Here is a 54,694-nt window from a genome sequence, read left to right on the forward strand (position 1 = left end):
TCGTCCCCTTCTGGGCGGTGCTGTTCTTCTGCCCGGATGGCTGGGCGTGGCAGACGGCAGCGTTCTTCCTCTTCCGCTTCTTCGACATCGTCAAACCCCAGCCGGCGCGCTACTTCGACGAGCACGTCAAGAATGGTTTCGGCGTCATGACCGACGATGCCTTCGCCGCCGCCTACACCGTCGCCGTACTGCTCGCCGCGCAGGCGCTGCTCAGCCACTTCGCCCTCATTTGAGGCCGCACATGGACCAGGCACAACTCGAAACGCTCGCCGCTGCGCTCGGCGAACAACTGTTGGCCCGCGGCGAATTGCTGGCCACGGCCGAATCCTGCACCGGCGGCTGGGTGGCGCAGTGCGCCACCGCCATCGCTGGCAGTTCGGCGTGGTTCGAGCGCGGCTTCGTCACCTACTCGAACGAGGCCAAGCAGGAAATGCTCGGCGTCAGCGCCGCGACCATCGCCAGCCATGGCGCGGTCAGCGAGGCGACGGCGCTGTCCATGGCCGAAGGCGCTCTTGCACATAGCCGCGCGCAGTGGGCCGTCGCCGTCAGCGGCATCGCCGGCCCGGCTGGCGGTTCGGCGGCGAAGCCGGTCGGCACGGTGTGCTTCGCCTGGGCCGGCAGCGACGGGACGCGTGCGCTTGCGACACGACACTTCGCCGGCGATCGGCAGCAGATTCGTGCAGCGTCGGTCGCTTGCGCGCTGACGGGTCTGCTGGAGCGACTGCCGCCGCTGCTCACCTGACTCAGCGCGCCGCGCCGGTGCATCAGCCGCCAATTGGCGGCACCTGCAGCCGGATTTCGGCGAATGCAACAAAGCGCGTGCACTTTCGTATTTACTGTATATAATCCCAGTAATCCGGCACCGAATGCGCCGCGAGTGAGCAAACGATGATTTTCACCCTTCAGGCAAAGGATCGATGATGGACGACAACAAGGCGAAGGCGCTCGCCGCAGCGCTGGCACAGATCGAAAAGCAGTTCGGCAAGGGCTCGATCATGAAGATGGGCGAGGGCTGCGTCGAAAACGACATCGGTGTCGTATCGACCGGTTCGCTCGGCCTCGACATCGCACTCGGCATCGGTGGCCTGCCACGCGGCCGCGTTGTCGAGATCTACGGCCCGGAGTCGTCGGGCAAGACGACGCTGACCCTGCAGGTCATTGCGCAGATGCAGAAGCTCGGCGGCGTCGCCGCCTTCATCGACGCCGAGCACGCGCTCGACCCGACCTACGCGCAGAAGCTCGGCGTGAACATCGACGAACTGCTCATCTCGCAACCGGACACCGGCGAACAGGCGCTGGAAATCGCCGACATGCTGGTGCGCTCGGCCAGCGTCGACGTCATCGTCATCGACTCGGTGGCGGCACTGGTGCCGAAGGCCGAAATCGAAGGCGAAATGGGCGACTCGCTGCCCGGCCTGCAGGCCCGCCTGATGAGCCAGGCGCTGCGCAAGCTCACCGCCAACATCAAGAAGACGAATACGCTGGTCATCTTCATCAACCAGATCCGCATGAAGATCGGCGTCATGTTCGGCAGCCCGGAAACGACCACCGGCGGCAATGCACTCAAGTTCTACGCCTCGGTACGTCTCGACATCCGCCGCATCGGCAGCATCAAGAAGGGCGATGAAGTCGTCGGCAGCGAAACCAAGGTCAAGGTCGTCAAGAACAAGGTGGCACCGCCTTTCCGCGAAGCGATTTTCGACATCCTCTATGGCGAGGGCGCATCGCGCGAAGGCGAGATCATCGACCTCGGCGTCGTGCACAAACTGGTCGAGAAATCAGGCTCGTGGTACGCCTACAAGGGCGAAAAGATCGGCCAGGGCAAGGACAACGCACGCGAGTTCCTCAAGACCAACCCGGCCATCGCCGAGGAAATCGAGGCCGGCATCCGCCTCGCAGTCAAGGTGCCGCCGGCCGGCCGGCCCGCGCCAGCGGTCTGAGCCTGAATCCCGGCAGCAATGGCGGGAAGCTGGCGGGCGTCGGCCGAAGCACTTCTGCAGGCGAGCAGCGAAGTGGCTGAAGAACGTAAGGACAAGCCGGCAGGCGACGCTGCGAGCCTGCGCGAGCGCGCCTTGCGTCTGCTCGCCCGGCGCGACTATCCGCGCGCCGAACTTGAACGGAAACTGCTCGGCTACTGCGCCGCGCAGTCGGCAGCGGGGTCTGCTGCCGATAGCGCGGATGTTGATGACGAAGAATTCGCCGCCGCCAGCGCCGCTGCCGTCGGCGCGCTGCTCGACCAGCTTGCTGCCCGCGGACTTCTTTCCGATTCGCGCTACGCCGAGAACCGCGTACGCGCGCGCGCCGCGCGTTACGGTAACGCGCGCCTCGAACAGGAGCTGCGCCAGCGCGGCGTCGAGGCCGAGGTGCGCGCCGATGCGCTCGCCGGCTGCAGCAGCGAAATCGAGCGCGCCAGCGCACTGTGGCGGCGGCGTTTCGGCTGCATTCCAGGCGATGCCAACGAACGTGCGCGCCAGATGCGCTATCTTGCGGCGAGGGGCTTTTCGGGTGACACCGTACGTCGGGTGCTCGCGACGGCTGCAGACGACAGCGACGACGTACGCGAAGACGACGAGGCGTGCTAGCATCGCCAGCCTTCGCCCTTGAACGGGCTTGAGGTCGCTATCGCTTCCCCCGCCTTGCGTGCGGGAATGCTGCTAGCCCTCTGCGACCGCTTCAGGCCCATGCCACTGAGCTTTGGCGGCGCCCATTTTTTGCAGGTTGGCCATCGATGTCTGACACCCAGAGCACGCTTGCCGCGAGCAAGCTGATGAAGCGTTACAAGTCGCGCACGGTCGTCGCCGACGTCTCGTTTTCAGTCAAAAGCGGCGAAGTCGTCGGTCTGCTCGGTCCGAACGGCGCCGGCAAGACGACCTGTTTCTACATGGTCGTCGGCCTCGTCGCCTGTGGCGGCGGCGAGGTATATCTCGACGACGCGCGGCTGACGCACCTGCCGATTCACGAGCGCGCGCACCGTGGCGTTGCCTATCTGCCGCAGGAAGCGTCGGTTTTCCGCAAGCTGTCGGTCAGCGAGAACGTCGAGGCAGTTCTCGAACTGCAGAAACTGCCGCGCGGGGAAGTGAAGAGCCGTCTGGAAAGCCTGCTCGACGAACTGCACATCGCGCATCTGCGCAACAGCTCTGCCGCCTCGCTCTCCGGTGGCGAACGGCGGCGTGTAGAAATCGCCCGCGCGCTTGCCGCCAATCCGCGTTTCATCCTGCTTGACGAGCCGTTCGCCGGCGTCGACCCGATCGCCGTCCTCGAAATCCAGAAAATCATCCGCTTCCTTAAGGAACGCGGCATCGGCGTGCTGATCACCGACCACAACGTGCGCGAAACGCTGGGCATCTGCGACCATGCCTTCATCATCAACGAGGGCACGGTCCTTGCATGTGGGCGTCCGGACGAAATCATTTATAATGAAACCGTCCGCAAGGTCTATCTGGGCGAGAACTTCCGCCTCTAGCGCTACCGGCAGGCAGCTTGTCCCGACACCGGCAACCCCGTCCGGTGCATCCCTTGCCCGGCAGAAATCCCGGCTCCGAACATGAAACCCACTCTACAGCTCAAGCTCTCGCAGCATCTCGCGCTGACGCCACAGCTGCAGCAGTCGATCCGTTTACTGCAGCTGTCGACGGTCGAACTGGAACAGGAGCTGGAAAAGTACCTGCTCGAGAACCCCTTGCTCGAGCGCGACGAGGTCGAGTTCGCGCCACCGCCCGAGCGCACGGACCAGCCGCCGGAGAATACCGACAACGCCGCGGATAGCGGCGCCGGCAACGAGCCAGCCGAGCGTAGCGACAGCGACGACGGCCCCGATGCGTTTGACGAAAACTGGGGCGGCGAGGGCGCCTATCCGGGTTCCGGCAACGGCGACGACGAGGACGGCGACTTCCGCGACATCCAGGCGGCAGGGACTTCGCTGCGCGAACACCTGCTCTGGCAACTGGGCCTGATGCAGCTGCCGCGGCGCGACCTGCTGCTCGTGCAATGCCTGATCGACGCGCTCAACGACGACGGTTATCTGACGCAGTCGCTCGCCGAACTCGGCGAGGTGCTGCCAGCCGAGCTCGAAATCGACGAAGACGAACTGCGCCTGGCGCTGACCCTGCTGCAGAGCCTCGATCCGACCGGCGTCGGTGCGCGCAGTCCGCAGGAATGTCTGGCGCTGCAGCTGGCAGCGCTCGACGACGACGAGACACGCAAGCTGGCGCTGAAGATCGTGCGCGAGCATCTCGACCTGCTCGCCGGGCGCGATTTCGCCCGCCTGAAGAAGCTCACCGGCTGCGACGACGACGCACTGCGCGCTGCGCAAACGCTGATCCGCAGCCTCAATCCGCGGCCGGGCGCGCAGTACGCCGCTACCGACACGCGCTACATCACGCCTGACGTGGTGGTGCGCAAGCTGCGCGGCCAGTGGACCGCGTCGATCAACGGCGAAGCCTACCCGCGCCTGCGCATCAACCGTCTCTACGCCGACATCCTCTCGCGCCAGCGCGGTTCCGGACTGGCGGGGCAATTGCAGGAAGCGCGCTGGCTGATCAAGAACGTGCAGCAGCGCTTCGACACCATCCTGCGCGTGGCGCAGGCGATCGTCGAACGGCAGCGGCAGTTCTTCGAGCACGGCGAGGTTGCCATGCGTCCGCTGGTGCTGCGCGAGATCGCCGACATCCTCGGCCTGCACGAATCGACCATCTCGCGGGTGACGACACAGAAGTACATGTCGACGCCGCGCGGCATCTTCGAACTCAAATATTTCTTCGGCAGCCACGTCGCCACCGACACCGGCGGCGCCTGCTCGGCAACGGCGATCCGGGCGCTGATCAAGCAGCTGATCAGCGCCGAGGACGCGAAGAAACCGCTTTCGGACAGCCAGCTGTCCGAGATACTCGGCCAGCAAGGGATTGTCGTTGCGCGGCGAACGATTGCAAAATACCGTGAAGCGCTTAACATCCCGCCGGTCAACCTACGCAAGATCATTTAACCAAGGAGCCGCACATGAACGTGCAAATCACCGGCCACCATCTCGAAATCACTCCGGCGATTCGTGACTACCTCACCGGCAAAATCGAACGCGTTGTCAGCCACTTCGACCATGTGATCGCCGTCAATGCCATCCTCTCCGTCGAGAAGCTGAAGCAGAAAGCCGAAGTGACCGTGCACCTGAGCGGCAAGGACGTGCACGTCGAAGCCGTCGAGGAAGACCTCTACGCCGCCATGGACAGTCTCGTCGACAAACTCGACCGGCAGGTGCAGAAGTACAAGCAGAAGGTTCAGGATCACCACCGCGGCGAAAAAATCAGCGGCGTCATCGCTGGCGAATAAGCCGTCACGGCGGCGCCAGCGCTGACCCGCGCCGCCAATCCCCCGCCCGGACCCGACCGTCCCCGTGTCATCGCCTCTCCACGCCGCTCCCGCGAGTTGTGCCGAATGAGCCAGATCGCCAAACTCCTGCCGCTCGATAACATCCTGCTCGACCTCGAAGCGGGCAGCAAGAAGCGCGCGTTCGAACACGCCGCGCTGCTCTTCGAGAACAATCGCGGCATCGCCCGCAGCACCGTATTCGACAGCCTGTTTGCGCGTGAAAGGCTCGGTTCGACCGGTCTCGGCCAGGGTATCGCCATCCCGCACGGGCGCATCAAGGGACTCAAGGAAGCCTGTGGGGCCTTCCTTCGCCTGCACACGCCGGTGCCCTTCGACTCGCCGGACGGCAAGCCGGTGAGCCAGCTGTTCGTGCTGCTCGTACCCGAGCAGGCCACTGAACAGCACCTGCAGATACTCTCCGAACTCGCACAACGCTTTTCCGACCGTCAATGTCGGGAGGCGCTCGCCGCCGCGCCCGACGCCGCCGCCGTCCTCGCCCTGTTCGCCGCCGGCTCATGAGTGCCCTGCGCCGCTTCAGCGTCGCCCAGCTTTACGAAGACCATCGCGACAAGCTGCGCCTTGCCTGGGTGGCGGCCGTCGGCGTCGACCGCCAGATCGAGCTGAAGGAGCGCGGCAACTACGGCGCCGACGTCGTCGGCCACCTCAATGTCGTGCACCCCGAGCGCCTGCAGGTGATCGGCGACGCCGAAGTCAGCTGGGCACGCCGTGTCAGCCAGCAACGTCTACAGCAGCAGCTGAGCGACCTGATGGAGGCCCGCCCGCCAGCGATCATCGTTGCCGACGGCCATGAAGTTGCGCCGGCAATCCGGCAGGCCTGCGAAACGACGCAAACACCGCTGTTCACCAGCCCGAAGCCGTGCTCGGCAGTGATCGACCTGTTGCGCATCTACCTCGCCAGCCGCCTTGCCGACACCACCAGCCTGCATGGCGTGTTCATGGACGTGCTCGGCATGGGCATCCTGATCACCGGCGACTCCGGCGTCGGCAAGAGCGAACTCGCGCTCGAGCTGATCTCGCGCGGCCACGGTCTGGTCGCCGACGATGTCGTTGAAATGGCACGCATCGCACCGACCACCGTCGAAGGCCGCTGCCCGGGAATGCTGCGCGACTATCTCGAAGTGCGCGGCCTCGGCCTGCTCAACATCCGCACCATTTTCGGCGAAACCGCTTCGCGCCGGAAAATGAAGCTGAAGCTGATCGTGCATCTGCAGAAACCTGCCGCCGGACCCGATGCACCGCGTTTGCCGCTTGATGCGCAGACACAGGAAGTCCTCGGCGTGCCGATCCGCAAGGTGGTCATCCCGGTGGCTGCCGGGCGCAACCTCGCGGTGCTGCTCGAAGCCGCCGTGCGCAACACCATCCTGCAGTTGCGCGGCATCGACAGCATGGGCGAATTCGTCAATCGCCAGCAACAGGCCTTGCTTGACGACGACATGTAGACGGCGCCTATAATCGTCGCGCCTACCACCCAGCAAGGAGGACGTCGCAATGAAAACACTGATCGTCAGCATGACCTTCGCTTTCGGCCTCGTCGCCGGCAGCGCCATCGCCGCGGATGACGAGAAGAAGACGCCGTCGCCCGCACAGCAGGCGCAGCAGGAACGCATGAAATCGTGCAACCAGGAAGCCAAGGAAAAGGCGCTCAAGGGCGACGAGCGCAAGAGCTTCATGAGCGACTGTCTGTCCGGCAAGACCGCCAGCGCGGCGCCGGCAGCACCGGCAACGCAGCAGGACAAGATGAAGACCTGCAACAAGGACGCCAAGGACAAGGCGCTCAAGGGCGACGAGCGCAAGAAGTTCATGAGCGACTGCCTCAAGGGCTGAGCATCCGCCCCGGAAAGAAAAAAGCCAGCCGGATCAATGGCTGGCTTTTTCATTGCCTGGTCGTCCATCAGCAGGCTTCCGCGCCGGCGCGTGCTGCCCCCGGCGGGCTGTCGGGGAGAGCGGGAAGTCGCCTGACGGCGCTCAGACGCCGTTCAGCTTGTCGAGCTGTTCGCGGATCCGCGCCGGCTCTTCGCAACGCAGCAGGCGGCGCACCTGCGGCGCCAGTTCGGACGTATCGGAGGTCAGTATCCGCTGCTTGACCTCGAGCAGCTGCCCCGGATGCATCGAGAACTGGCGCAGGCCCATGCCGAGCAGCAGCCGCGTCATGCTCACGTCGCCGGCCAGTTCGCCGCATACCGACACCGGTCGGCCGGCCTTGTCGGCGCTGGTGATGGTGTGCGCCAGCAGCATCAGCACCGCCGGGTGCAGCGGATCGTAGAGGTGCGCCACCTGCTCGTCGCTGCGGTCAATCGCCAGCGTGTACTGGATCAGGTCATTGGTGCCGATCGACAGAAAATCGAGGCGACGCAGGAAAAGGCCAACGCCCAGCGCTGCCGCCGGAATCTCGATCATGCCGCCGATCGGCATCTGCTCGTCGAAGGGCACGTTTTCGCCGCGCAGGCTCGATTTGGCCTGGGCAACGGCGGCCAGCGTCTGGTCGATCTCCTGCGCGTGCGCGAGCATCGGTATCAGCAATTTCACCGGCCCGTAATGCGAGGCGCGCAGGATCGCGCGCAGCTGCGTCTGGAACATTGCCGGTTCGGTCAGCGACAGACGGATCGCGCGCAGGCCGAGCGCCGGATTGGTCTTGACGCGGTCGGCGTGCGTTTCCTCCGGATGCGGGTCCTTGTCGTTGCCCAGATCGAAGGTGCGGATCGTCACGGGCAAGCCGCCCATGCCACGCGCCACCTTGCGGTAACTCTCGAACTGCTCGTCCTCGCAGGGCATGTCGCCGCGCCCGAGAAAGAGAAACTCGCTGCGGAACAGGCCGACGCCCTCGGCACCGGCTTCGAGCGCGTCCGGCACGTCGGAGGGCAGTTCGATGTTGGCCAGCAGGTCGACGTGGACGCCGTCGATGGTGCGCGAGCGCGTCGTCTTCAGGCGTTTGAGCTTGCTCCGCTCAAGCTCGATCTGGCTCTTCCTGAGCTCGTACTCCTCGAGTACGCGCGGATCGGGATTGACGATGACGACGCCGCGCGTGCCATCGACGATCAGCATTTCCTTGTCGTGGATCAGTTGCCGTGCATTGTGCAGACCGAGCACCGCCGGGATGCGCAGACCGCGCGCGAGAATAGCCGTATGCGAGGTGGCGCCGCCGACGTCGGTAACGAAGGCAGCGAAGCGATGCTCCTTGAAGGCGATGACGTCAGCCGGCGACAGGTCGTGGGCGACGACGATCTGGCTGGTCTCGCGCTGCGCGCGAATCTTCAGCGAAGCGCGGCCGTCGTGGCCGGACAGCTCCTTGATCACGCGCTCGACCGCCTGGCGCACGTCGTAGGCGCGCTCGCGCAGGTAGGCATCGTCGATCTTCTCGAACTGGCCGACCAGATGTTCCATCTGTTGCACCAGCGCCCATTCGGCGTTGCAGCGCCGCTCGCGGATCAGCGTTTTCGGCACTTCGGCCAGTTCCGGGTCGGACAGGATCATCGAATGCAGATCGATGAAGGCGCCAAACTCGGCCGGTGCCGCACCCATGCCCTTCTTGATCGATTCGTACTCACCGCGAACGGCGGTGATCGCCGCGGCGAAGCGCGCAACTTCCTTTTCGACCTGCCGCGGCTGCAGAGTGAGGTGCGCGACTTCGAGCGTCGCATGCGAGAGCAGGCACGCCTGACCGATGGCGATTCCGCCGGAAACGCTGAGGCCGTGCAGCGTGTAACTCATCGCAGCTCTCCTGCTATTCGTGTTCGCCGAAACGATCGCCGATCAGTTGCAATATTGCTGCCAGCGCCGCGTCCTCGTCGCTGCCGAGCGTTTCGACGACAACGGTTGAACCACGACCGGCCGCAAGCATCATCACGCCCATGATGCTTTTGGCATTGATGCGGCGACTCCCTTTTTCCATCCACACCTCGGAACTGAAGGAGCCGGCCAGCTGGGTCAGCTTCGCCGATGCCCGGGCATGCAACCCCAGCTTGTTGATGATCTCGACTTCCGCGCGCGCCATGCGTTCCCGCTCCTCTAGGTACTCGTCAAACGGATGGCCGCAACAGCTCGTTCATCTGCGCCACCCGCACTCAAATCAAACCGGCAGCGCGCAAACGACTCGCATGCTGCCGACTGCCACCGCTGCCTCGTCCGGCCGGAATCAGCCACCCGCCATGTCGAGAACGCCATCGCGGCCACCGCTGATCGCCTTCTGCAGCATGGTCTCCATACCCTTCTCGCGATAAGTCAGCGCGCGCAGCAGCATCGGCAGGTTTACGCCGGCGACGCCCTCGACCTGTCCAGGAACGAGCAGCTTCAAGGCCAGGTTCGCCGGCGTGGCGCCAAACACATCGGTCAGGACAAGCACGCCTTCGCCACTATCGACCGCTTCGAGCAGGCGCCGCGCCTGCGGCAGGACGTCGAGCGGATCGTCCTGCGCGGCGACGCCGAACTGGGCAATCTGCAATGGCCGGCGATTGAGCACATGGCAGACGTTCTGCACCAGAGTCTCGCCGTAGCTGCCGTGGGTGATGAGGAGAATGCCGATCATCGCGTGTTTCGTGTCAGGTTCGGCTCATTCTAAGGGATTCCGCCTGCCTGCGCCCGTTGCGGAACGGGCGCGTGCCGGGTGCCGGGCATTACTCAGGGCAATACCTCGAGTTCGGCCGGCGTGCCGCCGACCCAGCTCAGGCGGCGGTTGAGCGCGGCGCTGACCTGGACGCGGCCGCTGGCGTCGACGCGCAGCACCTGCTCGATAGCGAGCTTCTTCGCCAGTCGCGGCCACTCGCCGGCACCGGCGACAAACAGCGGCTTCGAGCTCGAGTCGGAGACAGTGCCCGAGTCAGCCGCGCGCGGAATGACGATGGTCAGCGCCTGCGTCATTGTCGCCGGCTCGCCGCTGCGTGGATCGAGCAGGTGGCAGTAGCGACGGCCATCCAGTTCGAAGAAACGCTGATAGTCGCCTGAGGTGCCGATCGCTTCGCCGTCGCCGAGTTCGAGCGTCGCCAGTGGTCCGGGCTTGCGCGGGTGCTGGATGCCGACCCGCCACGGCCGGCCGTTGCGATCGCCGAGCGCGAGCACGTTGCCGCCAATGTTGATCAACGCATTGCTGATGCCATGGCTGCGCAGGATCTCCGCGCCGCGATCGAGCGCGACGCCCTTGAGATAGCCGCCGAAATCGAGTGCGACGCCGCGCTTGCCGCTGCTGGCGACGCCATCGGCGATGCGCACATCAGCGATTCCCGCCCGTTCGGCGCGCCAGTTGGCGATGGCTGCCGGATCGGGCAGTGCGGCGACGAATTCGTCGGCCTGAAAACCCCACAGGTGGATGAGCTGGCCGATTCCCGGATCGAACAGGCCCTCACCGGCGGCTGAACGCGCCTGCGCGTCGAGGATGAAGCCGGCCATTTCCGGCGTGACCGGCTGCGACTTGCCGGCGGCGAAGGCCGCATTGAGTTCCGAGAGTTCGGATGGCTGCCAGGCGTGATACGTCCGGTGCAGGCGGTCGAACTCGCTGAGTACGGCGTTGGCGGCGATGCGCGCACGCGCCTCGTCGGCACCGGCAACGATGACTTCGACGCGCGTGCCGAAAACGAAGGATTCCTGCTGATGCACTTCCTCGCGGCCGCAAGCGGCGAGCAGGGCAAGGCCGCAGGCTACGGCGAGCAGCGCCGCCAGACGGCGGCTCAGTCGGGCGAGCCCGGGCAAACGACAAAGCATGGAAGACGGCGCGATTCGGGTCATGGCGATGGCGGCAGCGACACAAGGGACGCGGAAAGCGATGGAAAGGTGCGGAGCGCAGGAAGTGCTGAACGAGCGCCGTAAGCGCACTCGCCAAGAGCAAGCAACGCAGCCGGAACAGCGCGCACGGACGGATCGCGCATTCAGCTGCCCGCGGCCGGCGCGGCGGCAAGGGCGCGCTCGAGCGCGGCGATGAACAGCGCCGCGGCGTCGAAGCCGGTCTGCTCGCGGATCTCGACCATGCAGGTCGGGCTGGTGACGTTGATCTCGGTCAGGCTGTCGCCGATGACGTCGATGCCGACCAGCAGCAGGCCACGCGCGGCGAGCACCGGCGCCAGCGCTTCGGCGATCTGACGGTCGCGCGGCGTCAGCGGCCGGGCGACGCCGCGTCCGCCGGCGGCGAGATTGCCGCGCGTCTCGCCCGGACGCGGGATGCGCGCCAGGCAGAAGGGAACGACTTCGCCACCGACAATCAGGATGCGCTTGTCGCCGTCGACGATTGCCGGCAGGAAGCGCTGCGCCATGATCGTTCGCCGACCGTCGTCGGTGATCGTCTCGATGATCGCGTTACGGTTGGGGTCATCGGCGCGCACGCGGAAGATGCCGGCGCCGCCCATGCCGTCGAGCGGCTTGAGGATCACATCGCCGTGGCGGTCGATGAATTCGTCGATCGCCTCCGCCCGTCGCGCGACGCGTGTCGGCGCGGCGAACTGAGCGAATTCGGCCAGCGCCAGTTTTTCGGAGTGGTCACGCAGCGCGCGCGGCCGGTTGAAGACGCGCGCACCTTCGGCCTCGGCGCGTTCGAGCAGCCAGGTCGCGGTGATGTATTCCATGTCGAACGGCGGATCCTTGCGCATCAGCACGGCATCGAAGTCGCGCAGGGCGATCGTCTGGCGATCGCCGGCGACGTACCAGGCGGCATCGTCGTCGGCGAGGGTGAGTGGCAGCAGATCGCCGACGACGCCATCGCCGGAATCCCAGCGCAGGTCGGCGACTTCGAGCGCCCACACCTGATGGCCGGCAGCCTGCGCCGCGCGCATCATGGCAACGCTCGAGTCCTTGTAAGCCTTGAGCGTGGCCGGCGGATCGATGATGAAGGCGAGACGCATGCGAACGGTTTTCCGGGAGGTGGCTGAACGGGATGCGGGCGAACGCTGCTAGGCGGCGACGGCCGCCCCGGCGGGCAAAGCCGTGCGCTCGAGTTCGAGCGAGGCGGCGAGCAGCGCCAGCCGGGCGACGACGCCATAGGCGTAAAAGCGGTTCGGCGCCGCATCCGGGTCGCAGCGCTGGTCGGGCAGCGAACAGCTGGTTTCGAAGGCCAGCGGTTCGAAGTGCATTCCCGGCGCGTTGAGGTTCTCGTCGCGCCCACGCGCGGTGTGCACGCGATAGAAGCCGCCGACAACGTAGCGGTCGATCATGTATACCACCGGCTCGGCGACGCCGCCACCGACTTCCTCGAAGGTCTGCACGCCTTCCTGGATGATCACCTGCGACACGGCGAGACCTTCCTTCACCACCGACATCTTGTTGCGCTGACGGCGGTTGAGACCGCGCACCTCATCGGCGTCGCGCACCGTCATCACGCCCATGCCGTAGGTGCCGGCGTCGGCCTTGACGACGACGTAGGGCGTCTCGTCGATGCCGTGCTCGCGGTACTTCTCGCGGATCATCGTCAACAGGCCGTCGACCTTGGCGGCGAGGCAGTCCTCGCCCTGGCGGTCGTGAAAATCGATCTCGTCGCAACTGGAAAAATAGGGATTGATGCGCCAGGGATCGATGCCGATCAGCTTGGCAAATTCGTTGGCAACGTCGTCGTAGGCGGCGAAGTGATGGGTCTTGCGGCGCACCGCCCAGCCGGCGTGCAGCGGCGGCAGCAGATACTGGCTGTCGAGGCCGCGCAGGATGTCGGGAATGCCCGCCGACAGGTCGTTGTTGAGCAGGATCATGCACGGATCGAAACCGTCGACGCCGAGCCGGCCGCGGCTGCGCACGAGCGGTTCGAGCAGCAGCTGCGTGCCGTCGTCGAGATCGACCGGCGTCGGCGCGGTGACCTCAGGCGACAGCGAACCGAGACGCACGTTGAGCCCGGTGCGGCGCAGGATGGCGGCGATCTGCGCGACGTTCTGCAGGTAGAAACGGTTGCGCGTGTGATTTTCGGGAATCAGCAGCAGGTTGCGCGCGTCCGGGCAGATTTTCTCCACCGCCGACATCGCCGCCTGCACGCACAGCGGATGAAATGCCTCGTTCAGGTTGTTGAAGCCGCCGGGAAACAGATTCATGTCGACCGGCGCCAGCTTAAAGCCCGAATTGCGCAGGTCGACCGAACCATAGAACGGCGGCGTGTGCTCCTGCCACTGGCTGCGCAGCCAGCGTTCGATGGTGGTGGCGTTGTCGAGGAAACGGCGCTCGAGATCGAGCAGCGGACCGCTGAGCGCGGTGGTGAGACAGGGAACCATGAAATCCTTTCTTTGCTGCCGCACCTTCGGGCAGCGTCGGAAAAATCCGGAAACTTAGTTTACACCGGGCGGCGGCAGGAACGCGCGGAACGCCGCGGGCAGCGGCGCCTGTTGAAGACTGCGCTGGGTGAACAGGAAACGGCCGTCGCAGACGAAACCGGCGGCGGCCCAATCGACGCCGTTGAGCAGTGTTGCCAGCGCGTGCACGTCGACATCGGCGCGCTGCGGAAAGATCGCCAGAACGGCGCCGTCGTAATGGGGACACTCATGAACGAAGAATGGTTGCGCACGCCGCGTCTTGCCGTTGACGTAGATACGCGGCTGCGCGCTCTGCTGGTAGCCGCGGCCCCAGTGCCACCAGTTCGCCTCGTGGAAAGGCTGCACGCGGCGCGCGATCAGGCGCGCCTTGTGCGGCAGCAGCGCCGCCGGCGGCGGCTCGCCGGGATCGACCCAGATCATGCGCCGCGTCCTGCCGTCGGCAACCGTTGTCGAGCAGACGAAATCGCGGTTGCCGTGCACCGCGTCGGCGTAGATCGCGTCAGCCCCGGAAACCGCGCCGACACGCACCGCAGCGATGTCGCCGAGCAGCAGCGCCGGCGCCTCGTGCGGGAAGCGCAGGTGCCCGCCGATCTCGACGAACTGGCGATTTTCCCAGCGCGGCGCGGCAAGCGCGGCCAGACCATCGGCCGAGCCAAACGCCGCGTAACGCGTCTGCCGCGAGAAATCGCCGCGCACGAAGCGCCAGATCGCGCAGTTGGGCGCCGCGCCGTCGAAAACGCGCATGTCGCCGAGGTCGATGAACTCGGTGATGGTGCCGGCAGCAAAGAGCAGGCGGTTGAGGCGCAGCGCCGAAGTCGCCGAAAGAAAATCGCGCGGCGTGATGAACACCAGCTCGCCGCCCGGATCAAGGTGGCGCAGGCACTTCTCGATGAAGAACAGGTAGAGGTTCGAGCGCCCGTCGAAATGCTCGGCCGACAGGCGCTGGCGCGTCGCCGCTGCGATGTCCTGATAGCGCACGTAGGGCGGATTGCCGATGATCGTCGCGAAGCGCTCGTTCTTCGGTAGCGCGAAGAAATCCATGACGCGAACTCCCGGCGGTGCGTGACCGGCGTCCAGCTCGATGCCGACGCTGCCGGCCGGCAGCCGCTCCCAGAAAGCGCCGTCGCCGCAGGCCGGCTCGAGCCAGCGGCCAGTGTTACGGCAAAGCGCGAGCATCGCATCGACCACCGGCGCCGGCGTGAACACCTGGCCGAGCGTCGCCACCTCGCGCGGCGACAGCGATTTGCGCGAGGGCACGGCAGCCATCAGCGGCAGCTTGAACTGCAGGGGATCGGAAGATTCAGGCATGGCGAACCGGATTGAGAAGACGCTGGGAAGAATGCGCGGGCATGGCCGGGGCGGGAGCTTGTCGAACTGCAAGCCTGCTGCCAAGCACTGTCCGCCTCAATCGGCCTGGCAGAGCAGGCCCTTCAGGTACTCGCCCTCGGGGAAGGCGAGCGCCACCGGATGGTCGGGCGAGGCGGCAAGGCGGCGCACGATACGCGCCTCGCGCCCGGCGTCGACCGCCGCGTCGGTGATGATCTTCTGGAAAAATTCGACGCCGATACCGCCCGAGCACGAGTAGCTCATCAGCAAGCCGCCCGGCGCCAGCAGGCGGAAACCGAGCAGGTTGATGTCCTTGTAGGCGCGCGCCGCGCGCTCGGCGTGCGCCGCCGATGGTGCGAACTTCGGCGGATCGAGAATGATCAGGTCGAAGCGCGCGCCGGCGTTCTTCAAGGCGCGCAACTCGCTGAATACATCGGCTTCGCGCCATTCGGCGCGCTCGGCCGGCAGCTGCGGATTGAGCGCGAGGTTGGCGGCGGCGGTGGCGAGCGCCGGGCCGGAGGAATCGATCGAGAGCACGCTGGCGGCGCCGCCGGCCAGCGCCTGCAGGCTGAAGCCGCCGGTGTAGCAGAAGCAGTTGAGCACCGAGCGGCCGGCAGCGAGCTGGCCGACGAGCAGGCGGTTGTCGCGCTGATCGAGGTAGAAACCGGTCTTGTGGCCGGCGACGACGTCGACGTGCATGCGCACGCCGTTTTCGCTGATCGAGAGCGGCGGCGCTTCGGTCGCAGCCGGCTCAGCGCCCTCGGCCACTGCCGGCCCGCCGAGGCGCCAGCCGGTTTCCGGCTGCAGGCCTTCGAGGCGGCGCACGTCGGCGTCGGAGCGTTCGTAGACGTGGCGGCAGCCAGTCGCCAGCACCAGCGCGCCGACGATCGCCCGCCGCCAGCGGTCGGCACCAACGGCGGTCAGCTGCACCACCAGCGTATCGCCATAGCAATCGGCAACGACGCCGGGCAGGCCGTCGGATTCGCCATGGACGACGCGAAAGCCGCGCTCGCCACGCGCGGCGCCGAGCCCCTGTTCGCCGGCAAAACCGGGCAGCGCCGCACGGCGGGCAAGGGCTGCGGCGACGCGGCGTTTGAAGAATGCGTCGTCGATCGTCTCTTCCGGGTCGAAGCTCCAGACGCGGGCGCGGATCTGCGATTGCGGGCTGAACGCCGCGCGCCCGAGCGGACGCCCGTCGGCGGCACTCACCTCGACCGTATCGCCCGGCCGCGCGCGACCGTCCAGGCGATCGACCGCGCCGGCGAAAATCCACGGGTGGCGGCGCAGAACGGAGCGTTCCTTGCCGGGAAGCAGAATCAGTCGGGCCATCGCCAAGTCCGTCGCCAACGAAAACAGTGAAAAATGTCGGCACGAATGCCGACGACGCTGCCACCGCTACGCGCGGCGCAGCAGCGCCTTAGAATGACGCGCCCGCCACTCCGGGCGGGAGCATCGCCGCTATTGTAAACCCTTGCCAGCCGCCACCTGCGCCGCAACGCGGCGCGGCCAACGACTGTCCTTCGCATCACTCACCACTCCCCACTTCCCGCCCGCGCCGCACATGAGCCACCACAGACCCGCCATCACGACCATCGCCGTAGACCTTTCCCGTCCCGAGCACGCCAGCGATCTGCTGCGCCTGCTCGACCACTACGCCCGCGACCCGATGGGTGGCGGCCGCGCGCTCGCCGACGAAGTGCGCGCGACACTGATCGAGCGGCTGCGCGAAGTGCCGCAGTTCCTCGCTTATCTCGCCTACGGCGATGGACAGGCGGTCGGGCTGATCAACTGCTTCTGGGGCTTTTCCACCTTCGCGGCGCGACCGCTGCTCAACATTCACGACATCGTCGTCGATGCCGGCTGGCGCGGCCGCGGCGTCGGCCGCCAGCTGCTCGCTGCCGCCGAAGCGGCGGCACGGGCACGCGGCAGCTGCAAGCTGACGCTGGAAGTGCTCGAAGGCAACACCAGCGCACGCGCGGCTTACGCACGCTGCGGCTTTGCCAGTTACGAACTCGACCCGGCGACGGGCCGGGCGCTGTTCATGGAGAAGAAGCTGTAGCAGGCGCGGTCGCCCTGCAGGAGTAATGCGGCAGGCGGCTGACGCCGCTATTTGCGCCGGGCACGCGGATGCGCCTGATCGTACACTTTGGCCAGGTGCTGAAAATCGAGGTGCGTATAGACCTGTGTCGACGCGATGCTGGCGTGCCCGAGCATTTCCTGCACGGCGCGCAAATCGCCCGACGACTGCAGCACGTGCGAAGCGAAGGAGTGGCGCAGCATGTGCGGATGCACGTGCTGCGCCAGCCCCCTTGCCTGCGCGCGCCGCGCCAGCTGCTGTTCGACGATGCGCACCGAGATGCGCGCACCGCGTACGCCGACGAACAGCGCCGTTTCGGCGTCGCCGGCGAGTTCATGGCGCCGCGCCGCCCAGGCGGCGATCGCCAGCCTTGCCTCGCGACCCACCGGCACCAGCCGCGTCTTGCCGCGCTTGCCGAGCACGCGTACTTCGCCGGCGGCGATGTCGCTGAGGCAGGCGAGGTCGAGCGCAGTGAGTTCCGACAGGCGCAGACCCGAAGAATAGAAGAGCTCGAACATCGCCTGATCGCGCAAGGCGACCAGATCGGACGCTGCCGCGTCCGGCGCATCTGCCGCGAGATCTGTAAGCGCATTTCTGCCCGCCTCGCCGACAAAACCCCGGCCTGCATCCGCAGCCACCCCGGCGGCAGCCGCGCTGCTGGCGCCGCCCGACAGCGGCGTGCTGGCGGAGCGCCCCATCTCGAGCAGCCGCGTCGCTTCGTCCGGCGACAGCACTTTCGGCAGCGCACGCGGGCTCCTCGGCGCGCGCACGCCTTCGACCGGGTTGGTCGCCGCCTGCCCGTGCCGCCCGAGCCAGCGGAAATAGCCGCGCCAGGAAGAGAGCGCACGCGCCAGCGAGCGCCCGCCGAGGCCGCCGGCGTGCAACTGGCCGACAAAACGGCGAATCTGTGCCGTCGTCAGTGTGCCCAGCGGCAGCTCGCCGGCCAGCTCGAGCAGCTTTTCCAGATCGCGGCGATAAGCGGCGACGGTGTGCGGCGACTGCCGCCGCTGTTGCGCCAGCTCGTCGAGCCACAGGGCGACCGAGCTGCGCGCGTCCATCGTGCGTTCAGCGCAGGACGCGCGCCAGCGCGGCCGACGCCATCTCGCCGAGGCGTTCGAGGTAGATCGTTCCCATGCCGGCGTAGAAGCGCTGCGCATCCTCGCTGCCGAGCGCGATCATGCCGATGGTGCCGCCGCCGTTGCGCAGCGCGATCAGCGCCTGCGAGCGCACGTGCGCCGCGCCTTCGCCAAACCAGGCGGCGGTACCGAAGCCGGAAGTCGAACCGCAGTAAGGCTGGCCGAGCGTCTCGGCGAAGGCCTGCAACTCTTCGGCGACGTCGGCGAACTCGGGCAGATCGTCGGTCCCCGCCGGGCGGTTCCACAGGCGCAGCGCGAAATGCGGCACCGCGAAGTCGTCGCGCAAATGGAAATTGAGCGTGTGCAGCACGGCGCCGAAAGTCGCGCCGGCGATGACGGCGACGCCGAGGCGGTGCATCTTCTCGCTGATCGCGTCGTTCTCCTCGCCGAACTGCAGCAGCTCGCGCATCTTGTCCTCGAGCTGACGGTTCTTGTCGCGCAGCGTGAGCATCTGCCGCTCGGTGATCGAGATGGCGCGACCGCCGTGCGGGTGCGGGATCACCAGCCGCGACATCAGTTCGGCGTGCTCCTCGAAAAATTCCGGGTGATTCTGCAGGTAGTGCGCGACTTCATCGGCTTTCATGGCGGTTCGGTTCCAGTGCGGCGGGTTGCGGGAAAGACTGGCACGGGCAAAGCCTCGGGCAGCAGCGTTTATAAGTCAATTTCACCGGTGAATACGGTCGTCGCCGGGCCGCTCATGAATACCGGCTGTTCATCGCCAGCCCATTCAATCGAGAGTTCGCCGCCACGCGTGGCAACGCGCACCGGCGAATCGAGCAGGCCGCGGCGGATGCCGGCGACAGCGGCGGCGCAGGCGCCGGTGCCGCAGGCGAGCGTTTCGCCGGCGCCGCGCTCGAAGACGCGCAGGCGGACGGCGTGGCGGTCGACGACCTGCATGAAGCCGGCGTTCACGCGTTGCGGGAAGCGCAGGTGATTTTCAATCAGCAGCCCTTGGCTGGCGACGGGTGCCGTGTCGACATCGGCGACGAGCTGCACGGCGTGCGGGTTACCCATCGAGACGACGCTGATCATCACCTCGTCGTCACCGACCATCAGCGGCTGGACGACAGCGTCAACCGGGCTGATGAAGGGGATGGCGTCGGGCGCGAAGCGTGGCACGCCCATATCGACGGTGATGTTGCCGTCTTCGCCCTCGCGCGGCCGGATCAGGCCTTTCATCGTTTCGACGACGATCTCGCGCTGCGCGGTCAGCCCCTGTTCGCGGACGAAGCGCACGAAGCAGCGCGCGCCGTTGCCACACTGCTCGACCTCGCCACCGTCGGCGTTGAAGATGCGGTAGCGAAAGTCGGCGTCGGGCCGCGTCGGCGCCTCGACCAGCAGGATCTGGTCACAGCCGATGCCGAAGCGGCGGTCGGCAAGCTGACGCAGCTGATCGGGCGTCAGTGCGAGCGACTGGCGCACGCCGTCGAGAACGACGAAGTCGTTGCCGAGGCCGTGCATCTTGGTGAAGCGTACCTTCATGCGCCCTCCGGCATGCGGGAAAAAATCGCGGCGACGAGCGCCGGGACGAGGTAAAAAACTCAAACCGTGGCGTACCGTAGCAGAGTGTGGCGCGCGCCTACAGCGTTCGCGCCATTATAAAGTCGTCCATGACGAAGCCGTTGCCGATGTCGACGCGGACCGATTCGCGCACTGAGAAGCCATACTTGTCGTAAGCGGTGATGGCACGCGAATTCTGCTTGTTGACGGCGAGGATCAGCGTGCTGCAGCCGACGACGTCCCTGGCGCGCGCGACCACGGTGTCGATCAGCGCGCCGCCGATTCCCTGGCGCTGCTGTGCCGGGTCAACGTAGAGCTTGTCGAGCTTCATTTCGCCTTGGCGCAGGGTGGTCAGCGACGCGGCGAAGCCGACCAGCACGCCATCGACGCGCGCCACGTCCCACCAGATTCCCGGCGTTGCCAGTTCATTGGCGACACGGGCGCGACCGTAGCGGTCGCCGAGCATGTGGTCGATCTGCGCCTGACTGATGATGCCGGGGTAAGTGGCCTGCCAGACGACGCGGGCAAGCGCAGCCACTTCGGCAATATCGGCAGCGACCAGCGGAGTGATCACGAGGCTCATGGACAATCGCTCAGTAAAAACGGGGCTCGCCCGGCGGGCGCGTCTTGAAACGCTTGTGTAGCCAGAAATACTGCTCGGGCATTCGGCGCACCTGGCTTTCGATGTATTCGTTCATGCGCCGCGTATCGGCCTCGACATCGTCACCGGGAAAGCTCTCCCAGGGCGCTTGCAATTCTATCGTGTAGCCGGCAGCGGTCATGCGCGCGACACAGGGAACGACGCGCGCGCCGGCGATGCGCGCCAGCCGCGAGACGCCGGTGATCGTTGCCGCCGGCACGCCGAAGAAGGGGACGAAAACGGCGTCGCGCGCGCCGTAGTCCATGTCCGGCAGATAGTAGAAAGGCAACCCCTCGCGCAGACATTTCAAGGCGCGGCGCATGCCGTCCTGACGCGAGAGCAGCACCGGATCGTTGAAGCGCAGGCGGCCGGCGAGCAACACGTCGTTGAATACCGGGTTCTTCTGGTTGGCGTACACGCTGACCAGCGGCGTCTGCATGGTCATCATCGAACCGGCAGCGTCGAGACCGACAAAGTGCGGCGCCAGCAGGATGGTCGGCTGGCCGTCGGCGGCCGTCAGGTGTTCGCGACCTTCGAGCCTGATGAGGCGTTCAAGCCGCGTCCGTGGCGCCCACCAGAGCAGGGTGCGGTCGAGAAAGGCGCGGGCAAAGGCGATGAAATGGCGGCGGGCCAGATCGCGGCGGGCGGCTTCTTCGAGTTCGGGAAAACACAGGCGCAGGTTGAGCAGCGCCACCCTCCGGCGCTCACGGCCGATCGCGAAGAGCAGGCGGCCGAGCACCGCGCCAAGCGCACGCAGCGCCGGCAGCGGCAGCCAGTGCAAGAGCCAGAGCAGGCCGACCAGCGACGTCGACGCCACTTGCCGCAGCGATGACGCCGCTTCCTTCTTCCGGCCTCTGCGACTGCGGCTCATGCCGACACTTCCGCATGCACCGGCGCCACTCGCGCGGTGGCCTCATCGCCGGCAGCGCGCTGTACCTCCTGCGCCTTGCCATCCGGTGGCGCTTCGGCGCCGCTTGGGCGCTTGTAGCGGTTATAGCCCCACAGGTACTGTCCCGGACACTCGCGGATCAGGCGCTCGATCTCGCGGTTGATGCACTGCGCGCGCGCTACGGTATCGCCTTCGATCGGCGCCGCCGGCTCGCCGATGCGGAAGTGGTAGCCGGCACCCTTGGGCAGGCGTTCGGCGTACACCACGAAGATGCGCGCTCCGGTTTCGGACAGGCGCGCCGCCAGCGTCATGGTGTAGGCGGGTCGGCCGAAAAAATCGAGCCAGCGCCCTTCGCCGACTTTCGGCGCCTGATCGGGCAGCATGCCGACCGCCTCGCCGCGCTTGAGCGCCTTGATCAGCGCGCGCACGCCGGAAAGATCGGCCGCCGCCAACTTCAGTTGCGCGCGCTGCCGACCCTCGAGGATCATCCGCTGCAGCCAGGACTGTTTCGGCGGCCGGTAGAGCACGGTGATCGGCGCCGTCTGCGAGTAGTACTGCGCGGTGATCTCGAAACAGCCGAGATGCGGCGTCAGGAAGAGTATCCCCTTGCCTTCGCGGCGCGCCGCTTCGACCAGCTCCCAGCCACTGACCTGAACCACGTGCGCAGCGGCGACCGGCAGCGGCTGCAGCCAGATCGCCGGCAGTTCAAGCGCCGTCTTGCCGGCCTCGGCGATGGCCTGCGCCCGCACGCGAGTGGCCTCGTGCTCGCCAAGTGCGAGCACGAGGTTCTGCTGCAGATGGCGGCGATAGGTCGGCGAAGCGAGCCAGGTCAGCCAGCCAAGCAGGCTGCCGAGCGCGTGCAGCCAGGGCAGTGGCAGGCGACTGAGAAAGCGGAACAGAGGGATCAAACCGGCAACCTGCGTAAAAGCGACCCTTGCAGACGGTCGCGGTGAGACGGCGCGATGGCGGTCGATTGACCGCCCCCGCGAAAAAAACGACAATTATCCCTCCGCCGAGTTAAACAGGACAACTTGCAGGGCGGGGCGGCCACCGGGCATTTGCTGCGCTGGCCGGATAAATACTGCTAAAGCGTCGTCTGCTCAAACCCCGGAGCCGGCAACGCCGCCGAACCGGGGTTTTTGTTTCTGGAGCTCGTGCATGTCAAAAGAATATCTCTTCTCCTCCGAATCGGTCTCCGAAGGACATCCGGACAAAGTCGCCGACCAGATCTCCGACGCCATTCTCGACGCCATTCTCGCCGCCGACCCGACCGCCCGTGTCGCCTGCGAAACGCTGGTATCGACCGGCCTCGTCGTCATCTCGGGCGAAATCACCACGACGGCACACATCAACTACCGCGAAATCGCGCAGGAGACGGTCCGTCGCATCGGCTACAACGACTCCGAAATCGGTTTCGACTACAAGAGCTGCGCCATCCTCACCGCGATCAACCGCCAGTCGCCGGACATCGCGCAGGGCGTCAACGAAGGTCAGGGCCTCGATCTCGACCAGGGCGCCGGTGACCAGGGCCTGATGTTCGGCTATGCCTGTAACGAAACGCCGTCGCTGATGCCGCTGCCGATCTACTACGCACACCGCATCATGCAGCGTCACGCCGAAGTGCGTAAGGACGGCCGCCTGCCCTGGCTGCGTCCGGACGCGAAGAGCCAGCTCACCGTCCGCTACGTCGACGGCAAGCCGGTGGAAATCGATACCGTTGTCGTGTCGACGCAGCACAGCCCGGACATCGAGCACGCTGCGCTGTCAGCCGCGGTGATCGAAGAGATCGTCAAGCCGGTGCTGCCCAAGGAACTGCTCACCGAGCGCACGCGCTACCTGATCAACCCGACCGGCCGCTTCGTTGTCGGCGGCCCGCACGGCGACTGCGGCCTCACCGGCCGCAAGATCATCGTCGACACCTACGGCGGTGCCGCGCACCACGGCGGTGGCGCCTTCTCCGGCAAGGACCCGTCCAAGGTTGACCGCTCGGCCGCCTACGCCGCGCGCTACGTCGCCAAGAACATCGTCGCCGCCGGCCTTGCCGACCGCTGCGAAGTGCAGGTCGCCTACGCCATCGGCGTCGCCAAGCCTGTTTCGCTGATGGTCAATACCTTCGGCACCGGCAAGATCGCCGACGAGAAGATTGTCGAGCTGATCGGCAAACATTTCGACCTGCGGCCGAAGGGCATCATCCAGGCGCTCGACCTGCTGCGTCCGATCTACTCGAAGACCGCCGCCTACGGCCATTTCGGCCGCGACGAGCCGGAGTTCTCGTGGGAAGCAATCGACAAGGCCGCCGTTCTGGCGGCCGACGCCGGCCTCTGAAGGCGGCGCCAGCACTGACCGACGGGGAGCTGCGGCTCCCCGTTTTTTCGTCTGGCGAAAGCGGCCAAGTCGGTTAGACTGGCAGCCATCATCCGCATCCCGGCTGCCTAGCATTCCGTCATGCCACCACCCACCGTACTGAAAAGAATCCGCGTCGAGGACCTCCGCGTCGGGATGCACCTCAAGGAGTTCTGCGGCTCGTGGATGGAGCATCCGTTCTGGCGCAACGGCTTCGTCATCGACGACCCGAAAGACATCGAGCGCATCCTCGCCAGCAGCATCAAGGAAGTGTGGATCGACACCGGCAAGGGGCGCGACGTTGCCCCCGAAGTGCAGGCGGTGTCTTTCGCCGAGTCGGAAGCCGAAGTCGATGCCGAGCTGGCGCGCGCGGCAACGAGCGCCCGACAGCTACAGCGAACACCCGCAGCTGAGGAGCTCGCCCGCGCTGCGCGCATCTGCGCCAAGGGCAAACAGGCGGTCGTCTCGATGTTCCAGGAGGCGCGCATGGGTCGCGCCGTCGACGCGGCCGGCGCCGAACGCATGGTCGACGAGATCGCCGATTCAGTGACACGTAATCCCGGCGCACTGATCAGTCTGGCGCGCCTGAAAACGGCCGACGACTACACCTATCTGCATTCGGTGGCGGTCTGCGCGCTGATGGTCGCACTCTCCCGCCAGCTCGACCTGTCGGAAGAAGAGACGCGCGCCGCCGGCCTGGCCGGGCTGCTGCACGACCTCGGCAAGGCGCTGATGCCGATGGAGATCCTGAACAAGCCAGGCAAGCTCACTGACGAGGAGTTCACGATCGTCCGCCGGCATCCGGTAGAAGGCCACCGGCTGCTCAGTGAAGGCCGCGGCGTCACCGCGCCGACGCTCGACGTCTGCCTGCACCACCACGAAAAGATCGATGGCTCGGGCTACCCCGAGCATCTCTCCGGCGGGGAAATCTCCCTGCTGGCGCGCATGGGTGCCGTCTGCGACGTTTATGACGCAATCACTTCCAACCGCCCGTACAAGGCCGGCTGGGATCCGGCCGAGTCGCTGCGGCGTATGGCGGAATGGACTTCCGGCCACTTCGATCCGGCGGTCTTCCAGGCCTTCGTCAAAAGTCTCGGCATCTATCCGATCGGCTCGCTGATACGGCTTTCTTCGGGCCGCCTCGGCATTGTCGTCGAGCAAAGCGAGAGATCCCTGCTCGCGCCGCGCGTCAAGGTCTTCTTCTCGACCAAGGCGAACGCCCGCATTCCGCCCGAGATCATCGACCTGTCGCGACCCGGCGCCGTCGAAAAAATCGCCGGGCGCGAAGACCCGGCTGCCTGGAACTTTCCCGATCTCGACCGCCTGTGGGCGCTCGGCGATGTCGCCGCGTGAAAGGCATCATGCGTAGTGCGACCGATTTCCGGGCCTGCCAACGCGGCACGCGCGAAACCTAAAAGCGCGTATAATCGCGACCACTCCGAGGAGCGCTGCAAGGCTGTCGTTCGACAGTCCCAGGCTCGGACCGAAACGGCGCTCATCCGACCCCCCGCGCTGGGCGTGGGCTGGCGGGTGAGATTGACCTCCCGGTCGCCACAGCTCGCTCGCTCCCCGTCCGGCCGCAGTTCTGAAGGAGCTTGCTGTGGCTGACAAAGACTTCATCGTTGCCGATCTGAATCTGGCCGACTGGGGCCGCAAGGAAATTCGCATCGCCGAGACCGAAATGCCCGGTCTGATGGCCATCCGCGAAGAGTACGCCGCGTCTCAACCGCTCAAGGGCGCCCGCATCACCGGCTCCCTGCACATGACCATCCAGACCGCAGTGCTGATCGAGACGCTGGTCGCTCTCGGCGCCGAAGTCCGCTGGGCCTCGTGCAACATCTTCTCGACGCAGGACCACGCCGCTGCCGCGATCGCCGCGCAGGGCATCCCGGTGTTTGCGGTCAAGGGCGAAACGCTGACCGACTACTGGGATTACACGCACCGCATCTTCGAATGGGCCGATGGCGGCTACTCGAACATGATCCTCGATGACGGCGGCGACGCCACGCTGCTGCTGCACCTCGGCGCGCGAGCCGAGAAGGACCTCTCGGTCATCGCCAAGCCTGGCTCCGAGGAAGAAACGATCCTCTTCGCCGCAATCCGTGCCAAGCTCGCCGTCGATCCGACCTGGTATTCGACGCGTCTGGCGCAGATCAAGGGCGTCACCGAAGAAACCACGACCGGCGTGCATCGCCTGTACCAGATGCACCAGCGCGGCGAGCTCAAGTTCCCGGCGATCAACGTCAACGATTCGGTGACCAAGTCGAAGTTCGACAACCTCTACGGCTGTCGCGAATCGCTGGTCGATGGCATCAAGCGCGCCACCGACGTGATGGTCGCCGGCAAGGTCGCCCTCGTTGCCGGTTACGGCGACGTCGGCAAGGGTTCGGCGCAAGCGCTGCGCGCGCTGTCGGCACAGGTGTGGGTCACTGAAATCGACCCGATCTGTGCGCTGCAGGCGGCGATGGAAGGCTATCGCGTCGTCACCATGGAGTTCGCCGCCGACAAGGCCGACATTTTCGTCACCACCACCGGCAACTTCCACGTCATCACGCACGAGCACATGGCGGCGATGAAGAACAACGCCATCGTCTGCAACATCGGCCACTTCGACAACGAGATCGACGTCGCCTCGCTCGAGCAGTACCAGTGGGAAGAGATCAAGCCGCAGGTCGATCACGTGATTTTCCCCGACGGCAAACGGATCATCCTGCTCGCCAAGGGCCGCCTGGTTAACCTTGGTTGCGGCACCGGCCATCCTTCGTACGTGATGAGCTCGTCGTTCGCCAACCAGACGATCGCGCAGATCGAACTGTTCACGCGCACCGCCGACTATCCCGTGGGCGTGTACACGCTGCCCAAGCATCTCGACGAGAAGGTCGCCCGCCTGCAGCTGAAGACGCTCAATGCGCAACTGTCGACGCTGACCGAGCAGCAGGCCGCCTACATCGGCGTGCCGGTGAACGGCCCGTACAAGGCCGAGCACTACCGCTACTAGGCAGGGCAGGGCGCGCGGACACCTACCCTGTCCGCGCGCCCCGTTTTTGGCAAACACGCCGGCAAGCCGCCGGCCGCAACTGGAACCGACCCATGACGGCCGCTTTCGCGCAATCCCGACGCTGCTTCAGCGTCGAACTCTTCCCGCCGCAAACCACTGAAGGCGCCGACAAGCTGCGTGCCGTTCGCCACCAGCTGGCCTTGCTGCAACCCGAGTTTTTTTCGGTCACCTTTGGCGCCGGCGGTTCGACGCGCGACCGCACGTTCGACACCGTTCTGGAAATCCAGGCCGAAGGCCAGCGCGCGGCACCGCACCTGTCGTGTATCGGCGCCACCGCCGACAGCATCCGCGAACTGCTTGAAGGCTATCGCGCGCGCGGCATCCGCGACATCGTCGCGCTGCGCGGCGACCTGCCGTCGGGAATGGCCGAGCCAGGCGCCTTCCGCTACGCCAGCGAGCTGGTCGAGTTCATCCGCACCGAGTCCGGCGACTGGTTCCACATCGAAGTCGCCGCCTATCCCGAAGTGCACCCGCAGGCAGCAAACCCGCAGGCCGATCTGGCGGCGTTCAAGCGCAAGGTCGATGCCGGCGCCGACGCTGCGATCACGCAGTACTTCTACAACGGCGACGCCTATCTGCGCTTCGTCGACGCTTGCCTTGCGCTCGGCGTCAACATCCCGATCGTCCCCGGAATCATGCCGATTTCCAGCTATACCAAGCTGGCGCGCTTCTCCGATACCTGTGGTGCCGAAATACCGCGCTGGATGCGCAAGAAGCTCGAAAGCTACGGTGATGATGCGGCCTCGATCCGCGACTTCGGACTCGATGTCGTCGCAGCATTGTGCCAGCGTCTGCTCGATGCCGGCGCGCCGGGCCTGCACTTCTACACGCTGAACCAGTCCGGGCTGACCAGCGAACTGTGGCAGCGACTGGGATTGCCGGCAGCGCCGGCAGCCGGCTCAGGCGTCTGAAGCGGCACTGTTGCGGCGGCTGCGACGCTGGTCCAGCCACCACGCGTAAAGCGGCAGCAACAGCGCCGAGCCCGGCAACATCAGGAAGAGCAGGTAGGGCGACAGGCGCGAGAGGACGCGCAGATGCGCCACCAGTTCGGCGCGCTCGGCAGCGGACCACTTGCCGCCGTTGCGACTTTTCATCAGCAAGGGCATCAGCCCGCGCATCTGCACCGCGCCGGCGATCATCTCGCGCGCCTGACGTTTCTGCACCGCCCACGCCCTGCCTAAAGGCCCGCCCGGGCGCAGGGAACTCATCGCGCGCCGGGAATGGAGAGATTGAAAGCCGCCAGCCGCTGGCGAAGGAAGCGCCACGAGCGCCAGACAACAAAGGCACGCCGGCCCCAGCGCCACAGGCGGCGGGGTTTCAGGGCGATGAAAATGGCGACGCCGGCAAGGACCATAGCCGGGTGGCGACGCAAAGTGTCGGCAGCGCTGCGCAGCAGGACGACCGCCCGGTCCGTCGCGCGCAGGGCGTCGCGCACGGGCGCCAGATCGCTGCCGATCGCCGCGCGCTGGCTGGCGATGCGCTCAAGCAGGCGGCCACGACGGACGCCGATGTCGATCAGCCGGTCATTCATTCGCTGGACGGTGCCTCACGCATGGCCGCCCGCAACTGCCGCAGATCTTCTTCAAGCTCGGCGACACTGGCATTGAACAGCGGTTGCGGCCGCGCCAGCGCCCGCTGCAGCGACGCATAGAACAGCGCAGCGGCGAAGAGAAAACCCAGCGCACCGCCACCGATGATCAGCAGACGCTGCTCCCAGAAGCTCAGCGCCAGCAGCGCAAAGCCGAGAACGGCAGCGATACCGGCACAAAGCATCAAAGCCTGACCAAGCAGCGCAACGCGGATCAGGCGCAGCTTCTCCTCTTCGAGCTCGTTGCCAAGCAACTCAAGACGCGTGCGCCCGCTCGCCAGCAGGGTCGTGGCGAGCCGCTGCGCGGCAGCGGTGAAACCACCGCCAGCCGGATCACTCATTGCGGCGACTCCCGGACAGGCTTAGCGACGACCGATGATGATGCCGAGCAGCAGACCGACGCCGGCAGCGATGCCGACGGCCTTCCAGGGGTTTTCGTGCACGTAGTCGTCGGTGGCACGAGCAGCAGCCTTGGTCTTGTCGACCAGCGCCGCTTCGGCATCGGCGAGGCGCAGCTTGGCGTCGCGCAGACGGTCCTGGATGCGTTCGCGCAGTTCATGCACTTTTTCGCCGGCCAGGCTGGCGGAAGCGCGCAGGATTTCATCGGCGTCAGAAACGACGACGCGCAGATCGGAAACAAGCTTTTGCTTGTTGATGGTGGAAAGATCGCTAGCGTCAGGCATGGCAAACCTCATGTGTGAAAAAGTGCTGCGGATTGATCGGGGGAGATTGATCGGGGGAGATTTTTCGCAAATCTTCAGGAAATCAGCCCGGGCGACTCGGCGGGACATCGCTGGCGAGCATGCTGACGATGTGCGGACGGTGCTGACCGCCAAGTCAGCAGAGTATCGGCTTTGACGCAACAGGGCAACGGCCGGCTGACCGCGGATATTCACAACGAATAGTCGTAATCGATGCTCAAGGGCGCATGGTCGGAAAACCGCTGCGTCTTGAAGACCGCGGCGATGCGCGCGGTGTCCGCAAGAGCCGGCGTCGCCAGCTGGTAATCAAGACGCCAGCCGACGTTCTTCGCCCACGCCTGGCCGCGATTGGACCACCACGTGTAACTGCCTTCGCCCTCGTCGGGGAAGAGCACGCGGTAACCGTCACGCCAGCCGGTGCCGAGCACGTCGGCGATCCAGGCGCGCTCCTCGGGCAGGAAGCCCGAGTTTTTCTGGTTCGACTTCCAGTTCTTCAGGTCAAGCTCGCGCTGCGCGATGTTCCAGTCGCCGCAGACGACGACATCGCGGCCACTCGCGGCGAGATCGGCGAGAACCGGCGCGAAGCGCGCCATGAAACGGAACTTGGCTTCCTGCCGCTCGGGCGAACTCGACCCCGACGGCAGATAGAGCGAAACGACCGAAAGATTGCCGAAGTCGGCGCGCAGATAACGCCCCTCGGCGTCGAACTCGGCGTCGCCGATGCCTTCGACGACGCGATCCGGTACGCGCCGACTCCACAAACCGACGCCGCTGTAGCCCTTCTTCTGCGCATGTGAATAGAGCGGATGCAGGCCGGCCGGCGCGCGCAGCTCCTGGTCGAGGTCTTCGGCCTGGGCTTTCAGCTCCTGCAGGCAGACGATGTCGGCCTGCTGCTGCGCCAGCCAGGGTAGAAAACCCTTGCGACACGCCGAGCGGATGCCGTTGAGATTCAGGGTGATGATGCGTAACATACGTTTCCCGGGCCGCGCCGCGGCTTCATGTATAAAGATTTCATGGACTTTCGTCAGCAATTCATCGAGTTTGCCGTCGGCCGCAACGCGCTGCTGTTCGGCGAATTCATCACCAAGGCCGGGCGCTGCTCGCCGTACTTCTTCAACGCCGGCCTGTTCAACGACGGCGATTCGCTCGATCAACTGGCGCAATTTTACGCCAGCGCCATCCTCGATCACGGCATCGCCTTCGACGGACTGTTCGGCCCGGCGTACAAGGGAATCCCGCTGGCGGCGACGACTGCCGTCGCGCTGGCGCGGCAGGGCTGCAACCGGCCGTTCTCGTACAACCGCAAGGAAGCCAAGGACCATGGCGAGGGCGGCACCATCGTCGGCGCCAAGCTCGCCGGGCGCGTGCTGATCATTGACGACGTGATCTCGGCCGGCACCTCGGTGCGCGAATCGGTAGAGATCATCCGCGCCGCTGGCGCCACGCCCTGCGGCGTCGTCATCGCGCTCGACCGCATGGAGCGCGGCAAGGGCGAACTGTCCGCCGTGCAGGAAGTGACTCGCGACTACGACATTCCGGTGATCGCCGTCGCCAGCCTCGACGACCTGCTCGCCTTCCTGCATCGCCGCGCCGACTTCGCTGGCTTCGAGGACGCCGTTGCCAACTACCGGCGCGAATATGGCGTCGCGCGCGCGGCCTGATCTTCTCCTGGCGCTCGCGCTGGCGCTCGCCGCCAGCGAGGCCGGCGCCGCCGGGCGCTTTTTCTGCTGCAACGACGATCAGGGCCGGCAGGTGTGCGGCGACATCCTGCCGCCGGTCTGCGTCGGCCGCGCCTATCGCGAGATCGGCGAAGGCGGCACGACAGCGCGGCGCGTCGAAGCGCCGCTGACGGCCGAACAACGCGCACGGCGCGACGCCGAAGAAAAACGTCACCGCGAGGAAGAAGCGGCGCTGCGCGACCAGCGCCGCCGCGATCAGGCGCTGCTCGACACCTATGGCAGCGAACGCGACATCGAGCTGCTGCGTAACCGGGCGGAGAACGAGGTGCGCCAGTCGATGCGCGACGCCGAGACGAAAATCGAGGAAGCGCGTCTGCGCCGGCAGAAGTACGAGAACGAAGCCGAGTTCTACCGCAAGAAAGCGCTACCGGCCGAGGTCGAGATGGGCCTGCGCGACGCCGACCTTGAAATCAACGCCTTCCTCTCGATCATCGAATCGAAGAAGCGCGAACTCGCGACGATTCGCGAAAAGTACGACGAAGATCTGCGCCGCTACCGCGAGGTGTCGCGGCGCCTGCCGCCACGCTGATCGATCACGAGCTGAAAAAACCACGCGCTCGCAACCAATTCCCACCGCCAGCGTCGCGCCACCGACCACCCGGCAGGCCGGGTGCCGGGCGCGACGATTTGTGACAGCCATGAGGAGCGCCCGGCGCCCGGCCTGCCGCGCTCAACGCTCCGCGTTCAGCTCCCGATAGTCAGTGCTCAGCCAACAAAGCGCCTGCCACAGCAAGCCTTCACACTCACCCGCACCAAGACCAAAACCCGCCCCCCAAGCAACGCAGGGACGTGACGACGAAGCCTGCTCCGCCGCCGCTCAAGCGAATCAAGCGGCTCAGGCGCCGAGCTTGCTGCGCAGCAGCTGGTTCACCTGCTGCGGATTGGCCTTGCCCTTGGTTGCCTTCATCGCCTGACCGACCAGCGCGTTGAACGCCTTCTCCTTGCCGGCGCGGAACTCGGCGACCATCGCTGCGTTATTGGCAAGCACCTCGTCGATCAGCGCCTCGATGGCGCCGCTGTCGGTGATCTGCTTGAGTCCCTGCGCCTCGATGATGCGGTCGGCAGCGTCGTCGCCGCTTCCGCCTTCGCCCGCCCACATCGCGTCGAAGACCTTCTTGGCGATATTGTTCGAGATGGTGTTGTCGCTGATGCGCGCGACCAGCCGGCCGAGCTGCACTGCGCTCACCGGCGCCGCCGCCAGTTCGATTCCCTCGCGATTGACGCGCGCCGCCAGATCGACCATCACCCAGTTGGCGCAGGGCTTGGCGCTCGCCGTACCGGCACTGGCGACGGCCGCTTCGTAGTAGCTCGAAATCTCGAGCGAGGCGGTCAGGGTCGTCGCGTCGTAGTCGGACAGGCCGTAGTCGGCGACGAAGCGGGCACGCTTGGCGACCGGCAGCTCGGGCATCTCGCCGCGCACGCGCTCGATCCAGTCGGCGCCGATGACGAGCGGCAACAGGTCGGGGTCAGGGAAATAGCGGTAATCGTGCGCGTCTTCCTTGCTGCGCATGGCGCGTGTCTCGCCCGATTCGGGGTCGAACAGCACCGTCGCCTGCTGGATGCGGCCACCGTCCTCGATCGTCTCGATCTGCCAGCGCACTTCGTAGTCGATCGCCTGCTGCATGAAGCGGAAGGAGTTGAGGTTCTTGATCTCCCGCCGCGTGCCGAGCGGGCCGCCGGGGCGACGCACCGAGACGTTGGCGTCGCAGCGGAACGAGCCTTCCTGCATGTTGCCGTCGCAGATGCCGATCCAGCGCACCAGCGCGTGCAGCGCGCGCGCGTAGGCGACGGCTTCGGCCGACGAACGCAGGTCGGGCTCGGAAACGATTTCGAGCAGCGGCGTTCCGGCGCGGTTGAGGTCGATCCCCGACTTGCCGTGGAAATCCTCGTGCAGGCTCTTGCCGGCGTCTTCCTCGAGGTGCGCGCGCGTCAGACGGATCGTCTTGTCGGCATCGCCGACGCGGATGACGATCTCTCCGCCTTTTACCACCGGATCTTCGAACTGGCTGATCTGGTAGCCCTTGGGCAGGTCGGGGTAGAAGTAATTCTTGCGCGCGAAGACCGAGCGTTCGGCGACTTCGGCGCCGACCGCCAGACCGAAGCGGATCGCGCATTCGACCGCAGCACGGTTAAGCACCGGCAGCACACCGGGCAGCGCCAGATCGACGGCGCAGGCCTGCACGTTCGGCGCGGCGCCGAAGGCGATCGATGCGCCGGAAAATATTTTCGACTGTGTTGCCAGCTGTGCGTGCGTCTCGATGCCGATGACGACTTCCCAACCCCTGTTCGCTTCGCTCATGGCCTTCCCGTTCCTGCGTCCGAATCCGTGTGAATAGCTGCGTGAAAATCTGTGTCAAAAACAGCGGCCGCTCCTGGCATCGACCAGGATGGGCCACAGATAACTGAATGAATCACCCGTACATTGCGCCGCGCAGCCGTTGAAGGCGACGGTGACGCCTTTTTCCTGCTGCCAGATGCGTACCTTGCAACCGCTCTCGGCAGCGGTGAGCAATACCGTCGGCAGCTTTTCGGTCTGCGCGAAGGACTTCAGGTCGAAGCGGCAGCTGCCCTTGCCCGGCATGTTCACTTCGGCGGCGAAGCGCTTGACCACCGCGTCGCTGACGTGCAGGTCGAGCTTGCCCCGGGTGCCGATCTCGTCGCGGAAACTGCAGCGCGTGCGCACATTGAGCGCCTGCACCGGCATCGGCTTGAGATTGCGGCCGAGCAGATGACGCAAGGGCTGCGAACGCATCGCTTCCTCGGCCTGCACTTCTTCGGGCGGCAGCGGTTCCGCTGGCGGCGGCACTGGTGGCGTCGCGCAGGCGGCGAGCAGCAGGGCTGCCAGCGCCAGCAGGCGGCCGCGCCTTGCTGCCACCGGCCACGACCTCAGTCGGCCAGCGCCGTCGGGCGCTGCCGGTGCCAGTCGGTCGCCTGCTGGTAGCGATGCGCCACTTCGAGCAGGCGCGCTTCGCCAAAATAATTGCCGATCAGCTGCAGGCCGGCAGGCAGGCCGTCGGCCAGACCGCAGGGAATCGACATTCCCGGCAGACCCGCCAGATTCACAGCGATCGTATATATATCAGATAGATACATCTGCACTGGATCGGCCGCCTTCTCGCCGATGCGGAAAGCCGTTCCCGGGCTGGTCGGCCCCATGATCACGTCGCATTCCTTGAAGGCGCGCGCGAAGTCGTCGGCGATCAGGCGACGGATGCGCTGCGCCTGCCGGTAATAGGCGTCGTAATAGCCGTGCGACAGCACGTAGCTGCCGATCAGGATGCGCCGCTTCACTTCGGCGCCGAAACCCTGCGCGCGCGTCTTGGCGTACATGTCGTCGAGGTCGGTGTACTCCGGCGCGCGATGGCCGTAGCGGACGCCGTCGAACCTGGACAGGTTCGAACTCGCTTCGGCCGGGGCGATCACGTAGTAGGCGGGCACCGACAGCTGCATCGCCGGCAGGCTGACTTCGACCGTCTCGGCGCCAAGCGCACGGTAGGCGGCGATCGCCTCGTCGACGCGCGCCATCACCGCCGCGTCGCAGCCGGCGCGTTCGGCCTCGCCGAAGAATTCGCGCGGCAGGCCGATCTTCAGGCCAGCGAGCGGCTTCGCCGGCGCGTCGTCGGCGAGCAGGCGGGTGTAATCCTCGGCCGGGCGCTCGACGCTGGTCGAGTCGCGCGTGTCGAAACCGGCCATGGTGTTGAGCAGCAGCGCACAGTCCTCGGCCGAGCGCGCCATCGGCCCGGCCTGGTCGAGCGACGAGGCGAAAGCGATCATTCCCCAGCGCGAAACGACGCCGTAGGTCGGCTTCAGTCCGGTGAGGCCGCACAGCGCCGCCGGCTGACGGATCGAACCGCCGGTGTCGGTACCGGTCGCCGCCGGCGCCAGCCGCGCGGCCACTGCGGCGGCCGATCCGCCCGACGAGCCGCCGGGAACGCGCGCGGTATCCCACGGGTTCTTCACCGCGCCGAAATACGAAGTTTCGTTCGACGAGCCCATGGCGAACTCGTCCATATTGGTCTTGCCCAGATTGACCGCGCCGGCGGCGTCGAAGCGCTCGATCACCGTCGCGTCGTAGGGGCTGACGAAGTTCTCCAGCATGTGCGAGCCGCAGGTGGTGCGCCAGCCCTGCGCGCAGAAGATGTCCTTCTGCGCCAGCGGGATGCCGAGCAAGGGAGCGGCCTCGCCCGTAGCACGGCGGGCGTCGGCGGCAGCTGCCTGCGCCAGGCTCTTTGCCGCGTCGAGCGTGACAAAGGCGTTGAGTTGCGGGTTGAGGCGGGCGATACGCTCGAGGTAAGTCTGCGTCAGCTCGACGCTGGAGAATTCGCGCGCAGCGAGCCCCTGCGCCAGTTCCTTGAGGCTCTTTTCGATCATTCGATCACCTTCGGCACCAGATAGAGTCCGGCAGCGGTTTCCGGAGCCACCGCCTGGAAGGCTTCGCGCCGGTCGACTTCGCTGACGCGGTCCGCGCGCAGGCGCTGCGCGAGGTCGAGCGCATGCGCCATCGGCTCAACGCCCTGCGTGTCGACCGCCTGCATCGCTTCGATGAGCGAAAAGATGCCGTTGAGTTCGCCGAGTGCGGTCTGCGCCTCGGCATCGCTGATTTCGATCCGCGCCAGTTTGGCAACGTGGCGGACCTGTTCGAGAGTGAGCGACATGGCTGCGAAGTGATCAGGAAAGCGGTAAAAAACAGGAAAAAACCGGGCGGCGCGTCAGGCCGGAAAACGCGGCCTGATTGCGGCCGGCAAGCCCGGCCCGATGGCGAAAAGCGCGCTCAGCCAGAGCCGCGAAAACCCTCGCCAAGCTGGTCCGCTCGGCTGGAAAGGCTGGCAACTGGCGGCGCCAAGGACTTAATTCAGAGAGTCTTATAAGGTATCATAAAGTCCCTTCCCGCCCCAGCCTTGGCGGACACACAGGATTCCCCCGCATGTTCAGTTTTCTTCGCAGCTACTTTTCCAACGACCTCGCGATCGACCTCGGCACCGCCAACACGCTGATCTATGTACGCTCCAAGGGAATCGTCCTTGACGAGCCGTCGGTCGTCGCCATCCGCCTCGAAGGCGGCCCGAACGCCAAGAAGACGATCCAGGCAGTCGGCAAGGAAGCCAAGGAAATGCTCGGCAAGGCCCCCGGCGCAATCACCGTGATCCGCCCGATGAAGGACGGCGTCATCGCCGACTTCACCGTCACCGAGCAGATGTTGAAGCAGTTCATCAAGAAGGTGCACGACTCGCGGCTGTTCTCGCCGAGTCCGCGCATCATCATCTGCGTGCCCTCGGGTTCGACGCAGGTCGAGCGCCGCGCCATCCGCGAATCGGCGATCGGCGCTGGCGCCAGCCAGGTATTCCTGATCGAGGAGCCGATGGCCGCGGCGATCGGTGCCGGCCTGCCGGTCGCCGACGCGACCGGCTCGATGGTCGTCGATATCGGCGGCGGCACCACCGAGGTCGGCGTCATCTCGCTCGGCGGCATGGTGTACGCGGGTTCGGTGCGCGTCGGTGGCGACAAGCTCGACGAAGCGATCATCAATTACATCAGCCGCAACTACGGCATGCTGATCGGCGAGAACACCGCCGAGAACATCAAGAAGACGATCGGCTCGGCCTTCCCCGGCGCCGAAGTGCGCGAGATGGAAGTTTCCGGCATCAACAAGGCCGAGGGCATCCCGCGCAAGTTCACGATTTCGTCGAACGAAATCCTCGAAGCGCTGACCGAACCGCTCAACCAGATCGTCTCGGCCGTGAAATCGGCGCTGGAAAAGACGCCGCCCGAGCTCGGCGCCGATATCGCCGACAAGGGCATGGTGCTGACCGGCGGCGGCGCACTGCTGCGCGACCTTGACCGTCTGCTGATGGAAGAAACCGGGCTGCCGGTGATCGTTGCCGACGACCCGCTTACCTGCGTCGCACGCGGCTGTGGTCTGGCGCTGGAAAAGATGGACAAGCTCGGCAGCATCTTCGCTTCCGAGTGAGGCACTGCGCGTGAAGCCAGCCCTGCCGGGGTGCCCGGACGGGTCGTCTCCGGCGGAAACCCCGGCCAGGCAGAAGACCGCCCGGATATCCGCTGTGCAATACGCCCGCCAGCACCCGCCGGCAAGCCGTTCAGCGCGCCACCCGGGGCTGTTGTACTCGGTCCTTTACCGCCCCACTCACTGATCCGGAGTTGCCGAAGCGCCGATGGATCATCAGCCGCCCCCCTTTTTCAAGCGCGGACCGGCACCGCTGGCCCTGCTGACCATTTATGTCGCGACCTCGATCGCCCTGCTGGTCGTCGACGCGCGGCTACGCACGCTGGAAGTGGTACGCCAGGCCATCGCCGCCGTGACTCATCCCCTGCAGGAAATCGCGCAGCAACCCGTGCGCGCGCTGGCCGGCGTTGGTGAACAGCTGCAGAGCACGGCAAAAACGCAGGACGAGAACGAGCGCCTGCGCCGCGAGCGTCTCGAGCAGTCGGCTCAACTGCTGCGTACGCAGCAACTCGAAGTCGAGAACGCCCGCCTGCGCCGACTGCTCGGCGTCGGCGAGCGTCAGGGTGTCAGCGCCCGTGCTGCCGAAGTGCTGCGCACTGCACGCGATCCGTTCTCGCATCGCATCATCATCAACAAGGGGCAGCAGGATGAAGTTGTCGCCGGACAGCCGGTGCTCGACGACGCAGGCATTGTCGGTCAGGTGACGCGCGTTTTCCCCTTCGTCTCCGAAGTGACGCTGATCACCGACAAGGATCAGGCGGTACCGGTACAGATCGTGCGCAACGGACTGCGCTCGGTCGTCTTCGGCCTTGGCGACGGGCGTCTTGAGCTGCGCTTCATGCCCGCCAACGCCGACGTGCAGGAAGGTGACGAGCTGGTGACTTCGGGCATCGACGGCGTCTTCCTGGCCGGCTTCCCGGTAGCCAGGATCGAGCGCATCGAGCGCGACAGTGCCTATTCCTTCGCACGCATCACCTGCGTCCCCTCGGCTGGCGTCGAGAACTTCGGCGAGGTGATGCTGCTGGCACCACGCGCGGCGAAACCGCTGCCCGCGGAGCTTGACGAAACGGCCAAGCCGGAACCGCGCGCCACCGACCGCCAGACGCGCGTCAAGAAGCAACGGCCCCGTCAGGAATAAGCGTGATGCAACCGACATTTACCTCCTCTCGCATTCTGCAGCCGGTCCGGCCATGGTTCGTCGTCCTCAGCCTGTTGGCGGCGCTGATGCTCAATTTACTGCCGACCTCCGAATGGCCGGGCATTCCCGACTGGGCAGCGCTGACCCTGATCTTCTGGAGCGTGCGTGAGAGCCGGCGTGTCGGCATGGGCTGGGGCTTCGCGCTCGGGCTGCTGATGGATGTCGCCGACGCCAGCCTGCTCGGCCAGCACGCGCTCGCCTACGTCCTCGCCACCTACATTGCCTCGTCGCTGTCGAAGCGCATCCTCTGGTTCCCGCTCGCGCAGCAGGCGCTGCACGTGCTGCCGCTGCTGCTGCTGGTGCAAATCATCCAGTTCGGCGTGCGCATGGCGTCGGGCGCCGCTTTTCCCGGGCTCGATTACCTGATCGGGCCATTCGTCGGTGCCGTGCTCTGGCTGCCGCTGACCTACGCGTTGCTGCTGCCGCAGTACCAGCCGGTCGAGCGCGATGCCAACCGGCCGATCTAGGTCCACATGCGGCTGCGCCGACCCCTGCTGCGTTCGACCGACAGCGAACACGATCGCTTCCGCTTCCGGCTGGCCGTTTCGCTGGCCGCCGTGCTGCTTGCCTTCGGCGTCCTGCTCGCCCGCTTTGTCCACCTGCAGCTGATCCAGCACGACTACTTCAGCACCCGCGCCGAGGACAACCGCATTTCGCTGGCGCCGGTCACGCCGAACCGCGGCGTCATCGTCGACCGCAACGGCGTCGTGCTGGCGCGTAACTATTCGGCTTACACGCTGGAGATCACGCCGTCCAAGGCCGGCGATCTCGACGCGACGATCGATGCGCTGAGCAAGATCATCGACATCCAGCCCAAGGACCGGCGCCGTTTCCGCAAGCTGCTCGAGGAGAGCAAGACCTTCGAGAGCCTGCCGATCCGCACCAAGCTCAGCGACGAAGAGGTGGCCCGCTTTGCCGCCAACCGCTACCGTTTTCCCGGCGTCGAGGTGCAGGCGCGCCTGTTCCGCCAGTATCCGCTCGGGCCGATTGCCTCGCACGCGCTCGGCTACATCGGCCGCATCAACAAACGCGACCTCGAAACCATCGAAGCCAGCGAGCAGGCGTCGAACTACAAGGGCGCCGACCACATCGGCAAGACCGGCCTCGAGCAGAAATACGAGTTCTATCTGCACGGCACCACCGGCTACGAGCAGGTGGAAGTCGACGCCGGCGGCCGCGCCGTGCGCAGCCTGGCGCGCACTTCACCGATCCAGGGCAGCGACCTGACGCTGACGCTGGACAGCCGGCTGCAGGAAATCGCCGAAAAGGCTTTCGGCGAGCGCCGCGGTGCGCTGGTGGCGATCGACCCGGCCAGCGGCGGCATTCTGGCGCTGGTGTCGATGCCGACCTACGACCCGAACCTGTTCGTCGACGGCATCCGCACCGACGACTGGGAGCAACTCAACAACTCGCCCGACAAACCGATGGTCAACCGCGCGCTGAACGGCGCCTACCCGCCGGGATCGACCTTCAAGCCCTTCCTCGCGCTGGCGGCGCTGGAGTCGGGCAAGCGCACGGCCAGCCAGAGCATTGTCGATCCGGGTTACTTCAACTTCGGCGGCCACCTGTTCCGCGACGACAAGAAGGGCGGCCACGGCGTCGTCGACATGTACAAGTCGATCGTCGAGTCCTGCGACACCTATTACTACATGCTCGCCAACGACATGGGTATCGACTCGATCGCCCGTTTCATGGCGCAGCTCGGCTTCGGCGCCCGCACCGGCATCGACATCGAGGGCGAGTCGATCGGCGTGCTGCCGTCGCCCGAGTGGAAGAAGCAGCGCTTCAAGCGCCCCGAACAACAGAAGTGGTTTGCCGGCGACACGGTCTCGATCGGCATCGGCCAGGGCTACAACGCCTACACGCCGCTGCAGCTGGCGCAGGCGACGGCAACGCTGGCCAATAATGGCGTCATGTTCCGGCCGCATCTGGTGCGCTACATCACCGACAGCCACGGGCAGAAGACGCTGATCGAGCCGGAACCGGTGCGCACCATTCCGCTGAAGGCACAGCACATCGAGACGATCAAGCGCGCCATGGTCGGCGTCACCAGGGAAGGTACCGGCGCACGTGCCTTTGCCGGCGCCGAGTACGTTTCCGGCGGCAAGACCGGTACAGCGCAGGTGTTCAGCCTGAAGGGCGAGAAGTACGAAGGCGGCAAGATCAAGGAGCGCCTGCGCGATCACGCCCTGTACATCGCCTTCGCGCCGGCCGACAAGCCGACCATCGCGCTCGCCGTGCTGGTCGAGAACGGCGGTTTCGGCGCGCAGTCGGCGGCACCGATCGCCCGTCTGGTGCTCGACTACTACCTGCTCGGTAAGACGCCGAAAGGCGCTGCCCCGGAAGACGCGACGGCGGTGGAAGCGCCACCACCGGAGGAGGAGTAGGCCATGCACGATCCGATCCGCATGCCCGCCGTCTTTTTCCGCCTGCGCGCACGCCTGCTCGAGCACATCGACATGCCGCTGTTCCTGATCGTCTGCGCATTGATGCTGTGCGGTCTGGCGACGGTCTACAGCGCCACCTACGACGCCAACAACCGGGCTTTCGCCCAACTCATCAACATGCTCTGCGGCCTTGCCCTGATGTGGGGCGTGGCGCAGGTACCGCCGCAGAAACTGATGCGCTTCGCCGTGCCGCTCTACGTGCTCGGCGTTGTCCTGCTGCTGCTCGTATTTCTCCTCGGGGTACGCGTCAATGGCGCACAGCGCTGGCTGTCACTCGGTGTCGTCCGCATCCAGCCGTCCGAGATACTGAAGATCGCCGTGCCGCTGATGCTTGCCTGGTACCTGCACAAGCACGAAGCAACGCTGCGCGCGCGCCATTTCGCCGGCGCCGCGCTGCTCATGCTGGTGCCGTTCGCGCTGATCGCCAAACAGCCCGACCTCGGCACGGCGATCCTCGTCGGCGCTGCCGGTTTTTACGTCATCTTCTTTGCCGGGCTGCCGTGGAAGGTGATGCTCGGCGCCGTCGCCGCCGCCGCCGCCGCGGCGCCGCTGCTCTGGTCGCATCTGCACGACTATCAGCGGCGACGCATCCTGACGCTGTTCGACCCGTCGACCGATCCGCTCGGTGCCGGCTATCACATCATCCAGTCGACCATCGCCATCGGTTCGGGCGGCGTTGTCGGCAAGGGCTGGCTGGAAGGAACGCAGACGCACCTGGAGTTCATCCCCGAGCGGCACACCGACTTCATCTTCGCCGTCTTTTCCGAAGAATGGGGGCTGCTCGGCAACGCCTTCCTGCTCTTCCTCTACACCATGCTGGTGGCGCGCGGCATGATGATCGCCGCCAACGCACCGACGCTGTTCTCGCGCGCCATGGCCGGCTCGATCACGCTCAGCTTCTTCACCTACATCTTCGTAAACATGGGCATGGTCAGCGGCATCCTGCCGGTGGTCGGCGTGCCGCTGCCCTTCATCAGCTATGGCGGCACCGCCGTGGTCATGCTCTGTCTGGCGCTGGGCATCCTGATGAGCATCCAGACGCACCGCATGCTGGTGAAGAAGTAGGGGAGATCAGGAAGTGAACAGTCGGCAAGGTTCTGTCGGCAGCGCGGCGGCACAGCGCGGATGGCTGCCCGCAGCCGGCAAACGCACCCTGTGCTGGCTGCTGCCGCTTCTCGTCGCCGCCTGCGCTACGCCTGCGCGCCTGCCCGAGCGCAGCGACACTCCGGCAGTCGACACCCCCGCCAGCAGCGCCAAGGCGGCGCGCAAATGGGTGCCGACCAAACGCGGCGGCGGCTATTACAAGGACGACGGCCCGGCCGACGAGATCCCCGACAACCTCGACGAGATCCCCGACGCCGAACCGCGTCTCGAGCCGCTGCACCGCTTCGCCAACAAGCCTTACGTCGCGCTCGGCCGCAGCTATGTGCCGAATACCAGCGTGCAGCCGCTGCGCGAGCAGGGCATCGCCAGCTGGTACGGACGCAAGTTCCACGGCCAGCGCACCTCGATCGGCGAACCCTACGACATGTTCTCGATGACGGCGGCGCACCCGACGCTGGCGATCCCGTCCTACGTGCGCGTCACCAGCACGCGCAACGGCCGTTCGGTGGTCGTCCGCGTCATCGACCGCGGGCCCTTCCACGCCGGCCGCGTCATCGATCTCTCCTACGCCGCCGCATGGAAGCTCGGCATCATCGACGGCGGCAGCGGACCGGTCGAAGTCGGGGCGATCGTCCCCGGCGAGGGTGGCCTCCCGCCACCGAAGACGCCGCTGCTGATCGCCGCCGCAGCGGCAAAGCCGCCGGCGCGCAACGGCAGCGCGACGGGCAACACTGCGGGCGGCGCACCCGATGCGATTGAGGCCTTTGCGCGTCAGCTCGCCGCCAGCGAACGCGACGCGCCGCCAGCGCCGCCCACAGGCGGCAGCGAGCGCGGCGTCTTCCTGCAGCTGGGTGCCTTCGCCAGCGCCGACAACGCCGAAAGCCTGCGCGGCCATCTGGCGCGCGAACTCGACTGGCTCAGCGAACCGCTACGCGTCGTCGCCGGCGGCGGCGTCAACCGCGTTCATCTGGGGCCTTACACCAGCCGCGCCGATGCCGAAAAGACCGCCGAACGCATCCGTCAGGCGCTCGGCTACAAGCCGACTTTCGTCGTTCGCTGAACCGCTGCGGCAATAAGCGGTCTGCCCCGTTGTCGCTGCTGCCGGCGAGGAGTAGCTTAGTCGCGGCGAGGTTTGTCGCACTCTGCCGGGAGCCCCATGCTTAATGCCCCTCGTTCCGCCAAGCACAGCATCTGGCTGATCCTCTCGGTCGTGCTGCTGGTCACGGTCATGCTGACGCTGATGCTGGCAGTGCAGCGCGTGCAGTCCGGGCGTGAGCTGCAAGGCCAGCGCTTCGTTGCCGTTGCCAATGAACGCGCTGAATTCGTCGAATTCCGCATTCTCTCCCTGCTGCATGAAGTCGATGTACTCCGCCGTCTGTGTGCGTCGGAAGCCATCGATGGCGCGAGCTTCGCCCGCCTGAGCGCGGCAGTCGGCAGTTCGCCCGGTACGATCGGGCAGTTCTGGGCGACCGTCGACGATCAGTTCCGTCCGCGGCTGGTGCACGGTCCGGCAACACTCGCCGCCACCCTTGGCAAGGAGCTCAGCACCAATCCGGCGCTGGCCTCGGCGGCACGGCGCGCATTCGCCAGCGACAGCGCCGTCGCGAGCATCCTGCCGGCACTTCCGGCAACGTCTGCGCGTCTGCTGATCATGGCGCCGATACCGGCAGCGGACGCACGTCGCCCCGGCCTGGTCGTGCTCGCCGTCGACGCGGAAGCCCTGTTCGCCGCCGCCAACGCCGGCGCGCCGATCAGCGGCTTCGATCTCGATCTGCTGGCCGACGCGGGCAGCGGCGTGCAGCCGATTGCGCACTGGACTTCCCGCCAGGCTAGCGGCCCTCCGCCGACCACCGATGCAAGGCTGGAGTTTGAGGAACGGATCGATTTCGCCGGCCTGCAATTCTTGCTGCGCATCCACCCGGCCTCGTTCTGGATCGAAGCCAACCCGGCCGACGGCGTTGGCGAGATCGTTCTCACTGGCGCAGTGCTCGGCACTCTCCTGCTGCTGCTCCTCTATCAGTCGCTGACACGCCGGGCCGTCGCCGAAGCGCTGATCGAAGTACGCACGACCGACCTTGCGGAACGACAACACGCTTACGAAACGCTGGTCGAGAACCTGCCTGAAATCATCCTGCGTTTCGACCGCGACTGGCGTTTGCTGTTTGTTAACACCACGTTCGAAAACAGCCTGGGCATTGCCAGAGGCAATCTGCTCGGACGGCGGATCGGCGACGCGGGCTTCCGCCTGCACCCCGGACTGGATGCGGCCTTGCTCACCCTCTGGCGCGATGCCCTGACGCGCGTCTTCGCCAGCGGCCAGGCGCAAGCGATCGAGTTTGATTTTCCCGGCCCGGCTGGCCAGCGCTTCTTCGAAGGGACGCTGGTCCCGGAAAGCAAGGCCCCCGGCGTGGCCGGAACGGCCGGCGAGAGCCCGCCCGCTCCGGCAAGCACCAGCGAAGTCTCGTCGGTGATCGCCATCTTCCGCGATGTCAGCGAGCGGCGCAGTGCCGAATCCTGGGCCCGGCGCCTGTCACTGGCGGTCGAGCAGAACCCGGCGACGATCGTCATCACCGATCTGCACGGTGACATCGAGTACGTGAACAAGCGCTTTACCGAAACCACCGGCTATGCGCGCGACGAGGCGATCGGTACCAACCCGCGACTGCTCAAGTCGGGCAAAACGCCGGACGCCGTCTATCGCGAGATGTGGAAAACCATCCTCGCCGGCCAGACCTGGCGTGGCGAGTTCATCAACCGACGGCGCGATGGCAGCATTTTCCAGGAGCGCGCGCAGATCGCGCCGATCTGCGACGAGGGCGGCGCCATCACCCATTTTGTCGCGATCAAGGAAGACATCAGCGACATGAAGGCGATGATCGACCGGCTGCACGAGAGCGAAGCACGGTTTCGCAGCGTCGTCGGTGCAATGGCCGAGGGACTGACGCTGCACGATGCCAGCGGCGCCATCATCTTTGCCAATGCTGCTGCTGAAGGCATTCTCGGACTGACGGCAAGCGAACTGCGCGAGCGCAACGTGCTCAAGGGCGACTGGCAGCCGCTGCGGGAAGACGGCAGCCTGTTGCCGACGGCAGATCTGCCGGTGCAGATTGCGCTGGGTGAGCGGCGCGAAGTGCGTGGCGTGGTTTGCGGCATTGCCCAACCGGACGGCAATCTGCGCTGGCTGCTGGTCAACGCCGTGCCGCTGGACGGTGGCGAGACGCCCACCGCCCTGACCACCTTCAGCGACATCACCGAGCGCAAGCTCGCGCAGCAGCGCGTCGAATTTCTCGCGCATCACGACCCGCTGACGCGCCTGCCCAACCGGATACTGCTGCGTGACCGCGTCGACCAGGCGCGCGCGCTGGCCGGCCGCCTGCACAGCCGGTTCGCGCTGCTCTTCCTCGATCTCGACCACTTCAAGACGATCAACGACTCGCTCGGTCATCCGGTCGGCGACGCTCTGCTCATCGCCAGCGTCCAGCGCCTGAGAAGCTGCCTGCGCGAATCGGACACACTGGCGCGTCTGGGCGGCGACGAATTCGTCATCGTCGTCAATGATGTCCGCGATGCCGACGCTGTCGCGCGCGTCGCCGAGAAGATTCATGAACGGACCAGCGAAACGCTTCCCGTCGAAGGCCACCGGCTGATTGCCTCATTCTCGATCGGCATTGCGCTCTTCCCCGATGACGCGCAGGACTTCGACACGCTGATGCAGCAGGCGGACACGGCGATGTATCACGCCAAACAGGCGGGCCGGAACACCTACCGCTTCTTCGCCGAGGAGATGAACGCGCAGGCCATCGAACGCCTGGAACTGGAGTCGCGGCTGCGTCAGGCGATCGAGCGCGACGAGTTCGTCCTGCACTACCAGCCGCAGCAGAGTCTGGTCGACCGGCGCATCGTCGGCGTCGAAGCGCTGATCCGCTGGCGCAATGCCGATGGCGAAATGATGCAGCCCGCCGACTTCATCCCGATCGCCGAGGACTCGGGACTGATCGTACCGATCGGCAACTGGGTGCTGCGCGAAGCCTGCCGGCAGGCGCGGGCCTGGCTCGACGCCGGCCATCCCTGCATCGTCGCGGTCAATCTGTCGGCACGGCAATTCCGCGGCGACGAACTGGTCGACGCCGTGATCGGCGCGCTGGTTCTCGCCGACCTTGACGCGCGCTGGCTCGAGCTTGAGCTGACCGAGTCGCTGCTGCTGCAGGATGCCGAAACAACGCTGGAAACGCTGCGCCGCCTGAAAGCGATCGGTATCCGGCTGGCCATCGACGACTTCGGCACCGGCTATTCGAGCCTTGCTTACCTGAAACGCTTTGACGTCGACAAGCTGAAGATCGACCAGTCCTTCGTCCGCGACCTGCTCAGCGATCCGGACGACGCGGCGATCGTTCACGCCATCATCGAAATGGCGCACAGCATGCAGCTGAAGACGATCGCCGAAGGCGTCGAAACGCAGGCGCTCGCCGACCGTCTGCGCCTCTTCCACTGCGACGAAGCGCAAGGCTACTGGTTCGCGCGCCCGCTGCCGGCCGCCGAAATCGGCGACTTCCTGCGCCGCCATGCCGAACCCGGTCAACTGCCGGGCAGCTAGCTAGTCTGCGTGGCGCTTGAAACGGAAGACAGCCGCGTCGCTGACCAGCGCATCGAGCGGCTCGTCGTGCGCCTGCGGCCACACCGTCGCCACGCGCGAAAAATCGAAGCCGATGCCGATCGCCAGCGGGCGCGGCGAGATTGCCGCCAGCGTGCGGTCGAAGTAGCCGCCACCATAGCCCAGACGATATCCGGCGGCGTCGACGGCGTTGACCGGAACCAGCAAGGCCTCGGGCACAACGAAGTCGCCGCTGGCCGGGTAGGGAATACCGTGCCGATCAAGCGCGAGCGGCGTCTCCGCCGCGCCCGTGCCGCCGGGAATCCAGGCGCGGAAAGCGAGCGGCTGCGCAGCGCCGACAACCACCGGCAGCAGCGCCTGAAAGCCCGGACGGGCGGCACGTAGCCAGTCGAGCAGCAAGGGGCGCAGGTCGATCTCATTGCGCATCGGCCAGCAGAAACCGACGCGCAGCCCCGAAAGCTGCGGAAAATGCGTGCGTAACGCGGCAACGACCAGCGCCGAAGCGACAGCGCAAACATCCGCGGCAAGCGCCTCGCGCCGTTCGATCAGGGAGCGGCGCAAGCCCCGACGCAACTCGGCAAGCGGCACGCCCGGAGCGTGCGCAGGCGCAGCCGCGGCTGACGCCGACTGCGCCTGCCAGACCACACCAAGACCTGCCGCCGGCACGGCGGGCGCGCCCTCGTCAGACTTCATGGCTGACCCCCTGTGCTATGCTCTTTGTGACCCTTGGCAGATTTTTCACCGTGCGCGGCGCGCTGGCGCCGGCAGCAGCGCAGTGCCGATAGCGTCCAGTGCCGATCGCCGGACTGTCCGCCAACGCCGCAGCCACGAGCGCGCAAGCCTGCCTCCATTCCCCGGGAATCCTCACTCCGCATGCCTGTTTTGCAGCTTACCATGAAGCTTTTTCGCCCCCTTCGCCGCTTTTCCGGGCCGCTCGCGCTGCTGCTGACGCTGCTCGCTGCTCCGCCGGTACTGGCAGAGATCGGCGACGACCGTTTTCTCGCCGCGCGCGACGCATTCCGCCTCGGCGACCGCGCCAAACTCGAGCGCCTGGCTCCGGATCTGAAAGGGCACGCGCTTGAGGCCTACGTCGACTACTGGCTGCTCACGCAGCGCCTGAAGGACGCCGATGCGGCAAGCGTGCAAGCCTTCCTCACCCGCCACGAACGCAGTTATATCGGCGACCGCCTGCGCAGCGACTGGCTGAAGCTCGCCGGCTCGCGCCAGCAATGGAGCGAGTTCGACGGCGAGTACGCCAAACTCGTCCAGCCCGATCAGGAACTGCAATGCTATTCGCTGCAGGCGCGGCGAATCCGCGACGATGCCTCGGCCAGCAGCGAGGCGGCGGCGCTCTGGCTGACGCTGCTCGAGCCGCCCGAACCCTGCGTCCCGGTAATCGAATCGCTGATCATCGACCGGCGGGTTTTTGCCGACGACGCCTGGGCACGCATTCGCCGCCAGTTCGAAGCCAACAAGACGACGGCAGCGCGCACCTGCATGAACTACCTGCCGGCAGCGCAGACGCCGGATGCGGCCACTGCCGACGCCGTGATCGACAAGCCGATGCCCTGGCTGGCGCGGCTGCCCGCCGATTTCGCCGGCAACCGCATGCTGCGTGAGCTTGCCGCACTGGCCATCCAGCGCAGCGCACGCAACGACCCGAAAGCCGCCGCCGAGCAGCTGATGCGCCTGGAAGCGCGTCTGCAACCAAGCGAGCGCGGCTGGGCGTGGGGCGTCGTCGGCTGGCAGGCGGCGCAGAGGCACCTGCCCGAGGCGCTCGACTTCTACCGTCGCGCCGGCGACGCGCCGCTCGGCGACGAGGCAATCCAGTGGAAAGCGCGTGCCGCGCTGCGCGCGCAGGACTGGGCGAGCTTGCGTGCGACCATCGAAAAGATGCCGCCAGCGCTGGCGACACTGCCCGACTGGACCTACTGGCTCGGTCGCGCCTACCGCGCCGGCGGACGTATCGAGGAAGCCAACACGCTGTTTGCGCGCATCGCCGGCCAGCCGAATTTCTACGGCAATCTCGCCGACGACGAACTCAACCGTCCGACCTCGCCACCGCCACGGGCGCGCGCGGCATCGCGTGAAGAACTCAACCAGATCGCTGCCAACCGCGGCGTCCAGCGCGCACTGGCGCTGTTTCGCCTGAACCTGCGTTTCGAGGCGGTGCGCGAGTGGAACTTCGCGCTGCGTGGCATGAGCGACCGCGAACTGCTCGCGGCGGCCGAGCTTGCCCGCCGCGCCGAGATTTTCGACCGCGCCATCGCCGCTGCCGACAAGACGAAGAACGAACACGACTTCACGCTGCGCTATCTGGCGCCTTTCGACGAGCGCGTGCGCCCGGCGGCACGCGAGCAGTCGCTCGACGACGCCTGGGTTTACGGCCTGATGCGTCAGGAAAGCCGCTTCGTCAGTGACGCGCGTTCGACCGTCGGCGCCTCCGGCCTGATGCAGCTGATGCCGGCGACGGCGCGCTGGGTGGCGAAGAAGATCGGTCTCAAGGACTACCAGCACAGCCGCGTGAACGACGCCGACACCAACGTGCTGCTCGGCACCAGCTACATGCGCATGGTCCTCGAAGGGCTCGACAAGCAGCCGCTGCTCGCCTCGGCCGCCTACAACGCCGGCCCCGGACGGGCGCGCAAGTGGCGCGCCGAATGGCCGCTCGAAGGCGCGATCTACGCCGAGACGATCCCGTTCAGCGAAACGCGCGACTACGTCAAGAAGGTGATGAGCAACTCGGTCTACTACTCGGCACTGTTCGAGGGCCGGCCGCAGTCCTTGAAAGCGCGGCTGGGCACCGTCGCCGCCCGCGGCAGCAACGACAGCGGCGCCACCGAGCTGCCCTGATCTCCGGCCGGCGGCGGTAGAATCCTGCCGCAGCTCAGCGACTGAACCACTGCCGGCGGCACCGGTCCGACAAGGCCGCATGCCGGCAATGGCAAGACTGCCTCGTCGCAAGCGCTTTCAGCATAACGACACCCCGTTCCGGAAAGTTCGACATGGCCTGTAACAACATTCTCCTGATTGGCGGCAGCGGTTTCGTTGGCGGCTGGCTCGCCAACCGTCTGGTCGAACTCGGGCTGCGCGTGCGCATCCCGACGCGCCGGCACGAGAGCGCGCGGCACCTGACGCTGTTGCCGACGGTGGAGACGGTCGTCGCCGACGTGCATGACCCGGCAACACTGCGCCGGCTGCTGCAGGGGCAGGACGCGGTGATCAATCTGGTCGGCATCCTGCACGACCGCGATTCGCGCCAGCCCTACGGCAGCGGTTTTGCGCGTGCGCACGCCGAACTGCCGCAAAAGATCGTCGACGCGATGCTCGCCAGCGATGTGCGCCGGCTGGTGCACATGAGTGCGCTGGGAACGGCGCCCGACGCACCGTCCGAATACCTGCGCTCGAAAGCCGCCGGCGAAGCCGCGGTCCTTGCCGCGCAGGACCGGCTCGATGTCACCGTGTTTCGCCCCTCGGTCATCTTCGGTGCCGGCGACGCTTTCCTCACGCTGTTCGCCAAGCTGCTGCGTAGCGCGCCATTCTTCCCGCTGGCTGGCGCGCGGGCACGCTTCCAACCGGTGTTTGCCGGCGATGTCGCCTGGGCTTTCGCCGACTGCCTCGACCGCCCGGAGACCTTCGGCCAGCGTTACGATCTCGCCGGTCCGCAGGTGTACACGCTGCGTCAGCTGGTCGAGTACACCGGCGCACTGAGCGGCCACCCGCGACCGATTTTCGAGTTGTCGGATGGGCTCGCGCAACTGCAGGCGAACGTGCTCAAGCTGCTGCCCAACCCGCCGATGACGCCGGACAACCTGCGCTCGATGCAGGTCGACAATGTCAGCGATGGCGCGCACGACTACCCCGGCTGGGCGCCCGCCGCTCTTGAAGCAGTCGCACCGGGCTATCTGACGACGCACGCAGCGAAAAAACGTTTCGACGACTTCCGCCTGCGCGCGGGACGCTGAGCGCTGGCTGCGACTGTCCGTCATTTCTCCCGCGACCACATTGGCGAGCCCGGATACGATGCAGATATACACCGTCGGCGGCGCCGTGCGCGACGAACTGCTCGGACTGCCGGTCAAGGACCGCGACCACGTGGTCGTCGGCGCCACGCCGGAAATCTTGCTGGCACAAGGCTTCCGTCCGGTCGGCCGCGATTTCCCGGTATTCCTGCACCCGCAGACGCACGAGGAGTACGCGCTGGCGCGCACCGAGCGCAAGAGCGGCTCCGGCTACACCGGCTTCACCGTGCACGCCGCGCCGGAAGTAACGCTCGAAGAAGACCTGGCGCGCCGTGACCTGACCATCAATGCCATCGCCCGCGCTGCCGACGGCACGCTGATCGACCCCTTCGGCGGCATTGCCGACATCAAGGCGCGGCAGCTGCGCCATGTCGGCCCGGCCTTCGTCGAGGACCCGGTACGCATTCTGCGCATCGCCCGTTTCGCCGCACGTTTCTCGCTGCCACCGAACGAGTTCGCGGTCGCGCCGGAAACGGCGCAACTGATGCGCCAGATGACCGCCGCCGGTGAGGTCGACCATCTTGTCGCCGAACGCGTCTGGCAGGAGCTGGCGCGCGGGCTGATGGAAGAGAAACCGTCGCGTTTTTTCCGCGTGCTGCGCGACTGCGGCGCGCTGGCGCGCCTGCTGCCCGAACTCGACGCACTGTTCGGCGTGCCGCAACGCGCTGATTTCCACCCCGAAATCGACACCGGCGAACACGCGCTGCTCGTCGTCGACCAGGCGGCGCGTCATCGCCTGCCGCTCGCCGGCCGCCTTGCCGCGCTGCTGCACGATCTCGGCAAGGCACTGACGCCGGCCGACGTCCTCCCGCGCCACCACGGTCACGAGGCGCGCGGCATCGCGCCGACCGCAGCGCTATGCGCGCGCCTGAAAGTGCCGGCCGAATGCCGCGAACTTGCGCTGCTGGCAACGCGCTTTCACGGCCAGATCCACCTCGCCGGCGAACTGCGCCCGGCGACGATCGCCACGCTGCTCGAACACACCGACGCGCTGCGCCGGCCGCAGCGTTTCGCGACGCTGCTCGATGTCTGCGTCTGCGACCATCGTGGCCGTGGCGGCCATGAAGATGCGGCCTACAGCCAGCGCGAGCTGCTGTTGCGCGCGCTCGACGCCGTGCGCGGTGTCGACGCCGCAGCCGTCGTGCGCGGCGTCGCCGAAGCGGCCAGGATTCCCGAACGGCTGCATGCGGCGCGCACCGACGCAATACGCCGGGCGCTGGCGAACGGCGCCGGCACGTGTGCGAGCACACCAGACACCACGACCGCAGCCTGAATGGAAACGGGGAATGGCAACGGGGCCTCGCGGCCCCGTTTTATCGACAGCTGCCAGCCTCGGGAATCAGGCGAAGGTATTGACGCCCTGGCCGAGGTTGGGCGGATTGTTCGTCGTCGCTTGTGGTAGCGCGGCGATCAGCTGCATCGCGGCCTGTGCCTGCAGATCAAGGGACTTGCGCAGCACGGTCACAGCGATGGCGTCGCCGGTTTTTGCCTGTGCGATCGAAGAGGGAACGCTTGCGATACTGCTGATGTCCATGAATGACTCCTTGTGCGTCTGCCTCATTATGGCGCAAAGCGGAGGCAAGGCAAGAAAAAGGGCAAGGAAAGGCCATGGCCGGTCGGGATCCGCGCGTGTCTTCCGGATCAGGAGCAGCGACCCGGCAAAAGCTTCAAGCTTTTCTGCGCCCGCCCGTTATACGATTTTCGGCGCAGCGAAGGCTGGCCAGCGTTTACCAGAAGGCAGAAAGGGGATTCCCGTGGCGATCATCATGGACATGAACGGCAACTGTACGCAGGATACCGACGTCGAATTTCGCGCCGCGCTCGGCCCGAGCTACAGCGAGGAAATTCTCAGCGCCGGCTGGACCGAGGTGCCGCGGCCGGAAGTGCATTTGCTCAGCGTCGCTACGATCGCGGCGGAGACAGGCAAAGCCGAGGCGGCAAGCGCTCCCCCCGGATTCGATGTCGACGGCTTTCTCGCACGCGTCTACGCCAGCCAGGAATAGGCAGAAGCGCTGCCGGCGATCCAGTCGGCAGCCGGCATCGCCGTGCTGTCACCCAGGTTCACTGAACACCGCTGCCGGCTAAACGCGGGAAAGCGACGCGGCCGACAGTGGCAGTGCAGAGTTCGGCTGCAGCGAATCGGAAAGGCTTGCCGCCACCGCGTCGAGCACTTCGCTCAGGCGTTCGCTGGTGGTTGCCACGTGCTGCGGGTTGCCACGCCCACCACGCAACAGATCGACAACTGCCTGATCGAGAAAGAGCCATTGCACCTGCATCAGCGCCAGCGCTTCGCGCGTCGCTGCGGTGTTCTCCGGGGCGCTGGCCAACTCTGCCAGTGAAGTGACGAATTCGCGCCGCGTCTGCTCGATGTCGACGAGACGACCGCGCGAATTGTCGCCCGCCTGTGCCAGTAGATAAAGTCGCGCCAGACGCTGCGCCAGCATGCTCTGGCGCAGCGCCAGATCGAGCAGGCGCGCGCTCGGCGTGGTGGCGTTCTCCTCGATCAGCAAGGACAGCCGGCCAGCGGCAATCGACTGGCTTTCCGCGAGCGCGTTGACGCGCTGTACCGCGTCGACACTCCATGACTGCGCCAGCGCGACTTTCAGTTCGCGCCAGTGTTCGCCAACCCGCAGCAGCGCTTTCTGCGCCCGCGGCTCGCGCAGGCGCCGCGTCAATTCGTCAATGTCGGTATCGCCCTGGCGCAGCGCAGCCGCCAGCTGCTGGCGCGAACGTGTGGCGTTGATCGCCAGCCCGTTCTGCAGGTAGAGCTTGGCCACGCGCTGCGCCTGCATGCGCAGCCGGCCGGCGGCACCGAGGTCGCTGACGATGTCACGTGGGGCAGGATTGGCGGACGAGGCGACTGCGCGCGCTGGGGGCGCAGCCAGTGCGGGTACGGAGGCGACGGCAAGACAGCACAGCGCGGACAACAGCCCGCAGGCGCAGGCAGGAAGAAGAGACATGGGCACGGCAGCGACGAAAGGGTGGCATTGAAACACGCCGATGTTGCGCTACCGTGACAGCGGCGGGCGCAGCGTCAGAGCGTAGCGCTGCGCTCGTTGCGCACGAAGCCGAGCAGGCGCGCGTCGATGCCGCGGCCGAAAGCGATCACCTTGAACAGTTCGCCCATTTCGGCCGGCGACAGCAGTTTCTGCGCGGCGCTGGCCAGCGCCGGCCAGCCTGCCGGGTTGCTGGTCTGCGCACGCGCCAGAATCTCGGTCAATCCGCAATTGAACAGGAAAGCCGCCTGCGTCGCATAGCCGAGCAGCGACAGGCCGGCGCCACAGCCGGCTTCGGCCAGCGCACTGAAATCGACGTGCGCGGTGATGTCCTGGCTGCCCGGATCAAGCAGCGGCGTGTCGCTGGCCAGATGGCGACGATGGCACATCAAGGTGCCGGTGGCGCGCTGCGGGTGGTAGTACTCGTGCTGCGGGAAGCCGTAGTCGAGCAGGAGCAAGGCGCCGCGACCGATGATTCCCGCCCAGGTGGCAAGCCACGCCGGTGCGGCGAGCGCGATTTCGGAGATGTAGGGCGGCGTCAGACCGCTGTCGGCGGCGATCGCCAGCGCCCGCTGGCGCAGCGGCGGGGCAGCGGGCCGCTCCGCCCAGCCCAGCGTCCAGGCATCGGCGGCGCGCTCACGCACGACGCCGCGTTCAAACACGCCCGCGTCACGCCACGCCAGCAGATGCACCGGCATGGCATCGAGTACCTCGTTGCCGATGACGACGCCGTCGAAGCGCTCGGGCAGGCGGTCGAGCCAGAGCACACGTTCGAGCAGATGCGGCACGCGCGCCGCAATCGTCGCCTGCTGCCGCTGGCGCAGACTGCCGGACAGGTCGAGGATGGCGTAGCGCTCGGGCAGCGCGCCAAGGGCTTCGAGTTCGACCAGCAGGTCGGCAGCCAGCCGGCCCGAGCCGGCACCGGCCTCGATCAGTTGCGGTGCACTCAGCGCCTGCAACTGCGCGACCTGCACGGCGAGCGCCGCGGCAAAACCGCCGCCGAGTTCGGGCGCGGTGACGAAGTCGCCGCCGGCTCCGAACTGGCGATCGTCAGCGGCGTAATAGCCAAGCCCCGGCGCGTAAAGCGCCAGTTCCATATAGCGGCAGAAACTCAGCCAGCCGCCGCCGGCGTCGATTTCGGCGTCGATCAGCGCGCGCAGTTGCTGCGCCCGCAGGGCATCGCTGGCTTGTTCGTTGGCAAGGCTGCGCAATGGGCGATCGGTCGGCATGGTCGCTGATTCTGCAAAACGGAGAGAGCGTGATCATGCGGTCAGGCGGCGGACGACGCAATCGGCGGCGCCGGCTATCGGCTATTCGTCGCTCGCCTGGCTGACGCGTTTCCGGCGCAACGAAATCAGGATCGAGCGCAGCTTTGCCGACGGCATTGGCAGCAACCCTGACGATCACGCCATCGCCTGCCCGCGTGCGCAGGGCTTTCTCTTCTCCGCAGCCTTGCCGCCCGCCACTTTAGCCGAGCGGGTGCTCTCCCGGCGTCAGGCCTGACGACCTGACTCGCAGCACTCCGGAAGTGGCGAACGCCTACTCGCGGCGTTCGAAACGGATCTGCCCGTACATCTCCGGATGGCGGGCGGCGATCCAGTATTCGGCTGCCGACTCGGCGCGCTCCCAGGTCGCGGCGCGCAGCGGAATCGTCTGTTCGCGGCCATCGTCCGGCCCCCAGTGCAGAACGAAACTGCGAAAGCCGCCGCGTTCGACGAGCGCGATGACGCGACTCCAGCGCGGCGGCTCGCGGCGCAGCGTCGC

57 protein-coding genes and 1 riboswitch (2 of these 58 cut by a window edge) are annotated in these 54,694 nt (G+C 66.4%); of the genes, 29 read left to right on the plus strand and 28 right to left on the minus strand.

Annotated elements, in window-relative coordinates:
- From GGD90_RS02110 to GGD90_RS02155, 10 genes are all read left to right on the plus strand, one after another.
- A protein-coding gene (locus GGD90_RS02110) for a phosphatidylglycerophosphatase A family protein (protein WP_228273610.1) crosses the window boundary here: on the plus strand, positions 1-233 show its 3' portion. Its footprint begins 277 nt before the window's first position; 233 of the gene's 510 nt are visible here — the last part of the coding sequence; its start codon lies beyond the left edge, outside the window; its stop codon occupies positions 231-233.
- A gap of 8 nt (positions 234-241) precedes the next feature.
- On the plus strand, positions 242-742 hold the full coding sequence (locus GGD90_RS02115) for a CinA family protein (protein ID WP_153114945.1): 501 nt from the start codon (positions 242-244) through the stop codon (positions 740-742).
- 178 nt (positions 743-920) lie between these two features.
- On the plus strand, positions 921-1,940 hold the full coding sequence (recA, locus tag GGD90_RS02120) for a recombinase RecA (protein WP_153115158.1): 1,020 nt from the start codon (positions 921-923) through the stop codon (positions 1,938-1,940).
- Positions 1,941-2,012: 72 nt separating this feature from the next.
- A complete protein-coding gene (locus GGD90_RS02125; RefSeq protein ID WP_228273608.1) occupies positions 2,013-2,582 on the plus strand; it encodes a regulatory protein RecX in 570 nt (189 codons plus the stop codon).
- A gap of 146 nt (positions 2,583-2,728) precedes the next feature.
- The gene (gene lptB / locus GGD90_RS02130) at positions 2,729-3,463 is read left to right on the plus strand and encodes an LPS export ABC transporter ATP-binding protein (RefSeq protein WP_153114943.1); all 735 of its coding nucleotides are present in this window, start codon (positions 2,729-2,731) and stop codon (positions 3,461-3,463) included.
- Between the two features lie 81 nt (positions 3,464-3,544).
- The gene (locus GGD90_RS02135) at positions 3,545-4,981 is read left to right on the plus strand and encodes an RNA polymerase factor sigma-54 (protein WP_153114942.1); all 1,437 of its coding nucleotides are present in this window, start codon (positions 3,545-3,547) and stop codon (positions 4,979-4,981) included.
- A 14-nt stretch (positions 4,982-4,995) separates the two neighbouring features.
- The gene (gene hpf, locus GGD90_RS02140) at positions 4,996-5,322 is read left to right on the plus strand and encodes a ribosome hibernation-promoting factor, HPF/YfiA family (RefSeq protein ID WP_153114941.1); all 327 of its coding nucleotides are present in this window, start codon (positions 4,996-4,998) and stop codon (positions 5,320-5,322) included.
- 105 nt (positions 5,323-5,427) lie between these two features.
- On the plus strand, positions 5,428-5,880 hold the full coding sequence (ptsN, locus tag GGD90_RS02145) for a PTS IIA-like nitrogen regulatory protein PtsN (protein ID WP_153114940.1): 453 nt from the start codon (positions 5,428-5,430) through the stop codon (positions 5,878-5,880).
- A 5-nt stretch (positions 5,881-5,885) separates the two neighbouring features.
- On the plus strand, positions 5,886-6,821 hold the full coding sequence (gene hprK / locus GGD90_RS02150) for an HPr(Ser) kinase/phosphatase (protein WP_153115157.1): 936 nt from the start codon (positions 5,886-5,888) through the stop codon (positions 6,819-6,821).
- Positions 6,822-6,870: 49 nt separating this feature from the next.
- Complete coding sequence (locus GGD90_RS02155; RefSeq protein ID WP_153114939.1) at positions 6,871-7,206, plus strand: PsiF family protein; 336 nt, start codon at positions 6,871-6,873, stop codon at positions 7,204-7,206.
- Positions 7,207-7,347: 141 nt separating this feature from the next.
- On the opposite strand, the gene ptsP is transcribed toward GGD90_RS02155, so the two are convergent.
- From ptsP to GGD90_RS02195, 8 genes are all read right to left on the minus strand, one after another.
- Positions 7,348-9,090, minus strand: coding sequence for a phosphoenolpyruvate--protein phosphotransferase (gene ptsP / locus GGD90_RS02160; RefSeq protein WP_153114938.1), 1,743 nt, complete (start codon positions 9,088-9,090; stop codon positions 7,348-7,350).
- A gap of 13 nt (positions 9,091-9,103) precedes the next feature.
- Positions 9,104-9,373: an HPr family phosphocarrier protein gene (locus GGD90_RS02165; protein WP_153114937.1), complete on the minus strand. Its 270-nt coding sequence runs from the start codon at positions 9,371-9,373 to the stop codon at positions 9,104-9,106.
- 141 nt (positions 9,374-9,514) lie between these two features.
- Positions 9,515-9,904, minus strand: a complete 390-nt coding sequence (locus GGD90_RS02170; protein WP_153114936.1) for a PTS sugar transporter subunit IIA — start codon at positions 9,902-9,904, stop codon at positions 9,515-9,517.
- Positions 9,905-9,996: 92 nt separating this feature from the next.
- Positions 9,997-11,097, minus strand: coding sequence for an FAD:protein FMN transferase (locus tag GGD90_RS02175; protein WP_228273607.1), 1,101 nt, complete (start codon positions 11,095-11,097; stop codon positions 9,997-9,999).
- Between the two features lie 140 nt (positions 11,098-11,237).
- Positions 11,238-12,203 carry a glutathione synthase gene (gene gshB, locus GGD90_RS02180; protein WP_153114935.1) on the minus strand — a complete coding sequence of 322 codons (966 nt, stop codon included), beginning with the start codon at positions 12,201-12,203 and terminating at the stop codon, positions 11,238-11,240.
- Between the two features lie 48 nt (positions 12,204-12,251).
- Positions 12,252-13,550, minus strand: a complete 1,299-nt coding sequence (gshA, locus tag GGD90_RS02185) for a glutamate--cysteine ligase (RefSeq protein WP_153114934.1) — start codon at positions 13,548-13,550, stop codon at positions 12,252-12,254.
- A gap of 54 nt (positions 13,551-13,604) precedes the next feature.
- A complete protein-coding gene (locus tag GGD90_RS02190) occupies positions 13,605-14,855 on the minus strand; it encodes an Eco57I restriction-modification methylase domain-containing protein (RefSeq protein WP_153115155.1) in 1,251 nt (416 codons plus the stop codon).
- Positions 14,856-14,993: 138 nt separating this feature from the next.
- Entirely contained in the window at positions 14,994-16,244 is a 1,251-nt protein-coding gene (locus GGD90_RS02195) for a class I SAM-dependent rRNA methyltransferase (protein WP_153114933.1), read from the minus strand.
- 232 nt (positions 16,245-16,476) lie between these two features.
- Here GGD90_RS02195 and GGD90_RS02200 point away from each other — a divergent pair, with 232 nt between their 5' ends.
- Positions 16,477-16,974: a GNAT family N-acetyltransferase gene (locus GGD90_RS02200; RefSeq protein WP_153114932.1), complete on the plus strand. Its 498-nt coding sequence runs from the start codon at positions 16,477-16,479 to the stop codon at positions 16,972-16,974.
- A gap of 47 nt (positions 16,975-17,021) precedes the next feature.
- On the opposite strand, the gene GGD90_RS17790 is transcribed toward GGD90_RS02200, so the two are convergent.
- The 6 genes from GGD90_RS17790 to GGD90_RS02230 all read right to left on the minus strand — a co-directional run bounded on the left by GGD90_RS17790 (position 17,022) and on the right by GGD90_RS02230 (position 22,065).
- Positions 17,022-18,050, minus strand: coding sequence for a tyrosine recombinase XerC (locus tag GGD90_RS17790; RefSeq protein WP_228273606.1), 1,029 nt, complete (start codon positions 18,048-18,050; stop codon positions 17,022-17,024).
- A 7-nt stretch (positions 18,051-18,057) separates the two neighbouring features.
- Positions 18,058-18,711, minus strand: a complete 654-nt coding sequence (locus tag GGD90_RS02210; protein WP_153114930.1) for a DUF484 family protein — start codon at positions 18,709-18,711, stop codon at positions 18,058-18,060.
- A 68-nt stretch (positions 18,712-18,779) separates the two neighbouring features.
- Complete coding sequence (dapF, locus tag GGD90_RS02215; RefSeq protein WP_153114929.1) at positions 18,780-19,610, minus strand: diaminopimelate epimerase; 831 nt, start codon at positions 19,608-19,610, stop codon at positions 18,780-18,782.
- A 97-nt stretch (positions 19,611-19,707) separates the two neighbouring features.
- Positions 19,708-20,211 carry a GNAT family N-acetyltransferase gene (locus GGD90_RS02220; protein WP_153114928.1) on the minus strand — a complete coding sequence of 168 codons (504 nt, stop codon included), beginning with the start codon at positions 20,209-20,211 and terminating at the stop codon, positions 19,708-19,710.
- A gap of 10 nt (positions 20,212-20,221) precedes the next feature.
- Positions 20,222-21,139 (minus strand): LpxL/LpxP family acyltransferase, encoded by a 918-nt coding sequence (locus GGD90_RS02225; protein WP_153114927.1) that lies wholly within the window; start codon positions 21,137-21,139, stop codon positions 20,222-20,224.
- The gene (locus tag GGD90_RS02230; RefSeq protein ID WP_153114926.1) at positions 21,136-22,065 is read right to left on the minus strand and encodes a lysophospholipid acyltransferase family protein; all 930 of its coding nucleotides are present in this window, start codon (positions 22,063-22,065) and stop codon (positions 21,136-21,138) included. The genes GGD90_RS02225 and GGD90_RS02230 overlap by 4 nt, the downstream gene beginning before the upstream one ends.
- 250 nt (positions 22,066-22,315) lie before the next feature.
- Here GGD90_RS02230 and metK point away from each other — a divergent pair, with 250 nt between their 5' ends.
- The 4 genes from metK (at position 22,316) to metF (ending at position 27,469) form a co-directional block, all read left to right on the plus strand.
- Positions 22,316-23,482, plus strand: a complete 1,167-nt coding sequence (gene metK, locus GGD90_RS02235; protein ID WP_153114925.1) for a methionine adenosyltransferase — start codon at positions 22,316-22,318, stop codon at positions 23,480-23,482.
- Positions 23,483-23,602: 120 nt separating this feature from the next.
- Positions 23,603-24,853 carry an HD-GYP domain-containing protein gene (locus tag GGD90_RS02240; RefSeq protein ID WP_153114924.1) on the plus strand — a complete coding sequence of 417 codons (1,251 nt, stop codon included), beginning with the start codon at positions 23,603-23,605 and terminating at the stop codon, positions 24,851-24,853.
- Between the two features lie 83 nt (positions 24,854-24,936).
- Positions 24,937-25,004, plus strand: a riboswitch (S-adenosyl-L-homocysteine riboswitch).
- Positions 25,005-25,100: 96 nt separating this feature from the next.
- Complete coding sequence (ahcY, locus tag GGD90_RS02245; protein WP_184414897.1) at positions 25,101-26,498, plus strand: adenosylhomocysteinase; 1,398 nt, start codon at positions 25,101-25,103, stop codon at positions 26,496-26,498.
- A gap of 92 nt (positions 26,499-26,590) precedes the next feature.
- Complete coding sequence (metF, locus tag GGD90_RS02250) at positions 26,591-27,469, plus strand: methylenetetrahydrofolate reductase [NAD(P)H] (protein ID WP_153114922.1); 879 nt, start codon at positions 26,591-26,593, stop codon at positions 27,467-27,469.
- On the opposite strand, the gene GGD90_RS02255 is transcribed toward metF, so the two are convergent.
- From GGD90_RS02255 to GGD90_RS02275, 5 genes are all read right to left on the minus strand, one after another.
- Positions 27,458-27,721 (minus strand): hypothetical protein, encoded by a 264-nt coding sequence (locus tag GGD90_RS02255; protein WP_228273605.1) that lies wholly within the window; start codon positions 27,719-27,721, stop codon positions 27,458-27,460. The two genes, metF and GGD90_RS02255, sit on opposite strands and share 12 nt — an antisense overlap.
- Positions 27,722-27,762: 41 nt before the next feature.
- Positions 27,763-28,089: a YqjK-like family protein gene (locus tag GGD90_RS02260; protein ID WP_153114920.1), complete on the minus strand. Its 327-nt coding sequence runs from the start codon at positions 28,087-28,089 to the stop codon at positions 27,763-27,765.
- A complete protein-coding gene (locus tag GGD90_RS02265) occupies positions 28,086-28,487 on the minus strand; it encodes a phage holin family protein (protein ID WP_153114919.1) in 402 nt (133 codons plus the stop codon). The genes GGD90_RS02260 and GGD90_RS02265 overlap by 4 nt, the downstream gene beginning before the upstream one ends.
- A gap of 21 nt (positions 28,488-28,508) precedes the next feature.
- A complete protein-coding gene (locus tag GGD90_RS02270; protein WP_153114918.1) occupies positions 28,509-28,829 on the minus strand; it encodes an ElaB/YgaM/YqjD family protein in 321 nt (106 codons plus the stop codon).
- Between the two features lie 209 nt (positions 28,830-29,038).
- Entirely contained in the window at positions 29,039-29,818 is a 780-nt protein-coding gene (locus GGD90_RS02275) for an exodeoxyribonuclease III (RefSeq protein ID WP_153114917.1), read from the minus strand.
- 42 nt (positions 29,819-29,860) lie between these two features.
- On the opposite strand from GGD90_RS02275, the gene pyrE reads away from it, so the two are divergent.
- Together pyrE and GGD90_RS02285 are read left to right on the plus strand one after the other, a co-directional pair.
- Positions 29,861-30,508, plus strand: coding sequence for an orotate phosphoribosyltransferase (gene pyrE, locus GGD90_RS02280; protein WP_153115154.1), 648 nt, complete (start codon positions 29,861-29,863; stop codon positions 30,506-30,508).
- On the plus strand, positions 30,486-31,115 hold the full coding sequence (locus GGD90_RS02285) for a hypothetical protein (protein WP_153114916.1): 630 nt from the start codon (positions 30,486-30,488) through the stop codon (positions 31,113-31,115). The genes pyrE and GGD90_RS02285 overlap by 23 nt, the downstream gene beginning before the upstream one ends.
- Before the next feature lie 306 nt (positions 31,116-31,421).
- On the opposite strand, the gene gatB is transcribed toward GGD90_RS02285, so the two are convergent.
- The 4 genes from gatB to gatC are packed head-to-tail and all read right to left on the minus strand — an operon-like array spanning position 31,422 to position 35,241.
- Positions 31,422-32,885, minus strand: coding sequence for an Asp-tRNA(Asn)/Glu-tRNA(Gln) amidotransferase subunit GatB (gene gatB / locus GGD90_RS02290; protein ID WP_153114915.1), 1,464 nt, complete (start codon positions 32,883-32,885; stop codon positions 31,422-31,424).
- A 54-nt stretch (positions 32,886-32,939) separates the two neighbouring features.
- Entirely contained in the window at positions 32,940-33,461 is a 522-nt protein-coding gene (locus tag GGD90_RS02295) for a hypothetical protein (protein WP_228273604.1), read from the minus strand.
- 11 nt (positions 33,462-33,472) lie between these two features.
- Complete coding sequence (gene gatA / locus GGD90_RS02300; RefSeq protein ID WP_153114913.1) at positions 33,473-34,957, minus strand: Asp-tRNA(Asn)/Glu-tRNA(Gln) amidotransferase subunit GatA; 1,485 nt, start codon at positions 34,955-34,957, stop codon at positions 33,473-33,475.
- Positions 34,954-35,241, minus strand: coding sequence for an Asp-tRNA(Asn)/Glu-tRNA(Gln) amidotransferase subunit GatC (gene gatC / locus GGD90_RS02305; RefSeq protein ID WP_153114912.1), 288 nt, complete (start codon positions 35,239-35,241; stop codon positions 34,954-34,956). Before gatC ends, gatA begins: the two co-directional genes overlap by 4 nt.
- A gap of 269 nt (positions 35,242-35,510) precedes the next feature.
- Between gatC and GGD90_RS02310 the strand changes: the two genes are divergently transcribed.
- From GGD90_RS02310 to GGD90_RS02340, 7 genes are all read left to right on the plus strand, one after another.
- Positions 35,511-36,554, plus strand: coding sequence for a rod shape-determining protein (locus GGD90_RS02310; RefSeq protein WP_153114911.1), 1,044 nt, complete (start codon positions 35,511-35,513; stop codon positions 36,552-36,554).
- 205 nt (positions 36,555-36,759) lie between these two features.
- A complete protein-coding gene (mreC, locus tag GGD90_RS02315) occupies positions 36,760-37,689 on the plus strand; it encodes a rod shape-determining protein MreC (RefSeq protein ID WP_153114910.1) in 930 nt (309 codons plus the stop codon).
- A gap of 5 nt (positions 37,690-37,694) precedes the next feature.
- Complete coding sequence (gene mreD, locus GGD90_RS02320) at positions 37,695-38,216, plus strand: rod shape-determining protein MreD (protein ID WP_153114909.1); 522 nt, start codon at positions 37,695-37,697, stop codon at positions 38,214-38,216.
- Positions 38,217-38,222: 6 nt separating this feature from the next.
- Positions 38,223-40,136, plus strand: coding sequence for a penicillin-binding protein 2 (mrdA, locus tag GGD90_RS02325; RefSeq protein WP_153114908.1), 1,914 nt, complete (start codon positions 38,223-38,225; stop codon positions 40,134-40,136).
- Positions 40,137-40,139: 3 nt separating this feature from the next.
- Entirely contained in the window at positions 40,140-41,261 is a 1,122-nt protein-coding gene (gene rodA, locus GGD90_RS02330) for a rod shape-determining protein RodA (protein WP_407690623.1), read from the plus strand.
- 13 nt (positions 41,262-41,274) lie between these two features.
- Positions 41,275-42,360, plus strand: coding sequence for a septal ring lytic transglycosylase RlpA family protein (locus tag GGD90_RS02335; protein ID WP_228273603.1), 1,086 nt, complete (start codon positions 41,275-41,277; stop codon positions 42,358-42,360).
- A 96-nt stretch (positions 42,361-42,456) separates the two neighbouring features.
- Positions 42,457-45,894 (plus strand): EAL domain-containing protein, encoded by a 3,438-nt coding sequence (locus GGD90_RS02340; RefSeq protein WP_153114907.1) that lies wholly within the window; start codon positions 42,457-42,459, stop codon positions 45,892-45,894.
- On the opposite strand, the gene GGD90_RS02345 is transcribed toward GGD90_RS02340, so the two are convergent.
- Positions 45,895-46,605, minus strand: coding sequence for a 5-formyltetrahydrofolate cyclo-ligase (locus tag GGD90_RS02345; RefSeq protein ID WP_153114906.1), 711 nt, complete (start codon positions 46,603-46,605; stop codon positions 45,895-45,897).
- 201 nt (positions 46,606-46,806) lie between these two features.
- Between GGD90_RS02345 and GGD90_RS02350 the strand changes: the two genes are divergently transcribed.
- From GGD90_RS02350 to GGD90_RS02360, 3 genes are all read left to right on the plus strand, one after another.
- Positions 46,807-48,765 (plus strand): lytic transglycosylase domain-containing protein, encoded by a 1,959-nt coding sequence (locus tag GGD90_RS02350; protein WP_153114905.1) that lies wholly within the window; start codon positions 46,807-46,809, stop codon positions 48,763-48,765.
- Positions 48,766-48,917: 152 nt separating this feature from the next.
- The gene (locus GGD90_RS02355) at positions 48,918-49,877 is read left to right on the plus strand and encodes a complex I NDUFA9 subunit family protein (RefSeq protein ID WP_153114904.1); all 960 of its coding nucleotides are present in this window, start codon (positions 48,918-48,920) and stop codon (positions 49,875-49,877) included.
- Positions 49,878-49,935: 58 nt separating this feature from the next.
- Positions 49,936-51,207, plus strand: a complete 1,272-nt coding sequence (locus GGD90_RS02360; protein ID WP_153114903.1) for a multifunctional CCA addition/repair protein — start codon at positions 49,936-49,938, stop codon at positions 51,205-51,207.
- 66 nt (positions 51,208-51,273) lie between these two features.
- On the opposite strand, the gene GGD90_RS02365 is transcribed toward GGD90_RS02360, so the two are convergent.
- Positions 51,274-51,468 carry a YjfB family protein gene (locus GGD90_RS02365; RefSeq protein ID WP_153114902.1) on the minus strand — a complete coding sequence of 65 codons (195 nt, stop codon included), beginning with the start codon at positions 51,466-51,468 and terminating at the stop codon, positions 51,274-51,276.
- Here GGD90_RS02365 and GGD90_RS02370 point away from each other — a divergent pair.
- Complete coding sequence (locus tag GGD90_RS02370) at positions 51,467-51,937, plus strand: hypothetical protein (protein ID WP_153114901.1); 471 nt, start codon at positions 51,467-51,469, stop codon at positions 51,935-51,937. The two genes, GGD90_RS02365 and GGD90_RS02370, sit on opposite strands and share 2 nt — an antisense overlap.
- 78 nt (positions 51,938-52,015) lie before the next feature.
- Here GGD90_RS02370 and GGD90_RS02375 read toward each other — a convergent pair whose 3' ends face one another.
- Both GGD90_RS02375 and GGD90_RS02380 read right to left on the minus strand, forming a co-directional pair.
- Entirely contained in the window at positions 52,016-52,894 is an 879-nt protein-coding gene (locus GGD90_RS02375; protein WP_153114900.1) for a type IV pili methyl-accepting chemotaxis transducer N-terminal domain-containing protein, read from the minus strand.
- Positions 52,895-52,968: 74 nt separating this feature from the next.
- Positions 52,969-54,159, minus strand: a complete 1,191-nt coding sequence (locus GGD90_RS02380) for a class I SAM-dependent methyltransferase (RefSeq protein WP_153114899.1) — start codon at positions 54,157-54,159, stop codon at positions 52,969-52,971.
- Here GGD90_RS02380 and GGD90_RS02385 point away from each other — a divergent pair.
- Positions 54,158-54,433, plus strand: a complete 276-nt coding sequence (locus GGD90_RS02385; protein WP_153114898.1) for a hypothetical protein — start codon at positions 54,158-54,160, stop codon at positions 54,431-54,433. The genes GGD90_RS02380 and GGD90_RS02385 overlap by 2 nt on opposite strands.
- A 36-nt stretch (positions 54,434-54,469) precedes the next feature.
- Here GGD90_RS02385 and GGD90_RS02390 read toward each other — a convergent pair whose 3' ends face one another.
- On the minus strand, positions 54,470-54,694 hold the 3' portion of the coding sequence (locus GGD90_RS02390) for a hypothetical protein (protein WP_153114897.1). The gene runs 627 nt beyond the window's last position; 225 of the gene's 852 nt are visible here — the last part of the coding sequence; its start codon lies beyond the right edge, outside the window — the gene reads right to left on this strand; its stop codon occupies positions 54,470-54,472.

It is taken from the genome of Rhodocyclus tenuis, from assembly GCF_014197755.1.
Lineage (GTDB): Bacteria > Pseudomonadota > Gammaproteobacteria > Burkholderiales > Rhodocyclaceae > Rhodocyclus > Rhodocyclus tenuis.

Excerpts from the sequence above, each read along its gene's own strand:
- GGD90_RS02225 (WP_153114927.1), bottom strand. The coding sequence starts at position 21,139 with ATGAGCCGCAGTCGCAGAGGCCGGAAGAAGGAAGCGGCGTCATCGCTG.
- GGD90_RS02380 (WP_153114899.1), bottom strand. The coding sequence starts at position 54,159 with ATGCCGACCGATCGCCCATTGCGCAGCCTTGCCAACGAACAAGCCAGC.
- GGD90_RS02115 (WP_153114945.1), top strand. The coding sequence starts at position 242 with ATGGACCAGGCACAACTCGAAACGCTCGCCGCTGCGCTCGGCGAACAA.
- gatA (WP_153114913.1), bottom strand. The coding sequence starts at position 34,957 with ATGATCGAAAAGAGCCTCAAGGAACTGGCGCAGGGGCTCGCTGCGCGC.
- GGD90_RS02385 (WP_153114898.1), top strand. The coding sequence starts at position 54,158 with ATGGTCGCTGATTCTGCAAAACGGAGAGAGCGTGATCATGCGGTCAGG.
- GGD90_RS02165 (WP_153114937.1), bottom strand. The coding sequence starts at position 9,373 with ATGGCGCGCGCGGAAGTCGAGATCATCAACAAGCTGGGGTTGCATGCC.
- GGD90_RS02190 (WP_153115155.1), bottom strand. The coding sequence starts at position 14,855 with ATGGCTGCCGTGCCCTCGCGCAAATCGCTGTCGCCGCGCGAGGTGGCG.
- GGD90_RS02365 (WP_153114902.1), bottom strand. The coding sequence starts at position 51,468 with ATGGACATCAGCAGTATCGCAAGCGTTCCCTCTTCGATCGCACAGGCA.
- GGD90_RS02360 (WP_153114903.1), top strand. The coding sequence starts at position 49,936 with ATGCAGATATACACCGTCGGCGGCGCCGTGCGCGACGAACTGCTCGGA.
- hpf (WP_153114941.1), top strand. The coding sequence starts at position 4,996 with ATGAACGTGCAAATCACCGGCCACCATCTCGAAATCACTCCGGCGATT.
- GGD90_RS02350 (WP_153114905.1), top strand. The coding sequence starts at position 46,807 with ATGAAGCTTTTTCGCCCCCTTCGCCGCTTTTCCGGGCCGCTCGCGCTG.
- GGD90_RS02285 (WP_153114916.1), top strand. The coding sequence starts at position 30,486 with ATGGCGTCGCGCGCGCGGCCTGATCTTCTCCTGGCGCTCGCGCTGGCG.
- ptsN (WP_153114940.1), top strand. The coding sequence starts at position 5,428 with ATGAGCCAGATCGCCAAACTCCTGCCGCTCGATAACATCCTGCTCGAC.
- GGD90_RS02135 (WP_153114942.1), top strand. The coding sequence starts at position 3,545 with ATGAAACCCACTCTACAGCTCAAGCTCTCGCAGCATCTCGCGCTGACG.
- GGD90_RS02370 (WP_153114901.1), top strand. The coding sequence starts at position 51,467 with ATGAATGACTCCTTGTGCGTCTGCCTCATTATGGCGCAAAGCGGAGGC.
- gshB (WP_153114935.1), bottom strand. The coding sequence starts at position 12,203 with ATGCGTCTCGCCTTCATCATCGATCCGCCGGCCACGCTCAAGGCTTAC.
- metF (WP_153114922.1), top strand. The coding sequence starts at position 26,591 with ATGACGGCCGCTTTCGCGCAATCCCGACGCTGCTTCAGCGTCGAACTC.
- gatC (WP_153114912.1), bottom strand. The coding sequence starts at position 35,241 with ATGTCGCTCACTCTCGAACAGGTCCGCCACGTTGCCAAACTGGCGCGG.
- GGD90_RS17790 (WP_228273606.1), bottom strand. The coding sequence starts at position 18,050 with ATGGACGCGCGCAGCTCGGTCGCCCTGTGGCTCGACGAGCTGGCGCAA.
- GGD90_RS02375 (WP_153114900.1), bottom strand. The coding sequence starts at position 52,894 with ATGTCTCTTCTTCCTGCCTGCGCCTGCGGGCTGTTGTCCGCGCTGTGC.
- GGD90_RS02155 (WP_153114939.1), top strand. The coding sequence starts at position 6,871 with ATGAAAACACTGATCGTCAGCATGACCTTCGCTTTCGGCCTCGTCGCC.
- GGD90_RS02270 (WP_153114918.1), bottom strand. The coding sequence starts at position 28,829 with ATGCCTGACGCTAGCGATCTTTCCACCATCAACAAGCAAAAGCTTGTT.
- GGD90_RS02265 (WP_153114919.1), bottom strand. The coding sequence starts at position 28,487 with ATGAGTGATCCGGCTGGCGGTGGTTTCACCGCTGCCGCGCAGCGGCTC.
- GGD90_RS02170 (WP_153114936.1), bottom strand. The coding sequence starts at position 9,904 with ATGATCGGCATTCTCCTCATCACCCACGGCAGCTACGGCGAGACTCTG.
- GGD90_RS02195 (WP_153114933.1), bottom strand. The coding sequence starts at position 16,244 with ATGGCCCGACTGATTCTGCTTCCCGGCAAGGAACGCTCCGTTCTGCGC.
- GGD90_RS02200 (WP_153114932.1), top strand. The coding sequence starts at position 16,477 with ATGAGCCACCACAGACCCGCCATCACGACCATCGCCGTAGACCTTTCC.
- GGD90_RS02260 (WP_153114920.1), bottom strand. The coding sequence starts at position 28,089 with ATGAATGACCGGCTGATCGACATCGGCGTCCGTCGTGGCCGCCTGCTT.
- gshA (WP_153114934.1), bottom strand. The coding sequence starts at position 13,550 with ATGGTTCCCTGTCTCACCACCGCGCTCAGCGGTCCGCTGCTCGATCTC.
- GGD90_RS02275 (WP_153114917.1), bottom strand. The coding sequence starts at position 29,818 with ATGTTACGCATCATCACCCTGAATCTCAACGGCATCCGCTCGGCGTGT.
- GGD90_RS02355 (WP_153114904.1), top strand. The coding sequence starts at position 48,918 with ATGGCCTGTAACAACATTCTCCTGATTGGCGGCAGCGGTTTCGTTGGC.
- dapF (WP_153114929.1), bottom strand. The coding sequence starts at position 19,610 with ATGAAGGTACGCTTCACCAAGATGCACGGCCTCGGCAACGACTTCGTC.
- metK (WP_153114925.1), top strand. The coding sequence starts at position 22,316 with ATGTCAAAAGAATATCTCTTCTCCTCCGAATCGGTCTCCGAAGGACAT.
- mrdA (WP_153114908.1), top strand. The coding sequence starts at position 38,223 with ATGCGGCTGCGCCGACCCCTGCTGCGTTCGACCGACAGCGAACACGAT.
- GGD90_RS02240 (WP_153114924.1), top strand. The coding sequence starts at position 23,603 with ATGCCACCACCCACCGTACTGAAAAGAATCCGCGTCGAGGACCTCCGC.
- GGD90_RS02210 (WP_153114930.1), bottom strand. The coding sequence starts at position 18,711 with ATGAAAGCCGATGAAGTCGCGCACTACCTGCAGAATCACCCGGAATTT.
- GGD90_RS02175 (WP_228273607.1), bottom strand. The coding sequence starts at position 11,097 with ATGACCCGAATCGCGCCGTCTTCCATGCTTTGTCGTTTGCCCGGGCTC.
- GGD90_RS02220 (WP_153114928.1), bottom strand. The coding sequence starts at position 20,211 with ATGAGCCTCGTGATCACTCCGCTGGTCGCTGCCGATATTGCCGAAGTG.
- GGD90_RS02310 (WP_153114911.1), top strand. The coding sequence starts at position 35,511 with ATGTTCAGTTTTCTTCGCAGCTACTTTTCCAACGACCTCGCGATCGAC.
- GGD90_RS02345 (WP_153114906.1), bottom strand. The coding sequence starts at position 46,605 with ATGAAGTCTGACGAGGGCGCGCCCGCCGTGCCGGCGGCAGGTCTTGGT.
- ptsP (WP_153114938.1), bottom strand. The coding sequence starts at position 9,090 with ATGAGTTACACGCTGCACGGCCTCAGCGTTTCCGGCGGAATCGCCATC.
- mreC (WP_153114910.1), top strand. The coding sequence starts at position 36,760 with ATGGATCATCAGCCGCCCCCCTTTTTCAAGCGCGGACCGGCACCGCTG.
- pyrE (WP_153115154.1), top strand. The coding sequence starts at position 29,861 with ATGGACTTTCGTCAGCAATTCATCGAGTTTGCCGTCGGCCGCAACGCG.
- recA (WP_153115158.1), top strand. The coding sequence starts at position 921 with ATGGACGACAACAAGGCGAAGGCGCTCGCCGCAGCGCTGGCACAGATC.
- mreD (WP_153114909.1), top strand. The coding sequence starts at position 37,695 with ATGCAACCGACATTTACCTCCTCTCGCATTCTGCAGCCGGTCCGGCCA.
- gatB (WP_153114915.1), bottom strand. The coding sequence starts at position 32,885 with ATGAGCGAAGCGAACAGGGGTTGGGAAGTCGTCATCGGCATCGAGACG.
- GGD90_RS02340 (WP_153114907.1), top strand. The coding sequence starts at position 42,457 with ATGCTTAATGCCCCTCGTTCCGCCAAGCACAGCATCTGGCTGATCCTC.
- lptB (WP_153114943.1), top strand. The coding sequence starts at position 2,729 with ATGTCTGACACCCAGAGCACGCTTGCCGCGAGCAAGCTGATGAAGCGT.
- rodA (WP_407690623.1), top strand. The coding sequence starts at position 40,140 with ATGCACGATCCGATCCGCATGCCCGCCGTCTTTTTCCGCCTGCGCGCA.